This is a genomic window from Domibacillus sp. (assembly GCF_031181085.1).
In the GTDB taxonomy this organism is placed as follows: Bacteria; Bacillota; Bacilli; order Bacillales; family Domibacillaceae; genus Domibacillus.
In genome coordinates this window covers 230687-286451 of the sequence record NZ_JAPSLE010000004.1, presented here as the reverse complement: position 1 = coordinate 286451, position 55765 = coordinate 230687, and the positions used below count along the sequence as shown (strand labels likewise).

General features: G+C 46.4%; 63 protein-coding genes (2 of these 63 cut by a window edge). 46 read left to right on the top strand and 17 right to left on the bottom strand.

Annotated features, from left to right (window positions below; all coding sequences use genetic code 11):
• Positions 1 to 1183 carry the 3' portion of a cation:proton antiporter gene (locus RIN81_RS08835; protein WP_309089411.1) on the top strand. It extends 656 nt beyond the left edge of the window, so the window shows 1183 of its 1839 coding nt (coding positions 657-1839); its start codon lies beyond the left edge, outside the window; it ends in the stop codon at positions 1181 to 1183.
• A gap of 396 nt (positions 1184 to 1579) precedes the next feature.
• Here the strand turns inward: RIN81_RS08835 and scpC are convergent, their stop codons facing one another.
• Positions 1580 to 3148, bottom strand: coding sequence for a succinyl-CoA:acetate CoA-transferase ScpC (scpC, locus tag RIN81_RS08830; protein ID WP_483863899.1), 1569 nt, complete (start codon positions 3146 to 3148; stop codon positions 1580 to 1582).
• A gap of 66 nt (positions 3149 to 3214) precedes the next feature.
• Positions 3215 to 3865, bottom strand: a complete 651-nt coding sequence (locus RIN81_RS08825; protein ID WP_309089368.1) for a LytTR family DNA-binding domain-containing protein — start codon at positions 3863 to 3865, stop codon at positions 3215 to 3217.
• Positions 3866 to 3929: 64 nt separating this feature from the next.
• On the opposite strand from RIN81_RS08825, the gene ybaK reads away from it, so the two are divergent.
• Positions 3930 to 4409 carry a Cys-tRNA(Pro) deacylase gene (gene ybaK / locus RIN81_RS08820; RefSeq protein WP_309089366.1) on the top strand — a complete coding sequence of 160 codons (480 nt, stop codon included), beginning with the start codon at positions 3930 to 3932 and terminating at the stop codon, positions 4407 to 4409.
• Between the two features lie 114 nt (positions 4410 to 4523).
• Positions 4524 to 4811 (top strand): hypothetical protein, encoded by a 288-nt coding sequence (locus RIN81_RS08815; protein ID WP_242232703.1) that lies wholly within the window; start codon positions 4524 to 4526, stop codon positions 4809 to 4811.
• Positions 4812 to 4886: 75 nt separating this feature from the next.
• On the opposite strand, the gene RIN81_RS08810 is transcribed toward RIN81_RS08815, so the two are convergent.
• A complete protein-coding gene (locus RIN81_RS08810) occupies positions 4887 to 5690 on the bottom strand; it encodes an alpha/beta fold hydrolase (RefSeq protein ID WP_309089363.1) in 804 nt (267 codons plus the stop codon).
• A 98-nt stretch (positions 5691 to 5788) separates the two neighbouring features.
• Here RIN81_RS08810 and RIN81_RS08805 point away from each other — a divergent pair, with 98 nt between their 5' ends.
• A complete protein-coding gene (locus RIN81_RS08805) occupies positions 5789 to 5920 on the top strand; it encodes a hypothetical protein (protein WP_255821852.1) in 132 nt (43 codons plus the stop codon).
• Positions 5921 to 5924: 4 nt separating this feature from the next.
• Here RIN81_RS08805 and RIN81_RS08800 read toward each other — a convergent pair whose 3' ends face one another.
• From RIN81_RS08800 to RIN81_RS08790, 3 genes are all read right to left on the bottom strand, one after another.
• Complete coding sequence (locus RIN81_RS08800; RefSeq protein WP_309089361.1) at positions 5925 to 6395, bottom strand: helix-turn-helix transcriptional regulator; 471 nt, start codon at positions 6393 to 6395, stop codon at positions 5925 to 5927.
• Positions 6396 to 6951: 556 nt separating this feature from the next.
• Positions 6952 to 8046 carry an AI-2E family transporter gene (locus RIN81_RS08795; protein WP_309089359.1) on the bottom strand — a complete coding sequence of 365 codons (1095 nt, stop codon included), beginning with the start codon at positions 8044 to 8046 and terminating at the stop codon, positions 6952 to 6954.
• Positions 8047 to 8122: 76 nt separating this feature from the next.
• On the bottom strand, positions 8123 to 9460 hold the full coding sequence (locus RIN81_RS08790) for a YjiH family protein (RefSeq protein ID WP_309089357.1): 1338 nt from the start codon (positions 9458 to 9460) through the stop codon (positions 8123 to 8125).
• 209 nt (positions 9461 to 9669) lie between these two features.
• On the opposite strand from RIN81_RS08790, the gene RIN81_RS08785 reads away from it, so the two are divergent.
• The gene (locus tag RIN81_RS08785) at positions 9670 to 10542 is read left to right on the top strand and encodes an HAD family hydrolase (protein ID WP_309089355.1); all 873 of its coding nucleotides are present in this window, start codon (positions 9670 to 9672) and stop codon (positions 10540 to 10542) included.
• Positions 10543 to 10584: 42 nt separating this feature from the next.
• On the top strand, positions 10585 to 11832 hold the full coding sequence (gene ilvA, locus RIN81_RS08780) for a threonine ammonia-lyase IlvA (protein ID WP_309089353.1): 1248 nt from the start codon (positions 10585 to 10587) through the stop codon (positions 11830 to 11832).
• Between the two features lie 34 nt (positions 11833 to 11866).
• On the opposite strand, the gene bshB2 is transcribed toward ilvA, so the two are convergent.
• Positions 11867 to 12583, bottom strand: a complete 717-nt coding sequence (gene bshB2, locus RIN81_RS08775; protein WP_309089351.1) for a bacillithiol biosynthesis deacetylase BshB2 — start codon at positions 12581 to 12583, stop codon at positions 11867 to 11869.
• Between the two features lie 17 nt (positions 12584 to 12600).
• Positions 12601 to 12948 (bottom strand): YojF family protein, encoded by a 348-nt coding sequence (locus RIN81_RS08770; protein WP_242232711.1) that lies wholly within the window; start codon positions 12946 to 12948, stop codon positions 12601 to 12603.
• A 122-nt stretch (positions 12949 to 13070) separates the two neighbouring features.
• On the opposite strand from RIN81_RS08770, the gene RIN81_RS08765 reads away from it, so the two are divergent.
• Positions 13071 to 13622: a nitroreductase family protein gene (locus RIN81_RS08765; protein WP_309089349.1), complete on the top strand. Its 552-nt coding sequence runs from the start codon at positions 13071 to 13073 to the stop codon at positions 13620 to 13622.
• Positions 13623 to 13662: 40 nt separating this feature from the next.
• On the opposite strand, the gene pdxK is transcribed toward RIN81_RS08765, so the two are convergent.
• Together pdxK and RIN81_RS08755 are read right to left on the bottom strand one after the other, a co-directional pair.
• Positions 13663 to 14460, bottom strand: coding sequence for a pyridoxine/pyridoxal/pyridoxamine kinase (gene pdxK, locus RIN81_RS08760; RefSeq protein ID WP_309089347.1), 798 nt, complete (start codon positions 14458 to 14460; stop codon positions 13663 to 13665).
• 75 nt (positions 14461 to 14535) lie between these two features.
• Positions 14536 to 14907 carry a YflT domain-containing protein gene (locus tag RIN81_RS08755; protein WP_309089345.1) on the bottom strand — a complete coding sequence of 124 codons (372 nt, stop codon included), beginning with the start codon at positions 14905 to 14907 and terminating at the stop codon, positions 14536 to 14538.
• Between the two features lie 101 nt (positions 14908 to 15008).
• On the opposite strand from RIN81_RS08755, the gene RIN81_RS08750 reads away from it, so the two are divergent.
• The 4 genes from RIN81_RS08750 to RIN81_RS08735 all read left to right on the top strand — a co-directional run bounded on the left by RIN81_RS08750 (position 15009) and on the right by RIN81_RS08735 (position 16699).
• On the top strand, positions 15009 to 15692 hold the full coding sequence (locus tag RIN81_RS08750; protein WP_309089343.1) for a uracil-DNA glycosylase: 684 nt from the start codon (positions 15009 to 15011) through the stop codon (positions 15690 to 15692).
• A gap of 141 nt (positions 15693 to 15833) precedes the next feature.
• Entirely contained in the window at positions 15834 to 16043 is a 210-nt protein-coding gene (locus tag RIN81_RS08745) for a uracil-DNA glycosylase (RefSeq protein ID WP_251271523.1), read from the top strand.
• On the top strand, positions 16040 to 16315 hold the full coding sequence (locus RIN81_RS08740; protein ID WP_309089341.1) for a YwdI family protein: 276 nt from the start codon (positions 16040 to 16042) through the stop codon (positions 16313 to 16315). The genes RIN81_RS08745 and RIN81_RS08740 overlap by 4 nt, the downstream gene beginning before the upstream one ends.
• 12 nt (positions 16316 to 16327) lie before the next feature.
• Positions 16328 to 16699 (top strand): DUF423 domain-containing protein, encoded by a 372-nt coding sequence (locus tag RIN81_RS08735; protein ID WP_309089339.1) that lies wholly within the window; start codon positions 16328 to 16330, stop codon positions 16697 to 16699.
• Between the two features lie 211 nt (positions 16700 to 16910).
• On the opposite strand, the gene gerQ is transcribed toward RIN81_RS08735, so the two are convergent.
• The 3 genes from gerQ to hemQ form a co-directional block, all read right to left on the bottom strand.
• Positions 16911 to 17387 carry a spore coat protein GerQ gene (gene gerQ / locus RIN81_RS08730; RefSeq protein WP_309089337.1) on the bottom strand — a complete coding sequence of 159 codons (477 nt, stop codon included), beginning with the start codon at positions 17385 to 17387 and terminating at the stop codon, positions 16911 to 16913.
• Between the two features lie 20 nt (positions 17388 to 17407).
• A complete protein-coding gene (locus tag RIN81_RS08725; protein WP_309089335.1) occupies positions 17408 to 17782 on the bottom strand; it encodes a cell wall hydrolase in 375 nt (124 codons plus the stop codon).
• Positions 17783 to 17944: 162 nt separating this feature from the next.
• Complete coding sequence (gene hemQ / locus RIN81_RS08720) at positions 17945 to 18691, bottom strand: hydrogen peroxide-dependent heme synthase (RefSeq protein WP_309089333.1); 747 nt, start codon at positions 18689 to 18691, stop codon at positions 17945 to 17947.
• A gap of 111 nt (positions 18692 to 18802) precedes the next feature.
• Between hemQ and lipL the strand changes: the two genes are divergently transcribed.
• Positions 18803 to 19633 (top strand): octanoyl-[GcvH]:protein N-octanoyltransferase, encoded by an 831-nt coding sequence (lipL, locus tag RIN81_RS08715; RefSeq protein WP_309089331.1) that lies wholly within the window; start codon positions 18803 to 18805, stop codon positions 19631 to 19633.
• 2 nt (positions 19634 to 19635) lie between these two features.
• Here the strand turns inward: lipL and RIN81_RS08710 are convergent, their stop codons facing one another.
• Positions 19636 to 20187 carry an RsfA family transcriptional regulator gene (locus tag RIN81_RS08710; protein WP_309089329.1) on the bottom strand — a complete coding sequence of 184 codons (552 nt, stop codon included), beginning with the start codon at positions 20185 to 20187 and terminating at the stop codon, positions 19636 to 19638.
• A 137-nt stretch (positions 20188 to 20324) separates the two neighbouring features.
• On the opposite strand from RIN81_RS08710, the gene RIN81_RS08705 reads away from it, so the two are divergent.
• The 4 genes from RIN81_RS08705 (at position 20325) to RIN81_RS08690 (ending at position 23178) form a co-directional block, all read left to right on the top strand.
• On the top strand, positions 20325 to 20549 hold the full coding sequence (locus tag RIN81_RS08705) for a YuzB family protein (protein WP_242232723.1): 225 nt from the start codon (positions 20325 to 20327) through the stop codon (positions 20547 to 20549).
• Positions 20550 to 20686: 137 nt separating this feature from the next.
• The gene (locus RIN81_RS08700) at positions 20687 to 21997 is read left to right on the top strand and encodes an HD domain-containing protein (protein ID WP_309089326.1); all 1311 of its coding nucleotides are present in this window, start codon (positions 20687 to 20689) and stop codon (positions 21995 to 21997) included.
• Positions 21998 to 22010: 13 nt separating this feature from the next.
• Positions 22011 to 22649 carry a site-2 protease family protein gene (locus tag RIN81_RS08695; protein ID WP_309089323.1) on the top strand — a complete coding sequence of 213 codons (639 nt, stop codon included), beginning with the start codon at positions 22011 to 22013 and terminating at the stop codon, positions 22647 to 22649.
• Between the two features lie 16 nt (positions 22650 to 22665).
• Positions 22666 to 23178 (top strand): YwhD family protein, encoded by a 513-nt coding sequence (locus RIN81_RS08690; protein WP_309089321.1) that lies wholly within the window; start codon positions 22666 to 22668, stop codon positions 23176 to 23178.
• A 50-nt stretch (positions 23179 to 23228) separates the two neighbouring features.
• Here the strand turns inward: RIN81_RS08690 and RIN81_RS08685 are convergent, their stop codons facing one another.
• Positions 23229 to 25151 (bottom strand): transglycosylase domain-containing protein, encoded by a 1923-nt coding sequence (locus tag RIN81_RS08685; protein ID WP_309089319.1) that lies wholly within the window; start codon positions 25149 to 25151, stop codon positions 23229 to 23231.
• A 276-nt stretch (positions 25152 to 25427) separates the two neighbouring features.
• Here RIN81_RS08685 and speE point away from each other — a divergent pair, with 276 nt between their 5' ends.
• The 9 genes from speE to RIN81_RS08640 all read left to right on the top strand — a co-directional run bounded on the left by speE (position 25428) and on the right by RIN81_RS08640 (position 35333).
• Positions 25428 to 26255: a polyamine aminopropyltransferase gene (gene speE / locus RIN81_RS08680; RefSeq protein WP_251271543.1), complete on the top strand. Its 828-nt coding sequence runs from the start codon at positions 25428 to 25430 to the stop codon at positions 26253 to 26255.
• Position 26256: 1 nt separating this feature from the next.
• Complete coding sequence (gene speB, locus RIN81_RS08675; RefSeq protein ID WP_309089317.1) at positions 26257 to 27126, top strand: agmatinase; 870 nt, start codon at positions 26257 to 26259, stop codon at positions 27124 to 27126.
• 161 nt (positions 27127 to 27287) lie between these two features.
• On the top strand, positions 27288 to 27722 hold the full coding sequence (locus RIN81_RS08670) for a YwiB family protein (protein WP_309089315.1): 435 nt from the start codon (positions 27288 to 27290) through the stop codon (positions 27720 to 27722).
• On the top strand, positions 27719 to 29389 hold the full coding sequence (argS, locus tag RIN81_RS08665; RefSeq protein ID WP_309089313.1) for an arginine--tRNA ligase: 1671 nt from the start codon (positions 27719 to 27721) through the stop codon (positions 29387 to 29389). Before RIN81_RS08670 ends, argS begins: the two co-directional genes overlap by 4 nt.
• A 116-nt stretch (positions 29390 to 29505) precedes the next feature.
• Entirely contained in the window at positions 29506 to 31593 is a 2088-nt protein-coding gene (locus RIN81_RS08660) for a (Fe-S)-binding protein (protein ID WP_309089311.1), read from the top strand.
• Positions 31594 to 31612: 19 nt separating this feature from the next.
• Positions 31613 to 32464: a 3-hydroxybutyryl-CoA dehydrogenase gene (locus RIN81_RS08655; protein WP_309089309.1), complete on the top strand. Its 852-nt coding sequence runs from the start codon at positions 31613 to 31615 to the stop codon at positions 32462 to 32464.
• A gap of 14 nt (positions 32465 to 32478) precedes the next feature.
• Positions 32479 to 33552, top strand: coding sequence for an acyl-CoA dehydrogenase family protein (locus RIN81_RS08650; protein WP_309089307.1), 1074 nt, complete (start codon positions 32479 to 32481; stop codon positions 33550 to 33552).
• Positions 33549 to 34673: an acyl-CoA dehydrogenase gene (locus tag RIN81_RS08645; protein WP_309089305.1), complete on the top strand. Its 1125-nt coding sequence runs from the start codon at positions 33549 to 33551 to the stop codon at positions 34671 to 34673. Before RIN81_RS08650 ends, RIN81_RS08645 begins: the two co-directional genes overlap by 4 nt.
• 12 nt (positions 34674 to 34685) lie before the next feature.
• Entirely contained in the window at positions 34686 to 35333 is a 648-nt protein-coding gene (locus tag RIN81_RS08640) for a TetR/AcrR family transcriptional regulator (RefSeq protein ID WP_309089303.1), read from the top strand.
• Between the two features lie 24 nt (positions 35334 to 35357).
• On the opposite strand, the gene RIN81_RS08635 is transcribed toward RIN81_RS08640, so the two are convergent.
• The gene (locus RIN81_RS08635; protein WP_309089301.1) at positions 35358 to 36305 is read right to left on the bottom strand and encodes a YsnF/AvaK domain-containing protein; all 948 of its coding nucleotides are present in this window, start codon (positions 36303 to 36305) and stop codon (positions 35358 to 35360) included.
• A 271-nt stretch (positions 36306 to 36576) separates the two neighbouring features.
• Between RIN81_RS08635 and RIN81_RS08630 the strand changes: the two genes are divergently transcribed.
• From RIN81_RS08630 to RIN81_RS08620, 3 genes are all read left to right on the top strand, one after another.
• Complete coding sequence (locus RIN81_RS08630; protein WP_309089299.1) at positions 36577 to 36798, top strand: hypothetical protein; 222 nt, start codon at positions 36577 to 36579, stop codon at positions 36796 to 36798.
• Positions 36799 to 36895: 97 nt separating this feature from the next.
• Entirely contained in the window at positions 36896 to 37447 is a 552-nt protein-coding gene (gene rpoE, locus RIN81_RS08625) for a DNA-directed RNA polymerase subunit delta (protein ID WP_309089297.1), read from the top strand.
• Between the two features lie 163 nt (positions 37448 to 37610).
• A complete protein-coding gene (locus RIN81_RS08620) occupies positions 37611 to 39209 on the top strand; it encodes a CTP synthase (protein WP_251271566.1) in 1599 nt (532 codons plus the stop codon).
• Between the two features lie 101 nt (positions 39210 to 39310).
• Here RIN81_RS08620 and RIN81_RS08615 read toward each other — a convergent pair whose 3' ends face one another.
• The gene (locus RIN81_RS08615) at positions 39311 to 39817 is read right to left on the bottom strand and encodes a DUF2529 family protein (RefSeq protein ID WP_309089407.1); all 507 of its coding nucleotides are present in this window, start codon (positions 39815 to 39817) and stop codon (positions 39311 to 39313) included.
• A gap of 260 nt (positions 39818 to 40077) precedes the next feature.
• Between RIN81_RS08615 and RIN81_RS08610 the strand changes: the two genes are divergently transcribed.
• From RIN81_RS08610 to glyA, 18 genes are all read left to right on the top strand, one after another.
• Positions 40078 to 40440: a response regulator gene (locus RIN81_RS08610; RefSeq protein ID WP_309089295.1), complete on the top strand. Its 363-nt coding sequence runs from the start codon at positions 40078 to 40080 to the stop codon at positions 40438 to 40440.
• 101 nt (positions 40441 to 40541) lie between these two features.
• Positions 40542 to 41399 carry a class II fructose-bisphosphate aldolase gene (locus tag RIN81_RS08605; RefSeq protein WP_251271570.1) on the top strand — a complete coding sequence of 286 codons (858 nt, stop codon included), beginning with the start codon at positions 40542 to 40544 and terminating at the stop codon, positions 41397 to 41399.
• 156 nt (positions 41400 to 41555) lie between these two features.
• Positions 41556 to 42203 (top strand): fructose-6-phosphate aldolase, encoded by a 648-nt coding sequence (gene fsa, locus RIN81_RS08600; RefSeq protein WP_251271572.1) that lies wholly within the window; start codon positions 41556 to 41558, stop codon positions 42201 to 42203.
• 95 nt (positions 42204 to 42298) lie between these two features.
• Positions 42299 to 43585 (top strand): UDP-N-acetylglucosamine 1-carboxyvinyltransferase, encoded by a 1287-nt coding sequence (locus RIN81_RS08595; protein ID WP_309089293.1) that lies wholly within the window; start codon positions 42299 to 42301, stop codon positions 43583 to 43585.
• A gap of 95 nt (positions 43586 to 43680) precedes the next feature.
• Positions 43681 to 44646, top strand: a complete 966-nt coding sequence (gene glpX / locus RIN81_RS08590; RefSeq protein ID WP_251271576.1) for a class II fructose-bisphosphatase — start codon at positions 43681 to 43683, stop codon at positions 44644 to 44646.
• Positions 44647 to 44771: 125 nt separating this feature from the next.
• The gene (gene rho / locus RIN81_RS08585) at positions 44772 to 46055 is read left to right on the top strand and encodes a transcription termination factor Rho (RefSeq protein ID WP_251271578.1); all 1284 of its coding nucleotides are present in this window, start codon (positions 44772 to 44774) and stop codon (positions 46053 to 46055) included.
• 128 nt (positions 46056 to 46183) lie between these two features.
• A complete protein-coding gene (rpmE, locus tag RIN81_RS08580) occupies positions 46184 to 46396 on the top strand; it encodes a 50S ribosomal protein L31 (RefSeq protein WP_242232746.1) in 213 nt (70 codons plus the stop codon).
• A gap of 290 nt (positions 46397 to 46686) precedes the next feature.
• Positions 46687 to 47259, top strand: coding sequence for a thymidine kinase (locus RIN81_RS08575; RefSeq protein ID WP_242232747.1), 573 nt, complete (start codon positions 46687 to 46689; stop codon positions 47257 to 47259).
• Between the two features lie 17 nt (positions 47260 to 47276).
• Positions 47277 to 48347, top strand: a complete 1071-nt coding sequence (gene prfA / locus RIN81_RS08570; RefSeq protein WP_309089290.1) for a peptide chain release factor 1 — start codon at positions 47277 to 47279, stop codon at positions 48345 to 48347.
• Between the two features lie 3 nt (positions 48348 to 48350).
• Positions 48351 to 49196, top strand: a complete 846-nt coding sequence (gene prmC / locus RIN81_RS08565) for a peptide chain release factor N(5)-glutamine methyltransferase (protein WP_309089288.1) — start codon at positions 48351 to 48353, stop codon at positions 49194 to 49196.
• A 45-nt stretch (positions 49197 to 49241) separates the two neighbouring features.
• Positions 49242 to 49907, top strand: coding sequence for a stage II sporulation protein R (locus RIN81_RS08560; protein WP_309089286.1), 666 nt, complete (start codon positions 49242 to 49244; stop codon positions 49905 to 49907).
• A gap of 93 nt (positions 49908 to 50000) precedes the next feature.
• Positions 50001 to 51041, top strand: a complete 1041-nt coding sequence (locus RIN81_RS08555; RefSeq protein WP_309089284.1) for an L-threonylcarbamoyladenylate synthase — start codon at positions 50001 to 50003, stop codon at positions 51039 to 51041.
• Positions 51042 to 51307: 266 nt separating this feature from the next.
• Positions 51308 to 51829, top strand: a complete 522-nt coding sequence (locus tag RIN81_RS08550; protein WP_309089282.1) for a manganese efflux pump MntP — start codon at positions 51308 to 51310, stop codon at positions 51827 to 51829.
• Positions 51830 to 51914: 85 nt separating this feature from the next.
• Positions 51915 to 52337, top strand: coding sequence for a low molecular weight protein arginine phosphatase (locus tag RIN81_RS08545; RefSeq protein WP_242232753.1), 423 nt, complete (start codon positions 51915 to 51917; stop codon positions 52335 to 52337).
• Positions 52334 to 53623: a methyl-accepting chemotaxis protein gene (locus RIN81_RS08540; RefSeq protein ID WP_309089279.1), complete on the top strand. Its 1290-nt coding sequence runs from the start codon at positions 52334 to 52336 to the stop codon at positions 53621 to 53623. The genes RIN81_RS08545 and RIN81_RS08540 overlap by 4 nt, the downstream gene beginning before the upstream one ends.
• Before the next feature lie 55 nt (positions 53624 to 53678).
• Entirely contained in the window at positions 53679 to 54128 is a 450-nt protein-coding gene (rpiB, locus tag RIN81_RS08535) for a ribose 5-phosphate isomerase B (protein ID WP_242232755.1), read from the top strand.
• Positions 54128 to 54706, top strand: a complete 579-nt coding sequence (locus RIN81_RS08530) for a TIGR01440 family protein (protein ID WP_309089275.1) — start codon at positions 54128 to 54130, stop codon at positions 54704 to 54706. The genes rpiB and RIN81_RS08530 overlap by 1 nt, the downstream gene beginning before the upstream one ends.
• A 160-nt stretch (positions 54707 to 54866) precedes the next feature.
• Positions 54867 to 55765: the 5' portion of a serine hydroxymethyltransferase gene (gene glyA, locus RIN81_RS08525; protein ID WP_309089273.1), read on the top strand. The gene runs 343 nt beyond the window's last position; 899 of the gene's 1242 nt are visible here — the first part of the coding sequence; its start codon is at positions 54867 to 54869; the stop codon falls past the right edge of the window.

The window sequence follows — 55765 nt, the reverse complement described above, 5'->3', positions numbered from 1 at the left end:
AAAGTCGCCGTCCGTATTTGTTGTCGTGATTGCCTGCTTTACGATTGCTGATGAAACGATGCATGAAACGGGACTGCTTGCGGTAACGGCGATGGGGATGGTAATGGCGAACATGCACATTTCTTCTATTAAAGACATGCGCCATTTCAAGGAAAACATATCTATCCTGCTTATTTCGACCATTTTTATTATGCTGACAGCGTCCCTGACAAGAGAAACGCTGATGCAGATTTTTGATTTCCGTATTATTGCTTTCGTACTGATCATGCTGTTTGTCGTTCGCCCGTTATCGATTTGGCTTTCTACAGTCGGGACGGATATGACAAATGGGGAAAAAACGCTGGTCGGCTGGATTGCGCCGCGCGGCATTGTGGCACTCACGGTGTCCGGCTACTTTGCCCAGTCGCTTTTTGAAGCAGGGTATGAGGATGCTTCACTGCTGACACCGCTCACGTTTGCCCTTGTGTTTTCTACTGTTGTAGCTCATGGGTTTTCAATCGGCTGGCTGGCTAGAAAGCTTCATTTGGCTTCAACCGATAAGCCGGGTGTCCTGCTTGTTGGCGGCAATACCTTTACGGCAAAGCTCGGTAAAACATTGCAGGATTTAAATATTCCCGTACTTGTGGCGGACGAATCATGGCAACGGCTTCACGCGGCACGGCAGGCTAATCTGCCGGTTTACCACGGTGAAATTTTATCGGAAAGCACCGAATATCATCTTGAACTGACGCCGTATGAGTACATGATTGCTGCAACGAGCGATGAGGCGTATAACGCACTCGTCTGCTCTACCTTTGTTCCGGAGATGGGCCGTGTGAATTTGTATCAAATTGCTTCAGGGCCGGAGCGGACAGAAACAGCGAAAGAATTCAATAAAACCGTGGGCGGAAAAGTGTTGTTTGATTCATCTGCCCATTACCAGGCGTTAACATCGCGGGCGGCTGATTATGTTTTTCGAAAAACAGAGCTGACGGAACGCTTCGGCTACGACAGCTATTTAAAAGAGCTGGATGAAAATACGCTGCTTTTGTTCCTGGTAAAGCCTTCCGGCAAGCTGGCTTTTTATACACGCGACGCCTCACCTCGGGGAGAAGCGGGAGATATCGTAGTAAGTTTAATGCCGCCTGTAAAGGAAATAGCGAAGGCAAAAGAAAAAATCGCGGAGCAGCGCCGCGGTCAGTAGAACGAAAAAAGCGGCCTTCACCGGGGCCGCTTTTTTCTGACAGTAAATCAGAGAGAGTATGGAATTGTATTTTATACATTGAGCCGCTTCAAGCGGCTTCATGTGTATAAGTATAAAATATTTTGAAAGTGCTTTCATTATAAAGCACACAAAACCGTATTTTTTTGACACAAAGCAGCAAATTTTTAACGTGAAGTAGAATTTTTAAACAGGAGAAAAAACGGACCGTTTTAGCGTAAGGATAAGCTGTATTTGTCCCACTTATAACGAAAAGAGGAGCTGCGTTAAAAACAGCTCCTTAAGGAAAAAATATATAGTTAACGTCATGCTGCTTTTAAAGAAAATCGTTTTGAGACAGGAGTCTGGAAGTCGTTTTCCAAAGCGGATAGACAGACGTTACGAAAGGGAAAGAGAACTTTGTTCAAGCATCGAGCCTGTCTCGGCGAGGCGGGTATGCCAGGAGAGCGCTTTTTCAAGCACATGCGGTGTTTGGCCGCCGCGCGATAGTGCTTCCTCATAATAACGTCTCAGCTGCTCTTTATAAGCTGGATGGGCACAATTTTCAATGATAACGAGCACTCGTTCACGCGGGGCGAGACCGCGCAAGTCGGCATAGCCTTGCTCTGTAACGATCACATCCACATCATGTTCTGTATGATCCACGTGTGAAACAAACGGAACGATACTGGAAACCGCGCCGCCTTTCGCGGTTGATTTTGTTACAAAAATAGCAGTCCGGCAGTTGCGGGCAAAATCGCCCGATCCGCCAATGCCATTCATCATCTTTGTGCCGAGTACATGGGTAGAGTTTACATTTCCATAAATGTCTGCTTCAAGAGCCGTATTAATCGATAACAAGCCAAGCCGGCGGATCAGCTCGGGATGATTAGAGATTTCCTGTGGACGAAGGACAAGCTTACCCTGATACCTTGCTAAGTTTGAATAAACATCCTGCATTTTTTCTTCTGAAAGAGTAATTGAACAGCCGGAAGCAAAGCGGATTTTACCACAGTCAAACAAATCGAATACGGCATCTTGCAGCACCTCTGAGTACACTTCCAAGTTTTCGAATTCCGATTCAATCAGTCCGTGCATTACTGCATTGGCAACCGAGCCAATGCCCGACTGAAGAGGAGCGAGTTCATTGGTCAGGCGTCCCGCTTTCACTTCCTCACGGAAAAAGGCAATTAAATGGTCTGCCATTTGTGCTGTCTCCGCATCTGGCGGCACAATCGTAGAGGGTGAGTCCTGAGCATTTGTTAAAACGATCCCTTTAATTTTTACTGGATCAACTCGAATACCGATTTCTCCAATACGCTCGTCTACCGATGTCAGCCTGATTGGTCCGCGTTTTCCCGGATCGTTCGGATTAAAAATATCGTGAAGGCCTTCGAGTTCTGCCGGCTGGGCGGTATTCAGCTCCACAATGACATTCTCCGCTCTATCAACAAATATAGATGAATTGCCGACAGAAGTTGCCGGGATAATGAGTCCGTCTTCTGTAATAGCGACTGCTTCCACAATGGCATAATCGACTGGTCCGAGAATCCCGCTGCGGATGGATTCGGCCGTATGGGATAAATGCTGGTCCACAAAAAGCAGATGCCCTTCATTGATTTCTTTTCGCATAACTGGGTCTGCCTGAAAGGGCAGGCGTTTATGAATAATCCCGGCTTCTGCCATCATTTTATCTAAGTCAAAGCCGAGAGAGGCACCGGTAAAAATATTGACTTTAAATGGGTCCGTCTTAGCTCGTTCTACAAGAGACATCGGTACGGCTTTTGCATCCCCCGCTCGTGTAAATCCGCTTAACCCCAATGTCATCCCGTCTTCAATCCAGGATGCCGCTTCATCGGCGCTCACAATCCTGTTTTTTAATTCCTCCATGCGAATACGTTCCTTCACTGTGATTCGACCCCCCCAAGTTGTTTTGGTAAGTGTATCAATATTTGAAAGGGCTTTCATTTTGTTTGTAACGAAAAACCGCAAACAAGACGCGAAGGAGAAATTTCGCGTCATGAAGCAAGTTTGTTAATAATTGAGCGATTTGCGGAAAGCACTCGTATATGTCTGGGTGACGGGAATTTTAGTGCGGTCTTTCATAATCAGCAAAAAAGTTGAATGCGAGTCGGGCTGAATTTCCTGAATAAAGTTCACGTTCACGATATAAGAGCGGTGCACACGGATAAAAGCATCATCCGGCAGCATAAATTCAAGCTCCGTTAAATTGAGTTTATGGTAGCCGCTGCCTGTCCGGGCCTGCACGCGGGTTTTACGTCCTTCAGATTCTAAATATATAACGTCACTGTACGGAATAGGATACCACCGGTCTTCCGCCTTGATCGTTAGTAGATTGCGTGAAATAGGCGATGGCTTGGCCGGATGGATGGTTGTGACGGCACCAGTGAGCACATGATTATTAAAAATCGGCACACTCATCGCATAGTAGGGAATACCATATACATCGCTGTCAATATACGTAGACACTTGATGTTTTTCTTCGATAGCCTGCTGGGTAACACTGCCCGGCTTGATCGGATCACCTACCCGAATATGCAAATCAATCAGGCGGCTCGGCTGGTAATAAATAAATGTTTCGTGATTTGACACGGCAACAGACGTATTCGGCGGAAAAAATTCTTTCATCACTTCCATTAAGCCGGAAACGGTCAGTTGGTCCATTTGCTCCACCTCTTCACATTGACTATAGTACAATAAGTGTACCATAGAAAAAGGGGGAAGCACGGTGGCAAAAGGAAAAACAAATGCAATGCGGCTGCTTGATGCAGCAGGCATTGAGTACGGGATGCACGAATACAATAACAAAGACGGGAAGATAGACGGGGTGTCCGTTGCCCATAAGATTCGCATTGAACCGGGGCGCGTTTTTAAAACACTGGTTACCGAAGGGGCAGGCGGCTTGTTCGTGTTTGTCGTGCCGGTCGAAGCGGAGCTTGATTTAAAGCGGGCGGCACGCGCGGCAGGTGAGAAAAAAGTTGATATGCTTCCCGTAAAAGAGATTCAAAAACAAACGGGATACATACGGGGAGGCTGTTCGCCGGTAGGAATGAAAAAGCTTTATCCAACTTTTATAGATACACAGGCGGAAGAATTTGAGTCTATTGTCGTGAGTGCGGGTCGGATCGGAGCGCAAATAGAATTGTCTCCTCGCGATCTGGCAGAGGTAGTAAACGCTTCCTTCTGTGAAATTGTGAACAATTCGTGAACGAAGTGTTACCAAATTGTATATAATGAGATTTTTTATGCGAATGCCGGTTCTTTTTCGAAAAAAAACGTCGTATACTAGTGCCATCAAAGAAACAGGAGTTGACCCATAACCATGATGGTCGTTGAAAATCTTCTTGATGTGAAAAGCTATTTTGCCGAAGAAGTAAAAGAGAACTATGTTGTACAGTATGAAAAAATGGCCAAGTCAGGTGCATTTTTCAAAGAGGGCGGATGGCATGAACTCGAAGAAGAAACAGCGGAATGTGTAAAAATATTGTGCCAGACAGGAGACGCGTGCTCCGTTACTCGAGTGAAAGAATATCCCGTAAATGCTGAAGCCACTGTGGATGCCGTGTTAGCGCGTATCCGTGAAGCACACAGCGATATTTTTAAAGGATAATATAGATAAATACATCGGTTTCCCTGTGAGGGAAGCCGTTTTTTTTCATAAAAAAGCAGCCTGGCAGAGGCTGCTTTACTGATAATGAAAAAAAGTACCGATCTTCTCGTCGACCAAAGGTGTTTCATGCAGGCCGCTATGATCAACGGTTGTGTCATAGAGGATGTCAAGCTGATATTGGTCTTTTGGGACAATGGCTTTTAAGCTGAGTGCACTTTGAAGCAGCGTTACCTGATCACCGGTTCCGGCAATGTTTAATACTCGTGTTTCCTTTGGGAACTGAGCATGGCTGGCAGTGATTTGAGCAAGAGCCGGCGAACCGGGCATAAGGTCGTATACCGCCTCACCTTCGTTTTGCGTAAACCATCGTCCGCCGGCTACGCCGTTAAAGGGGCTGCCAATCGTGACTAATTGGTCAACTGCCGGATGAAGCGCAGGGTCATATAAATCCTGCAAGAATTTTACCGATACAATGCCGCCCATTGAATGGCCGACTACCTTTATATGTTCAATACCGTATTCCTTCTTCAGCACCTGCATAGCCGCAGCTACTGCACGTGATGTATCCTCAAAGGAAGCCCGGTTGTTTTCCATAATTAATTGAATAAGTGCAGGCCGTTCTGTAGAAAAAGGACTTTCCCGGACGAGAAGCCTGCCAGTACGCGTGACATTCATGGTCAGTGCCCGCTCTCCCCAGCCTCTTTCCTCAAACCGGGCAATCATCGTATTAAAGGAGCGCGCGGTTCCTTTAAAGCCATGAACGAACAAAACCGGGTCGGTGAATTGGCTGTCTGACACTGCATGATTGCTTTTTTCAAGCGTTAAAAAGCTGGCGTAAATTAAAAGAGCCGCTGCTAAAAACAGTCCATACTTCCGCATAAACGGTCACTTCGCTTCCTTCAAAAGTAGTAATCCTTATTATATATAATTTCAACAGAAAGATACATAGCGGGATATAATGGAATTTAAAGGGGGAGATGGTCCTGAAAGAATGGGTCGGTCAATGTATCGTATGCGGCAAGGATATTTATTGTCTGGACGGATTTTTAAATGGGGTAAAAGAACAAGGAGAGCTGTTTTGCTTTGATTGTGAAGAGCAGGACGAATAAACGGTTATTCGTCCCCGGTTCTTTTCACGTGATTCTGGAAATGCTCTTCTGCTTCGGCTGCATCATATGTGCTGAAAAGCCGGTAATCTTCGGCATCCAGCACGCGGTAGTGGCCGCTGATGACATTTTGCTGAAGACGGATGCCTTTTTGACTGTTTAACTCACGCCACCAAACGCGGCCGCCCATTGTTTTTTCCTGGCCATTTGGCCGTGAGATCGTTTTGTGCGCAGCAAGCTCGGCTATTTCAACCGGGTCACCGCCGAGCGCAGACTGAAGGATATCGCTGTTCCGAAACAGCGCACATACCGCTGCCGCTGTTGTCCAGCCGGCAGTGGAGCGTTCTTTTTCAATTTGCACAAGTGTTTTTTTAGACAAGCCGATCACATGAGCCATTTTATCCTGTGTGTATCCGCGTTCTGTGCGGACCAGCTTTAATTTAGAGGAAACTATAGCTGTTATCGCTTCTTTGTTCACCGAACATCACTCCTTACGTGTAATTTTACACTTGGTTCGTACAGAAGTAAAAAAGAAAACCCCTTTTGTTCAAAAAGGGGTAGTGTGTAGACAAAGTCTTTCACTATTAAAAAAGAGCCGGTAAGTGAAACCTGCCGGACTTCGCGCATCCTAAGGCAGTGCGGGAGCTCCCTCGGCTGCGCCTGCGGGGTCTCCCGATGTACTTCACGCAGGAGTCTTCGTCCGGCAGGCTTCACTAATGGGTGTTGAAGAACCATAAGCAAGGACCGAATAAAAATTTTCTTTTTTTAAACAGAAAGACACGACCTTAGGAGCTCTATACCATCTTGTCGCAAGCCACTTGGCGGCGGGAGGGCGGCGCAGACTCCCATGGGAGCGCCCTGCCCCATGGAAAGCAGAGCTGCCTGGACGCCGCCGATCCATCCATTCACGTGCACGGTCATCCATGTAATTTGTCTACAGTCTGAACCCCTTTCGTTTAAAAAGGGTTTTCTTTTTATTATCCGGTCCGCATGCTAACAATAAAAACTGCCTCCGAAGAGACAGTTGTGTTGTATTAATCAATTTCTTTTCCAGCAGCTTCACGGATTTCTGTTCTTTTTTGATAAAGGTTAGACAGAATCGTTTTGACAACGCCGTAAAACGGAATGGCTAGAATAACGCCCCAGATGCCGGCGATGTTTCCTGCCGCCAAAATAACCGTGATAACGGTAAGCGGATGAACATCAAGCGCTTTGCCCATTACATTTGGTGAAATAAAGTTGCTTTCAATCTGCTGGGCAACGAGCATAATAATCGCTACGTACAAGGCCATCTGCGGCTCCTGCAGAAGAGCGATAAACATAGCCGGCACAACGGCCAAGTAAGGGCCGAGGAACGGGATCACATTTGTTATCATGCCGAACAGCGCCAATAGCAGGGCATAATTCAAATCGATAATTAAGTATCCAATTAGGAGCATCACACCGACAAGGAAGCTGACCAACAGCTGCCCTTGAATGTAAGAGCGAAGCGTCACATCCAAGTCATGCAGTGTTTTGCGGATCCATGTTCTTCGTTCTCCGCTGAAAAAGCCGGCAACAAACGGTGCAAACTTTTCATGATCCTTCAGCATGTATACAAGGAAGAATGGCGCCAGGATCAAAAGGAACAAGGCTTGGAAAAAGTTTTGAAGAAACGTTAACAGCCAGGAGCCGAATCCAACAGTCCATTCATTTATATTGTTAGAAACATTGCTGATCGTACTTTCAACAGATTCCTGCGCTTGAGGCGGCAGGTCATCCCGGTGACTGAGCAGGTAATCCACCCATTTTTCGCCTTCCTCGATCATTTGCGGTGTGTTTTTTGCTAAAGAACCGGCCTGTTCACCGATAACGGGCGCGATCATCGCATAAATCAGCCAGAATACGGCCGCGACCACAACAAGCACGAATGTAATAGAAGCCCAGCGCGGCAGCTTTCTTGCTTCAAGAAAGTGGAGGAGCGGCCTTGTTAAATAAAAAAGCACCCCGCCAATCAAAAGAGGCAGAAAAATTGTTTTGGCGATAATAATAAGAGGATTAAAGACATCATGAATTTGCTGAAACATAAAAATAATCAGCATCGCCAGTAAAATACCAATTCCTGTTTGGAACCAAAGTTTGTTTGTCAAAAAGAGACACTTCCTTTCTAGGCAACATATATCATTACCCGATTATACGAAAAAAAAGCCGGTAAGTTCCGGCTTTTTAAAAATAAAGGTGTGCAATTCCTGCAATAATCGGCAAAGAGATCAGCGTACGGATAATGAAGATAAGAAACAAATCTTTAAAAGAAACGGGAATTTTTGTCCCGAGAAGCAGTCCGCCTACCTCTGACATATAGATAAGCTGTGAGACAGATAGAGCTGCAACTACAAACCGTGTCAGCTCGCTTTGGATGCTTTCGCCTAGTATTGCTGGCAGAAACATATCGGCAAACCCGATCATAATCGTTTCAGATGCTTCTTTGGCGAATGGTATGTTTAAAAGCTCAAGCAGAGGAATAAACGGCAGGCCGAGCCATTGAAAAACGGGCGTTGATTCCGCAATAACCAGAGCTGTTGTACCGATCGCCATGACAATTGGGATAACACCGAGCCACATATCCAGCACATTTTTTACCCCATCAATTGCGGTTTCGGACAGCTTGCTTTGGCCGGCCCGCTTCACAGCCTGTTCATATCCATATGACAAAGAGGTATACCCGGATGGAATCGATTCATCATCAGCACGACGCGGTGTTCCATCTACAAAGGTATCGGGTTTTCTTGAAAGCGGCGGAATCCGCGGCATAATAATCGCGCAGGCAATTCCGGCTAAAACAACGGTTAAGTAAAAAGGAACAAAATACTGGTCCAGGCCGACCTGGCCGATGACGACAAGGCAAAAAGTAATCGAGACGACTGAAAACATGGTTCCAATAATGGCCGCTTCTTTTTTTGTGTAAAATCCTTCTTCATACTGCTTGCTTGTTAGCAAAACGCCAATCGTCCCGTCGCCAAGCCATGAAGCAAGTGCGTCTACTGAAGAGCGCCCAGGCAGCAAAAAGAGCGGCCGCATCACTTTCGTTAAGGAATAGCCGACAAATTCAAGCAAGCCAAAATTAAGCAGAAGAGGCAGGAGGATGCCTGCAAATAAAAAGACGGCAAACAGAACAGGCAGCAGGCTGAACAGAAGCGTTCCACCTGTTGCGTCCGACCAAATGGCTTGAGAACCAAGACGAAAATAAGTCAAAACTGAAAACACAGCGCCGGCCAGGCGGACAATCAGCCAAAACGGCGAAATATCAAAAAGAGCGGTCAAGAAAGCAGAATGGCGCACAAACGTCGGACGAACGAGTTTAACAACGACTGTCAACAAAGCAGACAACACAATCAGGACCATTACAATACTGGGAATGGCATCTCCAAGAGCATCCTGGAGCCAGGCTGACAAAACGGCAATCGGAATAGTCATGCCATCTTCCATTGACACGGGAGTCATAAACAATAAAATCCCAATTGCAGATGGAATCACAAACTGCAAGAGGGAACCAAATTTACGCATATATAAATCCTTTCTTCGTATAAAGATTCAACATGTGCAATTTTAATTCATTCTATTTTAAAAATCTATGCTTCAGAACATATTCATAAAATACAGAATCTTGATTGCGCTTACAATACTTGCACTGTATACTCCCGGTATTTTTCCGGATTCCGAACTATTTTCATGTTAAAATAGGAAAGAATGAAATGAAAAAGAAGGTGACCCGAATGATTACAAGCATCGCAACAGATATGGACGGAACGCTATTAAACGGGAACATGGAAGTGAGTGAAGAAAACCGAGCCGCCATGAAAAAAGCGCAGGAGCTTGGGATCGAAGTCATTGTTGCAACAGGGCGTTCTTACAAAGAAGCCCGCTTTGCACTAGAAGGAACCGGGATCGAGTGCCCGATTATTGCAGTGAACGGAGCGGAAGTGCGGGATGCAGGGGGCGAAATCATTCAATTTACGGCGATTGAAGATGATTTGGCATACGATTTATACCGCCGCTTAAAAGATGTCGGTGTTTATTTTGAAGTGTATACGAATCAAGCAACGTACACAGACGACGCAGAAAAAGCGGTAGAGCTGTTGATTGATATTGTTCTTTCCGCACATCCAGACGCAAATATAGAAGACATTCGTGAACGCGCTAAGCTGCGGATCGAGCACGGCCTTGCTAAACAAGTGAATGATTACGAAGAAATCATTCGTGACACGAGCCAGCACATTTATAAATTTTTCGTGTTTTCAACAGACCGCGAGCTGCTGCAGCGGGCGGCGGACCGTCTCGAGGGGGTTGACGGAATAGCTGTCAGCTCATCTGGGAACGAAAACCTTGAAATTACTAATGACCAGGCTCAAAAAGGCATTACGCTTGAGAATTACTTGACTTCTAAAGGACTCTCGCTCGAAGATGCGCTCGCTGTGGGAGACAACTATAATGACCTGTCTATGCTTGAGAGAGTCGGATATTCATATGCGATGGGCAACGCAGACGCCAATATTAAAAAAGCAGCCCGGTTTGAGACGTCCCGTAATGAAGAAAGCGGAGTGGCCAAGGCGATTGAAGATGCACTGGAACGAAGTGCGGTCAAATGATAAAATAATTCATACAATTCGCAATAAGAAGGAGAATTCACCGTGTCTAAAGTATCAGTAGAAGAAATCGTCGTGGCAAACCAGGTGCTTAAAGACGTGGTTACCAAGACACCGCTTCAAAAAAATGAACTTTTATCAGCCCGTTACGGCTGTAACGTGTATTTAAAGCGTGAAGATTTACAGATTGTCCGCTCCTTTAAGCTGCGCGGCGCGTATAACTTTATCCGGAGCTTGACGGAGGAAGAGCGGGCAAAAGGCGTAGTATGCGCAAGTGCCGGCAACCATGCGCAGGGCGTTGCGTATTCCTGCCTTGCCCTCGGCATTGAAGGGAAGATCTTTATGCCGTCCACAACACCACGTCAAAAAGTATCGCAGGTGAAACGGTTCGGTGGAGATAAAGTATCGGTTGTGCTGACAGGAGATACGTTTGATGATTCATATGCTGCAGCAATGGCCTACTGCACAGAAGAAGAAAAAATGTTTGTTCATCCATTCGATGATTATCGGACGATTGCCGGGCAGGGAACCGTGGCGGTTGAGATCTTGAACGATATGCAAGAACCTATTGATTACATGTTTTGTTCCATTGGCGGTGGCGGCCTTGCAGCCGGTGTCGGCTCATATTTAAAAGGCATCAGCCCATCCACGAAGCTGATTGGCGTTGAGCCGGCGGGAGCAGCTGGCATGAAAGCTTCCTTGAACAGCGGACAGGTAACCCGTCTGGACACGATCGATCCGTTTGTCGACGGGGCGGCCGTTAAACAAGTCGGTGACCTGACAATGGATATTTGCATGGATGTGCTCGACGGTATTTCCGTGATTCCAGAAGGCAAAGTGTGCACGACGATCTTGCAGCTGTATAATGAAAATGCAGTCGTAGCAGAGCCGGCAGGAGCGCTGTCTGTTGCTGCCCTTGATTTTTATAAAGACGAGATCAAAGGAAAGAACGTGGTTTGTGTGATCAGCGGCGGCAATAACGATATTGAGCGCATGCAGGAGATCAAAGAACGTTCGCTCATTTATGAAGGGTTAAAACATTACTTTATCGTCACTTTTCCGCAGCGTGCCGGGGCACTCCGCAAGTTTATGGATCAGGTGCTGGGTGAATACGACGATATTACCCGCTTTGAATATACAAAGCGCACCAATCGTGATGAAGGACCTGTTCTGGTCGGTATTGAGCTGAAACATAAAGAGGACTATGCGCCGCTTGTTAAGCGGATGGAGGAAAATGGCTTCCCTTATATGGAAATCAATAGTGATCCTCTCTTGTTTAACCTGCTTATTTAAACGAGCATTAAAAAAGCTGGTCTGCAAATGCAGATCAGCTTTTTATTTCGGTTACTTTGTCTTTTTCATCGAATGTATATGTCCAAAAATGCTCGTAGTTAAACCGGTCATGCAGCTCGCTTCCTTCTTCGGCGACGCTTGCTTCCAGATCTTTCAGCATCCAGATGGTCTGGGAAATATGAGCTTTCATGGCTTCTAGTTTTTTATCATACACGTGTCGGATGTCGTAACGGATATCAGCCGGCCCGATTTCTTCAAGCGTGTTATTCGCAAAGGCCACACAGTGAAGCTTCGGCCGTTTGCTCTCTTCCATCGCGCGCACCGCCCGTACAACCGCACGTGCGGTTGCTTCATGGTCCGGGTGAACAGAGTAGCCCGGATAAAACGTAATAATCAGGGAAGGATTCAGCTCATCAATCAAATCCGTGACGAGGTTCATCATTTTTTGATCATCTTCAAACTCTAACGTTTTATCACGAAGGCCCATCATACGCAAATCCTGAATGCCGATGGCTTCGGCTGCTTTTTGCAGCTCTGCCTTGCGGACATCTGGAAGAGACTCGCGATTAGCAAAAGGAGGATTGCCAAGATTGCGGCCCATTTCGCCGAGTGTTAAGCAGGCATAAGTGACCGGTGTTTTTCGTCCAGTATGAACAGCGATCGTACCGGAGACACCAAATGCTTCATCATCCGGGTGAGGAAAGATGACAAGGACGTGGCGCTCCTGTTCAATTTCCATTGTTTTGGTCATCGTCTTCAGTCCTTTCGTTACTTAAACGGCGTCGTGCCCAGCTGCAGAGCGACTGCCAGTTTTCCATCAAAATCATGTCCAGCCATCAGTAAGTGCCCATTTTCATCAAACCCATAATGAGTTAATCCTTCTGCGTAGACCCAGCCAATTGCAAGCTTCAGCCCAACACGAAACGGCCCATCGCCGACAATTTTGCCGTGTTCATATGTAAGCTTCGCATTGCGGATATACGCACCCGCAGAGAAAAACTTTTCATTAAAATGTGATGCGTAAGCACCGTTTGTCGTTTCCATGTGAAGGTATACTTCCTGGCCGGCAAACGTATTAATAAGCTCCTGTACCTTTTCAGGTAAAATCGGTTCCATGTCCGTTGCCCTCCCGTCGAATTTCGTTCTTGCCCTATTGTACTAAAAAATAGTTCGAATGGCGAAAATCCCGCTTTTTCAGTATGATGGAAAAAGAAATCTAATAGATAGAGGTGGTACATATGCTGAAAAATATTATTCGTGAACGCCGTTCCATCAAGAAATTTAACGGCAAGCCTGTAGCGCTTTCCGATGTTACGGCTGTATTAGAGGACGCAGTGTGGGCGCCGAATCATGGCTGCCGCGAGCCATGGCGGTTTGTTGTTGCAGCTGAAGAGGGACTCCAAGCGATGCGGGAGACGCTGAAAGAATGTACGATCCCAAAATGGAATGTGCTTCCGGAGGAAGAGCTAAGGAAAAAAACAGCCGGCTTCGCACTGCCTGGCGCTTTTGTATTTGTCATTGTGCCGGAGGATCCGCGCCAAAAAGAACGGCTGGAAGATTTCTCGGCTGCAAGCGCACTTATTCAAAACGCCCAGCTGCTTGCCTGGGAGCAGGGCATCGGCACATGCTGGAAAACACCAGTCTGGCTGGATGCGCCAAAGTTTCGTGAAGCGCTTGGTGTAAAGCCGGGCGAGAGGATTTTGGCCTTGCTGCAATTCGGCTATTACGACGAATTGCCGCAAGCAAAAGAACGGATGCCGGTTCAAGAGAAAATTACGTATTTTAAATAAAAAGAAAATCCCGTCCAAGCAGGCGGGATTTTCTTATATGTTATTTATGGTTGTAAGCACCGTGCATAACAGGACCGACATACTCGTTCAGTTTCCAGCCGTGTTTAATCGCCGCATTTACGAAATCCTTCGCATTATGGACTGCTGTTTTTACGTCCTGTCCGTTTGCCAGGTTGGCCGTAATAGCAGCCGCAAACGTGCAGCCCGCACCATGATTGTATGTGGTGTTATGCTTTTCACCTTCTAGCAGCTCAAATTCACTACCATCGTAGAAAAGGTCAACCGCTTTTTCGCTTTGCAGCTGCTTGCCGCCTTTAACCACTACGTTTTTTGCGCCAAGTGCATGAATTTTTTGAGCTGCTTCTTTCATATCATCGATTGTGCGGATTGGGCCGACACCAGAAAGCTGCCATGCTTCAAATAAGTTTGGTGTGACAACGGTCGCAAGCGGAAGAAGAGAGTCGCGTGTTGCTTCGGCTGCTTCCGGATTTAGTACTTCGTCTTCGCCCTTGCAGACCATAACTGGGTCGATGACGACTTTTTGGATATCGTTCTCTTTAATAGAAGCTGCTGCCGTTTCGATAATTTCAGGCGTAGCAAGCATTCCTGTTTTCAGCGCATCAATGCCAGTGGACATGGCTGTTTTTAACTGAGCCTGTAGCGTGTCGATCGCTAGTGGAAACACACCGTGGTTCCAGCCGTTATCGGGGTCCATTGTGACAATTGTTGTGAGGGCTGTCATGCCATATGTGCCGTGCTCCTGGAAGGTCTTCAAGTCGGCTTGGATGCCAGCGCCGCCGCTTGTATCTGATCCTGCAATGGTTAATGTTTTTTTCATGATGCAATTCCTCCTTTTTAACACTTCTTTTAGTTTAAGAAACAAAAGGGAAATGCACAAGAAAAAACGCCCTTTTTAAAGGACGCTTTGATCGTTGGAATTGGCTGAACTTCGGTCCTCCGGATTTTTATCTGTCGCAACGACGGCAATAAGCCCCCGGTCAAGCTGTTCTTCATAATCGGCTGCTTCGGATTCGCTCATTCCGAGGCTGTGGAGCTTCGAAAGCAGCTCGTCCCCGCGGTTTTTAAATACATTGCCGACTGTGCCGGACAAGCCCTGCTCCTTGAAGCCGACTGTGCCGCTGTTGGTCGCGTCGGTTAACTGTTTAGATTCAGCTTTATCGCGGGCAAACACATAAATCGCTTCTTTGGAAAATCCATCTTGTGAAAAAGCCGTTACGGCACTGGCCGCTTCTGTATGGTTTCGAACGATTTTTGCGGTATACACAGAAAGACCTCCTCGTATTTTCATGTTCGCTTTCTTATACCCGCCCGCTTTATTTTTAAACAGCGACTCATTCCTTTATAATGAAGAAGGAGGTGAGCCGCATGAATAAAAAAATCTTAACAAATGACTGGGCACCGCTGCTTGAAGGTGAATTTGAAAAACCTTATTACCAGGAGCTGCGGTCATTCTTAAAAGAAGAATACAGTACACAGGTGATTCATCCTGATATGGATGATATTTTTAATGCCCTTCATTTTACGCCGTACCAAAATGTAAAGGTCGTCATTCTTGGCCAGGACCCGTATCATGGACCGAACCAGGCGCACGGCTTAAGCTTTTCGGTTCAGCCTGGCATTAAACCGCCGCCATCTTTAAAAAATATGTATAAGGAATTGAAAGAAGATATTGGCTGCGAAGTTCCGAATTATGGATATTTAAAACAATGGGCAGATGAAGGGGTTCTCCTGTTAAACACTGTTTTAACTGTTCGAGAGGGAAAAGCAAATTCTCATCGGAACAAGGGATGGGAAACATTTACGGATCAGGTAATCAGACTTATCAGCGAGCGGGAGAAGCCGGTTGTATTTTTACTTTGGGGAAGACCGGCACAAAGCAAAAAAGCCTTAATCGACATAAACAGGCATGTTATTATTGAATCGCCTCATCCAAGTCCATTATCAGCATCACGCGGATTTTTCGGAAGCCGGCCATTCTCCAAGGCAAATGAAGCGCTCGCTTCTATAGGGGAAAGCCCGATTAATTGGTGCCTCGATTCAAACGTATAAATTGTTCAAAGAACAAAGAAAGCAAAAAAGCAGGCTGTCTGGAAGCGTCTGTTCTTTTATAAGCAAAGCTTTGCACTATGCAGCCCAGCCTTTTTCAGGTTATCTGCTTTAAAAAAACGTGCGTATATTTCCAGCAGCCTGATGTTTCACGTGAAACGGGGAAGGGACGTGTTGAAAGCGGAACCGAATTGTATGAAATGCCGGCATTTTTTTGTCACATGGGATGCGCAGGCTCCTCGTGGCTGCCGGGCATTTGGATTTAAAACAAAGCAGATGCCATCTGTGGTTGTGAAACGGTCATCAGGCCATCCATGTTTTCAATTTTCTCCGAAAGAAGGTGTTAAAAAGTGAATGTATCCCATGAGAAAGTGCTGCAGAAAATGGAGCAGGAAATAGCTGCGGCAAGAAACGCCGGTCCAGGAGAAATGGAACGGCATATTTATGCGATCAAGTCGATGTGCGACTTGCTTATTGGAGCTAGAATGGACATGCCTGCGCCGAAGCAGGCTTCTGTGGCGCCAGCCGTTATGCCGCCAGTCCAGGATCCTGGACAGATTGTTGGCCAGAAAGAGCGGATTGCGACAGAAGACGGTTCAAATGGCGATTCAATTTTTGATTTTTAAAGGAGCAGAATCATGAAATTATTTATTATTTTAGGGGCGATCCATGCCTTTTTAGCGGTTGCGCTTGGCGCCTTTGGCTCTCACGGGCTTGAAGGAAAAGTAGAAGCGAAGTACTTAGACATTTGGAAAACAGCGGTTCAATACCAAATGTTTCATGCGCTCGGTTTAATAATCGTCGGCTTTTTAATGGGGCAGTTTGCGGGCAGCTCTGCACTGAACTGGTCAGGCTGGCTTATGTTTGCAGGAATCATGCTGTTTTCCGGCAGCTTATTTGTGTTAGTTCTTACAGGCATCAGCAAGCTTGGTGCGATTACGCCGATTGGCGGCGTGGCATTTCTTGCTGCCTGGGTAATGCTTATTGTAGCAGCCGTTAAAAATATGTAGGAAAAGAGCGGCCTCCATGCCGCTCTTTTCAAGCTGTCCTCAATCGCCTGCTTTCGGCATCACTTGCCGGCTGTAAATGCTCATGACCTTCACCCAAGAGGTCACTTCGCTTCCGGGCAGGCGGCCCTCCTGGAAGAGCAGACGGTTTCAATCAGCCTGTTTTCTTGCTTTGTCTACATTCTCACAAGAGCGGCCTCCATGCCGCTCTTTTTTAACTAAACGGGTACTCGTAGGCAATTTCTCCATCAAAGACAGCATAATCAAGGTAAAGAAGCGGAATTAAAAAGCGCTGGTTGGTTGAAGGACTGCTTAAAATAAGGTGGTCACGCCCGGCTGCTTCAATACGGCCGCGGAACACTTTAGCATTCCATTCTTTATTGTTTTCAAACGTTGTATACACGGTCACCATTTTGCCGCGGTTTAAACGGAAAATATTTTCAATGTAGGATTCTTCAAATTGCTGCAGGCCGGCTCCTCCGCCAGGCCCACCAGGCCCCATGCCCTGGCCCATACCCGGCCCCATGCCCTGGCCCATACCCGGTCCCATGCCTTGGCCCATACCTTGACCCATGCCCTGGCCCATACCTACTGGAGGCAGTGTCTGCGGCCCGGTTTGGTTCATACTTCCTTGATTCATGCTTCCCTGATTCATCGGTCCCTGGGCTGGTACATGCTGAAATGGATTCATGAAAAAAAACGCCTCCTTATTTAGTAAACAGATGGACAAACAGAACGAAGCGGACTAAAAAAGCAGTGGGATTTATACCGGTCGGTATTCGGCTGGTTAAACCACTGGGCAGGGCATCCGCCGGCTGGCTCAAAAAACCAAAGGGCATTGGAAACCAGATGGCAGCGGCCGCTTCTTAATACTTTTCGTGCCAGGTCGATGTTCTGCTGGCGGGCACCTTGATAAAAATAGCCTTTCTGTGTTGCTTCAAAGCCGCCGGGTGACTGAAAAACTATTTGGCGGATTGTGCGGATATCTTTGAAATCAAGACAGTCAGACCGTGTCCGGTTTACGCCGACATTGCCAAAGCGTGCCAGAAGTTTTACATCCTCTTCCGTATGAGCAACAACAGCCACATCAACACCTCCCGATTTACTTTATGCAAAGCGTATAAAGTCGGTGCTGGGCTTACGCCTGAATCCATAAACTCTAACCATTACGTGCCGTACAATAAAAGGGGAGTGCCGGCAAAAAATGCACATAAAAAAACGATGCCTGAAAGACACCGTCTGAAAAGGTTATTGGATATGCATCATTTGTGTAAACTTTTCGTCTGTCAGCAAATGGCCGACAAAGAAAGAACCGAATTCGCCGTAGCGGGCACTTACTTCATCAAAGCGCATCTCATATATGAGCTTTTTAAACTGAAGTACATCATCCGCATAAAGCGTGACACCCCATTCGTAATCATCAAATCCAACCGAACCGGTAATAATCTGTTTCACAAGGCCGGCATACTGGCGGCCAATCATACCATGGCTGCGCATTAAATTGCCGCGGTCTTTCATTGGCAGCATGTACCAGTTATCTTCGCCCTGGCGGCGTTTATCCATTGGGTAGAAGCATACATACTCTGTTTTAGGAAGCTCCGGATACAAACGAGCGCGAATTTGTGGATTTTGGTACGGATCTTCATCAGAAGACAGGTAGTTGCTTAGTTCGACAACGGATACATAGGAATACGCCGGGATGGTAAATTCGGCAATTTTCAGCTTGTTGAATTCTGTTTCAATTACATTCAGCTCTGCCATTGTCGGGCGCAAAATCATCAGCATAAAATCAGCTTTTTGGCCAATAATGCTGTAGAAGGAGTGGCTGCCAGCTTTCATTTCCTGTGTTTCTTCCAGTTTATATAAGAATTTCCGGAATTCGGCCAGAGCACCTTCTCGTTCACTGCTTGACAGCATTTTCCATGCTGCCCAGTCAACCGAGCGGAAATCGTGCAGGCAATACCAGCCGTCCAGCGTTTTTGCTGCTTCACTCATGTTCTTCATCTCCTATGTAATATAGTCCTACTTACTATATCATAAAAAGCTTGAACGACTCCCGCCAGAAGGCTACAGTAAAAGAAGAACATTTTGTGAAGGAGAATCGTTATGGATCAATCAGAAGCGCTTCTGCGCCGTCCGCTTTGGCGGTTTATCGACCAATCCGCTTACGGGCCAGGATTTAACCCTATTCATTCATTTGCTACTGATGACGCCCTTGCAACAGCGATCGGCGCCGGGCAAAGCCCTGCAACGGCCCGTGCCTGGGTGCATCATGACACCATTGTGCTTGGCATTCAAGATACAAAGCTGCCTTATTTAAAAGAAGGGGTAGAGGTGCTTGAGAACGAGGGCTACCGGGTCATTGTCCGCAATTCAGGCGGGCTTGCGGTGCTTTTGGACGAAGGTGTACTGAACTTATCGCTTTTGGTGCCGGACACGGAAAAAGGCATCGATATTGACCGCGGCTATGAAGCGATGTATACACTCGTTCGCCATATGTTTCCGGAGGCCGATATCGATGCCTATGAAATTGTTGGATCCTACTGTCCAGGAAGCTATGATCTTAGCATTGGCGGCAAGAAATTCGCTGGCATTTCGCAGCGCCGCCTGAAAAAAGGTGTAGCCGTTCAAATCTACTTGTGTGTAAATGGAAGCGGCTCAGAGCGTGCCGCAGCTGTCCGTTCTTTTTACGAAGCAGCCAAGCGGCAGGCTCAGACAAAATGGGTGTACCCGGATATTCAGCCCGAGGTGATGGCTTCACTTGAAGAGCTGATCAGAAAACCACTCACCATCCAAGATGTCATCATACGATTTTTAAAGTCGCTGCAAGAACTTGGCGGTCCGCTTGAAAGCGGCTCTATGACGTCATTTGAAGCAGAGGTCTTTGACGGTTATTTGCAGCGTGTAATCGAACGAAACGACCGGGCCCTTGCTTAATATTACTCTGCCACTTTTTCTAGGTTTCCGTTTTGTTCCATCTTAAAGGTAACCGCAGCGCCTTCTTCATCATCTAATGCGACAAACTTGCGGGCGCGGTTCATGATTTTCATTAGTGTTTCATAGTCTTCCTGCATAATTTCAGATGACTGTTCAATTTTATTCAAGCGGCACTGCAGCTGCTCATTCTCGGCACGCAGCCGCTCGTTTTCTGCTTTAACTGCATCGATAGAATCAAGACTTTGCAAATAGCCGATCACATCAGCCATTGTGATCGCCAGCGAACCTTCTGCCGGCGGTGTATACAGGGTCTTTTTCTCGATGGTACGGCTGCGCTGCTTGCGCTGCTTTTTAGCGAGGCTGAGTGCTTTTTCGTACTGGGTGCGCACAACAGCGTTCCAGCGGAATCCGCAGGCAGCTGACGTGCGGTTTAATAAGTCGCCGACTTCTTCAAATGCGTTTAATTGCGTGCTTCCTTCGCGTACGTGACGAAGAACGGTTTCGGCGAGCAGCAGATCGTTTTCTTCTGACCAGGCATCTTGACGAACTTTCATCTTATCATCTCTCCTTATGAAAATAGTCTCTATGAACAGGATTGCCAGATAGGATTTCTTTTATACGCGGCAAGCTTGCAAACATGCTTTTTTCCATGTAAAATATCGGGATGAATGAACGGAAAGGAAGAGTTAATATGGCGAATGAATTTCGCGTATGCGATGATTGCCAGGCAGTGAATCTGAAAACACTGATTCCGAAGCTCGAAAAATTGGATCCGGATGCATCCATTGATGTAAAATGCCAATCCTATTGCGGCCCTGGCCGAAAAAAAACGTTTGCTTTTGTCAATAATCGTCCAGTTGCGGCATTGACAGAAGATGAATTGATGGAGAAAATACAGAAAAAATTAAAGTCATAATGTGAATCACCTTTTCTTTCGAAAAAAGGTGATTTTTTTCTATGTGCTAGCAGTATATGCATTTGTCAATGCGAATTTTCCCATAATGATTGATTTTTCCGTTATAATGAACAAAAAAGAGACGGGGAGGCGCGCATGTGAGCTACGCGAAGCAGAAGTTGAAAGAAGAGAAAGTATTTAAAGACCCGGTTCACCGCTATGTTCATGTGCGGGATGTAGTAATTTGGGATTTGATCGGCACGAAAGAGTTTCAGCGGCTGCGCCGAATTCGCCAGCTCGGTACGACGTACTTTACTTTTCATGGGGCGGAGCACAGCCGGTTTAATCATTCTCTCGGTGTCTATGAAATTGTCCGCCGGATCGTTGATGACATTTTTCGGGGCAGATCAGAATGGAACCCGGAAGAACGACTGGTCAGCCTTTGCGCAGCACTGCTGCATGATGTCGGGCACGGGCCTTTTTCTCATTCATTTGAAAAAGTGTTTGGCCTCGATCACGAAGAATATACAAAAAAGATTGTGCTCGGTGACACGGATATTAACCGGGTACTGCGGCGGGTGAGCGACGATTTCCCGGAAAAGGTAGCAGCGGTTATTAACAAAACATATCCGAATAAGCTGGTAGTCAGCTTGATTTCAAGCCAGATTGACGCAGACCGTATGGATTATCTGCAGCGTGACGCCTATTACACGGGTGTAAGCTACGGACATTTTGATATGGAGCGCATTCTGCGGGTGATTCGTCCGCGCGAAGAGCAGGCTGTGTTTAAATTAAGCGGCATGCATGCGGTAGAGGATTATATTATGAGCCGCTATCAAATGTACTGGCAGATTTACTTCCATCCTGTTACGCGCAGTGCCGAAGTGCTGCTTTCTAAAACCCTGCAGCGGGCAAAGCAGCTGTATAAACAGGGATATTCGTTCCGGCAGAAGCCGGTTCACTTTATTTCCCTGTTTGACGGGGAATGCTCGCTTGAAGAATATGTGAATTTGGATGAGTCCGTCATTATGTTTTATTTTCACGTCTGGCAGGATGAAGATGATGCCACTTTGCAGGATTTATGCAGCCGGTTTATGAACCGGAATTTATTTAAATACGTAGAATTTGACCCGGAAGCCGAGCAGGAAAAATATGCGGAGCTGGAAGAGCTGTTCCGAAAAGCAGGCATCGATCCGGAATATTACCTCGTTCATGACTCCTCCTCCGACCTGCCGTATGACTTTTACCGGCCGGGCATTGAAACGGAACGGCAGCCGATTTATCTATTGATGAAAGACGGGGAAACGCTGCAGGAATTATCCGGGCGCTCTGATATCGTCGAAGCGATCTCCGGCAAGCGGCGCACGGATCACAAGCTTTATTTCCCGATTGATCTGCTCCGGGATGAATCTTCAAACCGAACAGCTAAACGGAAGATCAAAAGTATATTAGAACTATATCGAAAGTAAAGGAGACAACGGATTGGAACAATTTTTGGCATTTGAATTGGAACAGCTGCCGTTTGTGATCGTCTCGCTGCTGGTGGCTTTTACGGTGCATGAATTTGCTCATGCGTATACAGCGTACAAATTTGGGGATGATACGGCCAAAAATCAAGGGCGCCTTACGTTGAACCCGGTGCATCATTTGGACCCGATCGGCACTATTTTTATCCTTATTGCCGGGTTTGGCTGGGCGCGGCCGGTGCCGGTAAACCGCCGCCATTTTAAAAACCCGAAGCTGGCCGGCGTGCTTGTATCGCTTGCCGGACCGCTCAGCAATTTTTTAATTGCGTTTATTGCCATGGGCATTCTATACGGGGTCGGGGCAAACGCGAATGATTTTGTTTTTCAGCTGTTATATATGATGGTGTATTTGAATGTGCTTCTGTTTGTGTTTAACCTGCTTCCGTTCCCGCCGCTGGATGGCTACCGGATTTTAGAAGATTTGGCTCCGGCCAATCTGCGGGTTAAAATGACACAGTATGAACAATATGGTGTACTGCTGTTTTTAATTTTAGTCATTACACCGCTGGGAGATTATACGGTAAGTCCATTTTTAAGTCAGCTGACTTCAGCTGTTTTAGCAGGCTTTAATGCTATTTTTAGCGTATTCTTGTAAGGAGGGCTAATAAACAATGGAACAAAAAAAGAAAGTCGGCTTTAATATCATTAAAAATGATCCGACCGACGGGCATAAAGGATTTGGAAAAGGTGCACTCAGCTTAGAGGAGGTTTCACCGGTCATTATTGACGTAGAAGAAGGGTCGGCTCATATTGATATCGGTGCGATGCATGCCCGAAGTGCTGTGGAAAAAGGCATTAAATTTTTAAAAACAAAAGAAGAAGTGCCGGATGCCAAACCCTATTGGCTCGTTTGGGTAACCGTGGACCGAAAAGAAGAAGGGCCTTATTATGCAGGAGTAACCGCATGTGAAATGACAGTTAATCGCGATATCCGGCGCGGGTACAAGTCGCTTCCGGAGCATGTTAACCGGATGGACAAATCGCTCAAGCGCCATATTATTGTAGATGTAATGGATGATCGTTCTAAAACCATACTGCGCGATTTCCTCATCAATCATAATGAGCAAATGTGGCATCTTTCTTCGGATGAGCTGAAAAACGGTTTAACCGTGTCAGAAGCTTAAACAGCCTATACGAAACGCAGAAAAACCCGGGAAAATTCCCGGGTTTTTTATTATCGGAACCATTCAGGCAGCTCGGGATACAGCATATCTTCTGTATGCTCCTCATCCTTCGGGCATTTCGTCTCCGGCTCGGTGCCAGGTTCAAACAAAAGCTTGTGCCCTCCGCTGCAGGCTGTGCCCGTTTTAATATCTACTTCAACTTCAACCAGCTCGCGCGGCCAGGTAAATTCCTTTGGATTCTGTCCTTTATGAGCTTCTTCCATAAACTTTGCCCAGATCACTTTTGCCCGTGACCGGTCTTCGGTTTTCGTGATTTCCGCTCCATTGTCATAGCCGGTCCACACGACGGATACAAGTGAAGGCGTAAAGCCTGCCATCCAGTAATCGTAAGGAGTGGACCCGGATTTGCCGGCGTAAGGCCGTGTCAGAGAAGAAGCAATCACCGTTCCCGTTGGTGAGGCATAATCACTCATCGTTTTATCGAACATCCCCGTCATCAGCCGTGTCAGTACGGCCATTTTGTTTTTATCAAGCCGCTGCTCCTGCTGCTTGTCATACCGGTAAAGCACTTCTCCGTCCATACTTTCCACTTTTGTAATAAAGACAGGCTTCGCAAATGTGCCTCCCGATGCAATGGTTGCGTAGGCATTCGCTGTTTCAAGGACGGTCATCCCAGAGGTACCGAGTGCAAGAGAGGGAACGGCTTGAAGCTTGGAGGTAACCCCAAACTCTTCCATCGTCTGTACGAGTGTTTCCGGTTCGAGCAGCATATTGGTTTTGACCGCATAAATATTGTCGGAGACGGCGAGTGCTTCAGCCATTGTCACAGCACGCTCTGCATACTGGCTGTTGAAATTTTTTGGTGAATAATTTCCTTCAAACGTCGTTGGCTCACTTTTTCTCTTTGTAAGAGGGGTCATCCCGTGCCCAAGCGCTTCATAATACAAAAAAGGCTTTATTAAGGATCCTGGCTGCCTGAACGCCTGCACAGCCCGGTTAAAAGGACTTTCCCGATAGTTGCGCCCGCCGGACAGGGCGGTTACATAATGGGTGTCCGGATCAATGGAAACAAGGGCGGATTGAATGGAAGCGCCGCTCGCAATGCCGTCTGCCATCGCTTGATCGGCTGCTTTTTGATGCCGTGGCTGAAGGGTTGTATACACTTTCAAGCCGCTTTGCTCCCGAAAGCCAAGTGACTCAAGCTCACCCCGTACGGCATCTATAAAGTAAGGCGCACTGTTTTCGTCATCGGCAAAAGCGCCGGTGATCCGCGGGGCGTCCGCTACTGCTTTTTCATATTCATGTTTAGACAAATGCATTTCGGATAAAATAAGCCGGCGGCGCTGCTCAGATTTTTCTCGTGAGACGAGTGGAGAATAAAACGAAGGCCCCTTTGGAATACCGGCTAGAAGCGCTGCCTCGGAAACACTCAGGGCAGCGGCCGGCTTGCCGTAATAAAATTGGGAGGCCGCTTCTATTCCGTAAGCGCCATGGCCAAAATATACGGTATTCAAGTACCCTTCTAAAATCTCATCTTTTGAGTAAAACGCTTCAAGACGAAGCGCCTGCCAGGCTTCTTTTGCTTTACGTGTCCACGTTTTATCGTGGGTTAAAAAAATATTGCGCGCATACTGCTGCGTGATTGTACTTGCCCCCTGGACTTTTGCTCCTGCTTTTATATCAGCCAGAGCGGCACCGGCAATGCGCTTTGGGTCCAGGCCAAAGTGATTGTAAAATTGCTTGTCTTCAATGGAGATCACCGCATCAATCACATAAGGGGAGATGTCTTCGAGCTTTACCCAGTACCGCTTTTCTCCTCCATGTGCTTCAGCGGCTTTTGTTCCGTCCGCCGCATAAAAAAGGGTCGAACGCGGCACTGTTATATCTGGGGGACCGGCCGCATACAACGCGTAAAAAAAGACAATAACGGCCCCGATGATTGAAACGAGTATCGCCATGAGCCACTTTTTCATGCTGCATCACCTCATTTTTCTTTAGATGAAAAAGCTCTATTTTAAATTTTGTCCAGTTCCAGGTATCTTGCTTGTTTATTAGTATGAAAAAAATGGCGAATTTTTAAACGTCTTCATATAAATTCACTATGCTTTTTCGTCAAATTGTTCTATACTTTTTTCTTGAGGCCTGCGGGACACAGGTCATAAAGGCGTCCTAGCAGGATGCTATGGGTTTAGCCTTTGTTCTCCAAGAGAATAAAGTAATATCCTTATCATTAAGAAGGAGGCAATATCATGAGTGAACTATGGTATACCGAAAAGCAGACAGGCAGCTACGGCATCACGATGAAAGTGAAACGTACTTTGCATACAGAACAAACGGATTTTCAATATTTAGAAATGGTGGAAACAGAAGAGTGGGGCAACATGCTGTTTTTGGACGGCATGGTTATGACAAGCCAGCGTGATGAGTTTGTTTATCACGAAATGGTGGCACACGTACCATTATTTACGCATCCAAACCCGAAAAATGTATTGGTTGTTGGAGGCGGCGACGGCGGTGTAATCCGTGAAGTGCTTAAGCACCCATCTGTTGAAAAAGCAACGCTTGCTGAAATCGACGGCAAAGTCATCGAGTATTCGAAGGTATATCTGCCTGACATCGCAGGCGACCTGGATGATCCGCGCGTTGAAGTAAAAGTAGGCGACGGCTTTATGCATATCGCAGAGTCTGAAAATGAGTATGACGTCATTATGGTCGATTCAACAGAACCAGTCGGCCCGGCTGTTAACTTGTTTACAAAAGGCTTTTATGCCGGCATTTCTAAAGCATTGAAAGAAGACGGTATTTTTGTGGCGCAGTGTGACAATCCTTGGTTTAAAGCAGAGCTTATCCGTCAGGTGCAGGCAGATGTAAAAGAAATTTTCCCAATTACACGTCTGTACACAGCCAATATCCCAACATATCCGAGCGGCCTTTGGTGCTTTACAATTGGTTCGAAAAAACATGATCCGCTTCAAGTGGAAGAGGGCCGTTTCCACGATATCGAAACAAAATACTATACGAAAGAGCTGCACAAAGCGGCATTTGCACTGCCAAAATTCGTGCAGGATTTAACATAAGATGAGATTTGACGAAGCCTATTCAGGAAATGTATTTATTGGGACGCAAACATCATTTGAAGACAGTGATGTCGTGCTGTATGGCATGCCGATGGACTGGACGGTAAGCTACCGTCCAGGTTCGCGCTTCGGCCCGGCCCGCATTCGCGAAGTATCGATCGGGCTTGAAGAATACAGCGCCTATTTAGATCGTGAGCTGCACGAAGTCGCATATTTTGATGCAGGGGACATTCCATTGCCATTTGGCAACGCACAAAGAAGCCTTGACATCATTGAAGAATATATTGATGGACTGCTTGAAGCCGGCAAAAAGCCGCTTGGTATGGGCGGCGAGCATTTGGTATCATGGCCGGTTATGAAAGCAGCGGCGAAAAAGTATAAAGATTTGGCGATCATTCATTTTGACGCGCATACCGATCTGCGAGAGGAGTACGAAGGTGAGCCTTTGTCACACTCTACGCCAATTCGCAAAATTGCCGAGCATATCGGCCCTAAAAATGTATACTCATTTGGTATTCGTTCCGGTATGAAGGAAGAATTCCAGTGGGCAAAAGAAAACGGTATGCACATTTCTAAATTTGAAGTGCTGGAGCCGCTGAAAGAAATTCTGCCGACGCTTGCGGGGCGCCCAGTTTATGTAACGATTGACATCGACGTACTTGATCCGGCTCATGCACCAGGCACAGGAACTGTAGACGCTGGCGGTATTACATCGAAAGAGCTTTTAGCATCCATTCATGCCATTTCCGGCTCAGATGTAAATGTCATCGGTGCGGACCTTGTTGAGGTAGCGCCGATCTACGATAACTCTGAACAAACAGCGAATACAGCATCGAAGCTGATTCGGGAAATGCTGCTCGGTTTCTTCTAAACGTGTGTCCGGCTTCTTGCCGGACACTTTTTTGTTTGTGGTAAGGCGGCTTGTTTACGACGTGTGGCAGATACGGTGAATGGGCTGCCAAAAACAGACGTTTAGCCAGCACGCTTTCTGTGTTAAAATAAACACACATTACAACAAGGAAGTGATTCGGCGTGGCAGATGAGCAGATGCCCGTGAAAATCCGGGTGAAGACGGATGTAGCGCACGAAGGGGAAAAGGAAACATTTGAGCTGTCGCTGTTTGGCCGGCTCTTTAAAAAAGATGGGTCCACATTTTTAAAATATGATGAAGTGCAGGATGAGGGGGTCGTGCACACCATCGTAAAGCTCGCAGACGCAGGGGCGCTTATTCTACGGAGCGGTGCTTTGAAAATGCGGATGATTTTCGAAGAAGGGCAGCGGCTGAACGGCTCATATGAAAGCCAGTTCGGCACGCTTCTTTTGACAACCGAAACCAAAATCTTTTCCCACAACATGAACGATGCGGGCACCGGACAAGCCGAGTTAGTATATAGCCTGCTTATCCAGGGCGATGCAGTCGGCACGTATACGATGAATATCCACTATGAACTGGAGGAACAATTGTGAACATTGCAGAACAAATGCAGGCACAGCTCAAAGAAGAAATTAGACAAGCTGTCCTGAAAGCAGGACTTGCCGCAGAGAGCGAAATTCCTGCTGTCCTACTTGAAACACCAAAAGATAAATCACACGGTGATTATTCAACAAATATGGCGATGCAGCTGGCGCGGATTGCCAAAAAAGCACCACGCCAAATTGCGGAAGCGATTCAGGAAAACATGGACCTGTCAAAGAGTTCCGTTGAAAAAATTGATATCGCCGGACCTGGATTTATTAACTTTTACATGAATAACAGCTACTTGACGGATCTCGTTCCGGCTGTGCTGAAAGCGGGAGACGAATACGGAAGATCCAATGCCGGCAAAGGCGAAAAAATTCAAGTGGAATTTGTTTCTGCTAATCCAACGGGTGATTTGCACCTGGGCCACGCACGCGGCGCTTCCGTTGGTGATTCGCTGTGCAACGTATTGGATGCAGCTGGTTATGACGTCACGCGTGAATATTATATTAACGATGCCGGCAACCAGATCCATAACCTGGCCCTGTCTGTTGAAGCCCGTTACTTCCAGGCGCTTGGTCTTGAAAAAGAAATGCCGGAAGACGGCTACCATGGCAAGGATATTATCAATATCGGGAAAGAGCTGGCGGAAGAATTTGGCGATCAATTTGCCAATATGCCGGAAGATGAACGTTACAAGGCTTTCCGTGCTCACGGTTTAAAGCTGGAGCTGGCGAAGCTTCAAAAAGACTTGGCGGACTTCCGTGTGAAATTTGATGTGTGGTTCTCTGAAACCTCTTTATATGAAAACGGCAAAATTAATGAAGCGCTCAAAGCGCTTGACCAAAATGGCCATACATTCGAAGAAGACGGTGCACTTTGGTTCCGTTCTACAGCATTTGGCGATGATAAAGACCGCGTTCTTCGCAAACAGGACGGTTCATACACATACTTAACGCCGGATATTGCCTACCACCGTGATAAATTTGAGCGTGGATTCGATAAAGTTATCAACATCTGGGGTGCCGACCACCATGGCTACATTCCACGTATGAAAGCAGCCGTTGAAGCACTTGGCATGAAACCGGAACAGCTTGAAGTAGAAGTGATCCAAATGGTGCAGCTGTATAAAGACGGCGAAAAAATGAAAATGAGCAAACGTACAGGCAAAGCTGTTACGATGCGTGAGCTTGTAGAAGAAGTCGGCCTGGATGCTGTCCGTTACTTCTTTGCAATGCGCAGCGGCGATACACATATGGACTTTGACCTTGATCTTGCGGTATCACAGTCTAATGAAAACCCGGTTTATTACTCACAGTATGCATACACGCGTATTTCCAGCATTCTGCGCCAGGCAGCTGAACAAGGCTTAACGGCATCGGCAGAAGCAAATGTAGCATTGTTAACGTCTGAAAAAGAAGTAGACCTGCTGAAAAAACTGGGTGACTTCCCGCAGGTAGTCGCCGAAGCGGCAGAAAAACGCATTCCGCACCGCATTACAAACTATGTGCACGATCTTGCGGCAGGCTTCCACAGTTTCTACGGAGCACATAAAGTGGTAGACAAGGAAAACGAAGAAGCGTCTAAAGCACGCCTTGCTCTTGTGCAGGCTGTACAAATTACATTGAAAAATGCATTGAAACTGATCGGTGTATCAGCACCGGAAAAGATGTAATAAATGAAAGAGTCTGTTCTTAAAATAAGAACAGGCTCTTCTTTTTTTATTTATTGACTGAATGTTCATTCATACATTAGGGTAAAGAAAAGGAATGGAAGGGGACGTGAATGAAGATGAACGGATGGCTATGGCTGAATGGGACTGCGGCGCTATTTGTAATCGCTTACTCGGTTTTTTTGTTCATTTATTTATTGAAAACACGTTACACATTCATTCGGCTCGGTAAGAAAGAAGAATGGCATTCCAAAAGAAACGAACGTTTAAAAAACATGATGGTTCATGTGTTTGGCCAGAAAAAATTGCTGAAAGATAGAAAAAGCGGGGCCATTCACGTGATGTTTTTTTATGGCTTTTTGCTTGTACAGCTTGGAGCGCTCGATTTTATTATAAAAGGGGTGGTGCCGGGTGCCCATTTGCCGCTTGGTCCGCTTTACGGCCCATTTACGTTTTTTCAGGAAATGGTTACGCTCGTCATTCTCGCTGCCGTCGTCTGGGCATTTTACCGCCGCTACATTGAAAAGCTCGTTCGCTTAAAGCGTGGCTGGAAAAGCGGTCTTGTGCTCGTCTTTATCGGTTCCCTTATGCTGTCTGTTTTAATAGGGAACGGCATGTGGCTTCTCTGGCAGGAAAAGGCTGTCGGTTTCGGCTGGTCGGAGCCAATTGCCTCGCTCATTGCTATTCCTTTTGCCGAGCTTGCGCAGCCGGCCATCGTTGGTCTGTTTTATGTTATGTGGTGGGTGCATCTTCTAGTGCTGCTCGCTTTTCTTGTGTATGTGCCGCAGTCGAAGCATGCCCATTTGATTGCCGGTCCTGTTAATACGTATATTCACCGGCTCGAACAGGCGGGGACGCTTCGGAAAATTGATTTTGAAGATGAGGCGCAGGAGAGTTTCGGCGCAGGAAGAATAGAAGACTTTACCCGCGCACAGCTGCTTGATTTGTATGCCTGTGTAGAATGCGGCCGCTGTACTTCTATGTGCCCTGCAACCGGAACGGGTAAAATGCTGTCACCAATGGACTTGATTGTGAAGCTGCGCGACCATCTGACCTTTACTGGAGCAGCGGTTACCTCAAAGCAGCCATGGGTCCCGGCATTTGCTTTTTCCAATACAAAGGGCAATCAAATTGCTGAAGGAGCTTTTGTATACAGCCGGCAGCTGATTGGAGACGTAATCACGGAAGAAGAGCTATGGGCCTGTACAACCTGCCGGAATTGTGAAGATCAGTGCCCGGTTATGAATGAACACGTTGATAAAATCATTGATATGCGCCGCTACTTGGTACTGACAGAAGGAAAGATGAACCCGGATGCACAGCGGGCCATGCAAAATATCGAGCGGCAGGGCAACCCGTGGGGACTGAATCGGAAGGACAAAGAAAAGTGGCGGGAGCTGCGCAGTGATGTTTACATTCCGACAATGAAAGAAGCACAAAAAGCGGGAGAGGAGCCGGAATATTTATTTTGGGTCGGCTCTATGGGTGCATTCGACAGCCGAAGCCAGAAGATCGCCCTATCGTTTGCAAGACTGCTCAATGAAGCAGGCATTTCCTTTGCCATTTTAGGCAGCAAGGAAAAAAACTCGGGCGATACGCCTCGGCGCCTCGGCAATGAATTTTTATTCCAGGAACTCGCTGCTGCGAATATATCCGAATTTGAGAAGCATGGTATACGAAAAATTGTAACGATCGATCCGCACGCATATAACTCCTTTAAAAGAGAATATCCAGATTTTGGATTTCAGGCAGAAGTGTACCATCATACCGAGCTGTTAGATATGCTTGTACGGGAAGGAAAGTTGAAGCCGGTGCATCCGGTAAACGAAACAGTCACTTTCCATGATTCCTGTTATCTTGGCCGGTATAATGATATATATGACCCGCCTCGAAATATTCTGGCTGCAATTCCTGGAGTGCGGCTCGTTGAAATGAAACGCAGCCGAGAGAACAGCATGTGCTGCGGGGCAGGAGGAGGCTTGATGTGGATGGAAGAGCATACAGGTCACCGCATTAATGTGGCACGTACGGAGCAGGCGTTAGAGCAGACTCCATCTGTGATCAGCTCGGGCTGCCCGTTTTGCTTAACGATGCTCAGTGATGGGACGAAAGCAAAAGAACTAGAAGAGACGGTTGCCACTTATGATGTGGCTGAGTTGCTGGAGAGGGCTGTTTTAGGGCGACAAAAAGAAGCGGACGTATCTTAATGAAAGGAGGACAGTGCAGGTGAAGATAAGAAAAATCATGGTGATTGGTGCCGGACAAATGGGCGCAGGCATTGCACAGGTATGTGCGCAGGCAGGCTATGAGGTTATTTTATACGATATCAGCCAGGCGAACTTGGAGGAGGGCCGGAAAAGAATCGAAAAAAATTTAGCCCGTCAAGTGGTAAAGAGGCGAATGAGTGAGGAAGAGAAAGGGGATATTCTGGCCAGACTGGAGGGCTCATCTTCTCTTGGCGACGCAGCAGAGGCCGATATGGTGATTGAAGCAGTCGTTGAGAGTATGAACGTAAAGCGGGAGATTTTCTCGCAGCTGGATGAACTCGTCCAAGACCATGCTATTTTGGCTTCTAATACGTCTTCTCTGCCGATTACCGAAATCGCAGCGGCGACGGATCGGCCGGAAAACGTGATTGGCATGCATTTTATGAACCCGGTGCCGGTGATGAGACTCGTTGAAATTGTTCGCGGGCTCGCTACATCGGATGAAGTCCACAAGAAGGTAGAAGAAGTAGCTAGAACGATTGGCAAAGTACCTGTGGAAGTCAATGACTTTCCAGGGTTTGTATCTAACCGGATTTTAATGCCAATGATCAATGAAGCGATTTATGCTCTTTATGAAGGAGCTGCCACAAAAGAAGCCATTGATGATGTCATGAAGCTTGGCATGAATCATCCAATGGGGCCGATTGAGCTGGCGGATTTTATTGGACTGGACACGTGTTTGTCTGTGATGGAGATTTTGCATGAAGGCTTTGGCGATGATAAATACCGGCCATGCCCGCTGCTTCGGAAATATGTAAAAGCTGGCTGGGTCGGTAAAAAAGCAGGGCGCGGGTTTTATATATACGAGTAAAGGAGGCGGGAGGGATGGATCTTGAGCTGACCGGCGTACAGCAGAAAACGCGTGATGCGGCCCGGCACTTTGCAGAAAGCGTGGCGGCAGCCTTTGTTTCACGGATGGAAGCCGGCGAGTTTCCGTACGCACTCGTTCAAAAAATGGCAGAGCATGGACTCATGGGATTGACGGTGCCGAAAGAATATGGCGGTGCCGGGCTTGATTTTGTTTCCTACATTACGGCTGTTCACGAGCTGTCAAAGGTAAGCGCAGCGGCCGGTGTGATTTTGTCGGTTCATACATCCGTCGGTACAGCCCCTATCCTGGCTTTTGGAACGGAGGAACAAAAGAACGCGTATATACCAAAGCTCGCCTCCGGCAAATGGCTCGGTGCTTTTTGTTTAACCGAGCCATCGTCGGGCTCTGATGCCTCTTCTTTAAAAACGACAGCACGCCGCGACGGAGATGCCTATGTTTTAAATGGCTCCAAGCTGTTTGTCACAAACGGCGGGGCAGCGGATTTATATGTTATTTTTGCCAGGTCGGAAGCCGGTATTACGGCTTTTGTAGCCGAAAAAGGTACACCTGGCTTTCTCATTGGCAAGGATGAGAAAAAAATGGGTCTTCACGGGTCAAAAACGACGGCTCTTACCTTTGAAGACATGCGGCTGCCGCTCCAAAACAGACTTGGAGAAGAAGGAAGAGGCTTTCACATTGCAATGTCTAATTTGGACGGTGGCCGGATTGGTATTGCAGCGCAGGCGCTCGGCATCGCAGAAGCGGCTTTTGAGTATGCAAAGAAAAACTGTGCAGGTATAGAGGTGGCTGACATGGCTGTATCGGTTGAGGCAGCCAGGCTGCTTGTCTACCGGGCTGCGTGTTTGCGTGCAGCCGGCCAGTCGTGCGGAAGGGAGGCATCTATGGCCAAGCTTTTTGCTTCAAAAGCAGCGGTTACCATCACAAGCCAATGCATCAACCAGCTTGCCGGAAACGGACCGGCAGAACGGTTTTTCCGCGATGCCAAAGTAACAGAGATTTACGAAGGGACATCGGAGATTCAGCGAATTGTAATCAGCAAGCATTTGGCAAAGGGGATGGGGAGATGAACTTCACATTGTCAGAAGAGCACAGCATGATCCGGAAAATGGTGCGAGATTTCGCAGAAAAAGAAGTTGCACCGTCTGCTGCCGAGCGCGATGAAGAAGAGCGCTTTGATTCAGGGATTTTTCACAAAATGGCGGAACTCGGCTTAACAGGAATCCCGTGGCCGGAAGCATATGGAGGAATCGGCAGTGACTATCTTGCTTACTGTGTGACCATTGAAGAACTCTCGCGTGTATGCGCTTCAACGGGTGTTACCCTGTCGGCTCATACCTCACTGGCCAGCTGGCCGATTTACGCGTTTGGAACAGAGAAGCAAAAAAAGAAATATTTAAAGCCGCTGGCCCATGGAGAAAAAATAGGGGCTTATGCACTGACGGAACCCGAAAGCGGTTCAGATGCGGCCAGCATAAAAACAACGGCTCATCGTGACGGCGCCTTCTTTGTTTTAAATGGCTCTAAGATCTTTATTACAAACGGAGGCATTGCTGACTTATATATTGTTTTTGCGAAAGCAGAGGAAGGGATGACCGCTTTTATCGTAGAAAAACACTTTAATGGATTTTCAACTGGAAAAAAAGAGAAGAAAATGGGCATCCGTTCGTCCCCTACTACAGAAATTATCTTTGACAATTGCCGCGTTCCGATAGAAAATGTATTAGGTGAAATTGGAAGCGGTTTTAAAATAGCGATGAAAACACTTGACGGCGGCCGCAATGGTATTGCAGCCCAGGCGGTCGGGATTGCACAGGGAGCGCTGGATGCGGCACTTTCCTATGCAAGAGAGCGCAGGCAGTTTGGAAAACCCATTATGGCGAACCAGGGCATTTCATTTAAACTTGCCGATATGGCGACATCCGTTGAGGCGGCGAGACTGCTGACTTATCAAGCAGCCTGGCTGGAATCGGAAGGCCTTCCATACGGAAAAGCATCGGCTATGTCTAAGCTCATGGCTGGTGATACGGCTATGTACGTAACGACGGAAGCTGTTCAAATTTTCGGAGGCTACGGGTATACAAAAGATTATCCGGTTGAGCGATTTATGCGCGATGCGAAAATTACCCAGATTTATGAAGGGACACAGGAAATTCAGCGTCTTGTTATTTCCAGGTTTTTATCAACGTAAGGCGGTGTGAAGATGGAACGAACGAAACGGCCGGTGCCTACTTCGGTTAAAGACACACAACTGATTGAAAAACGGCGGGCTGAGATGATCCGCGGTTCTGTGCAACTATTTAAGCAAAAAGGATTTCATCGGACGACAACCCGTGAAATTGCAAAAGCAGCCGGCTTCAGTATTGGAACATTGTATGAATATATTCGGACCAAAGAAGATGTGCTGTATCTTGTTTGCGACAGTATTTACGATCAAGTAAAGGGCCGGATCGAGCAAATGGATCTTGAACAGGGGACACTTGAAAATCTTAAGCTTGGTATCAGTCACTTCTTTCACGTGATTGATGAGATGCAGGATGAAGTTCAAGTATTATATCAAGAGGTAAAATCCCTTTCAAAGGATGTCCTTCCATATGTATTAGAAAAAGAAGAAGAAATGACAGCGATGGTGGAAAAGCTTATTCAGCAGTGTGTTGAAAATGGTGTACTCGATATGGATAAAGACCATGTTCGTGTGCTGGCGCAAAACATTTTTGTACTGGGACAAATGTGGGGCTTCCGCCGTTGGATGCTTCAGGAGAATTTTGAGCTGGAGGAATACATTAACCTGCAGATAAACTTATTGTTTGAAGGCATAAAAGGATATGAAAAAAAAGCCGCCCTCAAATGAGGACGGCTTTTGCTGCCTTTTTATTTATAGTAAACCGCGCTTGCGTTCTGAACGCAGTCTTTCATCATCGTCTTCGTCAATGTGTGCTTCTTCACGGCGTACGGTGTCACGAACTGTTTCGGTATCTTCTACTTTTCGTTTACCGACAACGATTTCTTCGGTTACAACCGGTTTTTTCGTTACTTCAACACGCTCTTCCGTAACAGGAACCCGGATTGTTTCCGTGTCTTCTTCAAATGCACGATCACCAAATGCAGACACATCGCTGTCATTTACTGGACGGCGCTCTACATACACTTCTTCACGCTCGACCGGTACATCAATGACCTGCTCTTCTTCCACTACTTCTTTTTCTACTTGAACTTCACCTGTTTGCACACGCTCTTTGCTTACATTTAAGCGCTCTTCATGAAGGCGAAGCTTTTCTTCCTCGCTCAGGTTGTCTGTTAGAGTACGGTCTGTATCAAACGTTGCGTTGTCGCCTAGGTTTGTATCCGTCAAGCCTGTCGCTGAACGGCCAGTTCTTGTTGAATCAAGGCCATCATAATCGATTGGATCCAAAGTTTCTCCATCCAAGTCTGCCCTGTTTCCATTTGCAAGGCCTACTGTGCTGCTTGGATCATAATCGCTGCCATAACGGGTTCCGTAATCACGGTCTACATAAAGCAGCATGCCGCCATTTTCAATTTCGCTGTAGTAGCGGTCCGCTTCTGCATCGGAAAGACCCATGTTACGGAATCCTTCGCGAATTGGATCTACGCCCGATAAGAAGGACATGAAGCGATCTCCCCAAGAGCCGCCTGCTGTTTCGATTTCAGCGTTTGTGCGTCCTCTTACCATTGATACCGCATCTTTATCTTTTACAGTAATATACATGTCTTCTTCTGCATATCCATTTGCTCTAAGCTCATCAATTTTTGCTAGTAAATCTGTTTCATTGTGGTATACGCCAATAAAGTTTTTGTTTTCCATGATAGTGTTACCTCCTGAAAGATTTAATGTTTTGCTGTTCTGTTTTTTGTATACCCGGTGCTTTACAGGTAAAACAATTTCAAGCAAATTTGGTCACAATGATGCATATTTGTACTAAAAGTTTCTTTTTTGGTGAAAATAAGGATGAGGCTGCTTTATTTCTCCAGAAAAAAGGGAATAATTATAATTAAATTTACATTCCCTACATATCCCTATTATAGTAAGAAGAGATAATAGAGTAGGAAAATGTCGAAGGAAAGGGTGGGGAAGTGTGAGACAGTTTCTTATCTGCGTAACCATTGCAGCCGTTGCGGTCGGTTCTTATTGGCTTTACATAAAACAATTAGGTGCTGTGCCATTCCTGCTTCTTTCATTTTTCTTCTTCTATAAAGCCTACGAAGAGATAACAGGGAAAGCGAAAAAACGCCGTGAACGCAAGCAAATGAGTCCGTCCATCGCTCCTGCAGGAAAAAAAGCAGAAATCATCACATAAATATAGCGTAGAGGCCTTCTTTTTGTTTATAATGGAGAATATGCCAAAAACGTTTTTGCTCTTTTTTTGGGCGTGCAAATAGAGAAGGGAAGTGCGGATGGTGAGCTTGCAACAACATTCGAAAGAAGAATTAAAGGAAATGTCATTTCTTGAACTGGCGCATTTGATCCTTGCCGATAAGCGGGAGCCGGTTGCATTTAACGATTTACTGTCTGAAATTCAAAAGCATCTGGAAATTTCAGAGCAGGAAGTAAAAGGCCGTATGGTTCAATTTTACACAGATTTAAACATCGACGGCAGCTTTTTGCCACTTGGTGAAAACCGCTGGGGACTTCGTGCATGGTATCCAGTTGAAAAACTGGAAGAAGAAACAACAAATGCACCAGTGAAAACGCGCAAGAAAAAAGCGAAAAAAGCAGTGGAAGATGATTTCGAAGAAGACATTCTTGAAGACGAAGACGATCTGATCGATTTCGAAGAAGAAGGCTTTGACGATGAAGAAGAAGATATTGATCTGGATGACGATCTAGAAGATGATGATCTGGAAGATGATTTAGACGTTGATATCGAAGAAGACCTTGATGAAGAAGAAGAAGACTTTGAAGAAGAAGAAGGCGCCGAGGACGAGTACGACCTTGACGATAAATAAAGCAGAATCTTCTCTTGACTATTTCATGCGTGAATTGTAGTATGTTATTTGGGCTCTTTACGAGACGAAGAATTTAGTCGATAACGCTCCTCTTACTGAGAAGTAAGTGGGGCGTTTTTTGTATTTTTTTGAGCATTATAACCATTGAAGGAGGACGTTCATTTTGACGAAATATATTTTCGTAACAGGCGGCGTTGTGTCATCTCTTGGAAAAGGAATCACGGCTGCATCTCTCGGCCGATTATTGAAAAATCGTGGGTTAAAGGTATTCATCCAAAAATTTGACCCATACATTAACGTGGATCCGGGAACGATGAGCCCGTATCAGCACGGTGAAGTGTTTGTTACAGATGACGGGGCAGAGACGGATCTTGACCTCGGCCACTACGAGCGCTTTATCGATATTAACTTAACAAAACTAAGTAATATCACAACAGGGAAAGTATACTCAACCGTTCTTCGCAAAGAACGCCGCGGTGAGTATCTTGGCGGTACGGTTCAGGTAATCCCGCACATTACGAATGAAATTAAAGACCGCGTGTTCCGTGCTGGCAAAGAATCAGGCGCGGATGTTGTCATTACGGAAATCGGCGGTACGGTCGGTGATATTGAATCCCTCCCATTCTTAGAAGCGATTCGCCAAATTAAAAGTGATGTTGGCCAGGATAATGTATTGTACATTCACTGTACGCTTATTCCGTATTTAAAAGCAGCCGGTGAAATGAAAACAAAGCCGACACAGCACAGCGTAAAAGAGCTGCGCAGCTTAGGAATCCAGCCAAATATTATCGTCGTTCGGACAGAAATGCCAATTTCACAGGATATGAAAGATAAGCTTGCACTGTTTTGTGATATCGCAAAAGAAGCGGTTATTGAAGCGACAGATGCTGACACGCTTTATGCAGTGCCGCTTATGCTTCAAAAGCAAAACATGGACGAACTTGTTTGCCGCCTGTTGAAAATGCAATGCCATGAAGCGGACATGACCGAGTGGAGTGCACTCGTTGATAAAGTACGCAACCTGCCGAACAAAGCCCGTATTGCCCTTGTCGGAAAATATGTTGAATTGCAGGATGCTTACATTTCTGTTGCCGAGTCTCTTAAGCATGCTGGTTATCAATTTGATACAGATATCGAGATCGACTGGGTGAACTCTGCTGAATTAACAGAGGAAAATGCAGCAGAGCGTTTAGAAGGTGCAGCAGGCATCCTTGTTCCGGGCGGATTTGGTGATCGCGGTATCGATGGAAAATTAGCTGCGATTCGCTATGCACGTGAAAATAAAGTGCCGTTTTTCGGTATCTGCCTTGGCATGCAGCTTGCATCAATTGAATATGCACGCAACGTATTGAACTTGAAAGATGCTCATTCAGCAGAAATTGTGCCGAATACACCATATCCAATCATTGATCTTCTGCCTGAACAAAAAGACATCGAAGATCTTGGAGGCACACTCCGCCTAGGTCTTTACGCATGTAAATTAAAACCTGAAACGCTGGCGCGTGCGGCTTACAATGAGGAAATTGTATACGAGCGTCATCGCCACCGTTATGAATTTAACAATGAATTCCGCGAGCAAATGGAGAAAGAAGGCTTTATTTTCTCCGGTACAAGCCCAGATGGACGTCTTGTAGAAATCGTAGAAATCGCGGATCATCCGTGGTTCGTCGCTGCGCAATTCCATCCGGAATTTACGTCGCGTCCAACTCGTCCACAGCCGTTATTTAGAGAATTCGTACGAGCTTCAATCGAACACAGCTAATAAAAAACAGGACCGCCTTTTGCGCCGGTCCTGTTTTTTATATGTAATGACTGAAACCCGATAGAAATAAAGTTTTTCTTTTTTAAGCTGGCCGGGCACTGTCACTCATACTCAGCCATCATTTCCTCGATCGTCATTTTTAATAGGAAGTAAACGTACAAACCGACAATCGACGAAGGGAATCCTGTCCGGCCGCCTTCTTCGTCAGGCAGCAGCCCTTTTGTCAGGCGCAGATCAATAAACACGTCTGCTGCTTCCTCAATGCCCGCTGCTTCCCGTTTAGAGGTGATAGCAGCGAACGGGATATTGCCGCTTTGCAGTTCCTTGGCCAGGCCAAGAGCTTCCGCATCATCGGAAAAGCGGGTGGCAATCAGCACACGATCTGCTTCGGTTAAGCGGGCATCCTCTGTCCACTTGCGGATGTCAGGCAGCCTCTCGGCACCATGAATCGCTTCTGCTTCAAGAGCAGCCATTTCGCCGAATCCCTTCATATAAATAGTTCCTTCGCCAAGCAGCCCTTGAGACAGGAGGCGTCCCGCATCTTCGATGGCGAATTCCTCTTTTTCACTAATCCGTTTCAGCAGTCCGGTCAACTGCGTCGTAAACATTTTTGACAACCATAATCACTTCTTTCGTTTTCTTTATTATAGTGAAGTTCTCCTAAAAACGCACACGTCCTGTGTGCAACGGAGAACCCAGAACGTCCTGTTCAAGTAAGTTCTCCTAAAAATGCACACGTCCTGCGTGCAACGGGGAACCCAGAACATCCTGTTCAAATAAAATGAAAAAGGGAATTTGCAGGGTTCTGTCGAATGTAACAAACAAAAGGATAAAAACGGAAGGCGCTATATTTAGGAGGAAGATAAAGATGGCAGCAACAATTCTTATAGTGGACGATCAATATGGAATCAGAATTTTGTTGAATGAAGTATTGAAAAAAGAAGGGTATCAAACTCTTCAGGCAGCAAATGGACCGGAAGCAATTCAGCTGGCGAGAGAAAATGTTCCGGATTTAGTGCTGCTTGATATGAAAATTCCAGGTATGGATGGTATTGAAATTTTAAAGCGGATGAAGGCAGAAAATCCAAACATCCGGGCCATTATTATGACGGCTTACGGAGAACTGGATATGATTCAGGAAGCAAAGAATATCGGCGCCATTATGCATGTTCCGAAACCATTTGATATTGATGATATCCGCAAAACCATCAAAGAGCATTTAACGCTTTAACGGAATAAGTAAATTGTGTTGGTAATAAAAAGATGAATTTGATATGATACTAATGTGGTTTTTTTCATGAAGCAAACATTTCCCTTAGAGGAGGAAACAAAATGCCATTAGTATCAATGAAAGAAATGTTAAATACTGCGAAAGAAAAGAAATACGCAGTAGGCCAATTCAACCTAAACAACCTTGAGTTCACTCAAGCGATTCTTCAAGCAGCTGAAGAAGAAAAATCACCAGTTATCCTTGGTGTGTCTGAAGGCGCGGCTCGCTACATGGGCGGATTCAAAACAGTTGTGAAAATGGTAGAAGGATTAATGGAAGACTACGGTACGACAGTACCTGTTGCCATTCACCTTGACCACGGTTCAAGTTTCGAAAAATGTAAAGAAGCGATCGATGCAGGATTTACATCTGTTATGATCGATGCTTCACACCATCCATTTGAAGAAAACGTTGCTACAACTTCTAAAGTTGTTGAATATGCACATTCAAAAGGTGTTTCAGTTGAAGCGGAACTTGGTACAGTTGGCGGACAAGAAGACGATATCGTTGCTGAAGGTGTTATTTATGCAGATCCGCAAGAGTGCGAAGAGCTTGTAAAACGCACAAACATCGACTGCCTTGCACCAGCACTTGGTTCTGTTCACGGTCCTTACAAAGGCGAGCCAAACCTTGGCTTTGCTGAGATGGAAGCGATCGGAAATGCAACAGGTCTTCCACTTGTTCTTCACGGCGGTACAGGCATTCCAACAAAAGACATCGAAAGATCAATCTCTCTTGGAACAGCTAAAATCAACGTAAATACAGAAAACCAAATCGCTTCTGCAAAAGCAGTTCGTGAAGTACTTGCTGCAAAACCAGAAGAGTACGATCCACGTAAATATCTTGGACCAGCTCGCGATGCAATTAAAGCGACAGTTGCCGGTAAAATGCGTGAATTTGGTTCTTCAGGCCAAGCGTAAGAGGCTTACAGCAAAGGCGCTGCATGATGACGCAGTTTAGCCTTTGAGCGATTCTGCATGCCTATAACAAAACAAATAACGACAAGAACCGCCTTTTTTAACGAATAGGCGGTTGTTGTTTATATTATAAAATGAACTGAAAAGAGGGAATATTTAATGAAATTCTTTATTGACACAGCCAACATCGATGAAATCCGCGAAGCACATTCTTGGGGCATTCTCTCCGGCGTTACAACAAATCCATCATTGGTTGCAAAAGAAACCATTCCATTCCATGACCGTCTTCGTGAAATTACGGAGCTTGTTTCAGATTCAGTAAGTGCAGAAGTTATTGCGCTTGATGCAGAAGGCATGATTAAAGAAGGCCGCGAACTGGCTCAAATCGCGCCAAACATTACAGTAAAAGTACCAATGACGCCGGAAGGCTTGAAAGCGGTCGCAGTGTTCGCTAAAGAAGGCATTAAAACAAATGTTACACTCATTTTCAGTGCTAACCAAGCGTTGATGGCAGCGCGTGCCGGTGCTACATACGTTTCACCATTCCTTGGCCGTTTAGATGATATCGGACAGGATGGACTTGAGTTGATCGAGACGATTGCAGATATTTTTGCCATCCATGGCATCGAAACAGAAATTATCGCAGCATCGATCCGTCATCCACAGCATATTACAGCAGCAGCGCTAAAAGGGGCGCATATTGCGACAACTCCTTACAAAGTATTGGCTCAGCTGTTTAAACACCCGTTAACGGATAAAGGTATCGAAGGATTCCTGGCTGATTGGGAAAATCGTAAAGCGAAGTAAGAATTGTACATGAGACCATTTTTATCGGTTAAACTACGATTACCAAGAAAGCTTTCCCGCTTTCCGTTTACGCAGAAAGAAGGGAGTACAACATGATGGAAAAGTTAAAGATTGAAGGCGGCCATTCTTTAAAAGGCACAATTAAGGTGGACGGCGCAAAAAACAGCGCCGTTGCCCTTGTACCGGCTGCTATTTTGGCGGAATCTCCGATTACAATCGATGGATTGCCGGATATATCCGATATTCATATGTTAAAAGGTCTTTTGGAGGAAGTTGGCGGAGAGGTTACGTTTGAAGATGGGGAAATGAGAATTGATCCGACAAACATGACTGCTATGCCGCTGCCAAATGGAAAAGTCAAAAAGCTCCGTGCTTCTTATTACTTAATGGGTGCCATGCTTGGCCGTTTTAATAAAGCGGTCATTGGCTTGCCTGGCGGCTGCCATCTCGGCCCTCGTCCAATTGACCAGCATATTAAAGGGTTTGAAGCACTCGGTGCCGAAGTAACAAATGAACAAGGCGCGATTTATTTACGCGCAAATGAACTGCGCGGTGCCAGAATTTATTTGGATGTAGTCAGTGTGGGGGCAACCATTAATATCATGCTGGCAGCGGTTCGTGCCAAAGGCCAGACGATTATCGAAAACGCGGCAAAAGAGCCGGAAATTATTGATGTGGCAACGCTTCTGTCAAATATGGGTGCAAAGATTAAAGGAGCCGGCACGGACGTGATTCGTATTGATGGCGTAGAGCGTCTGCATGGCTGCCGTCATTCCATTATTCCGGACCGTATTGAAGCGGGTACGTTTATGATTATGGCAGCAGCGGCAGGAGAAGGCGTCATTGTCGATAATGTTATTCCACTGCATATGGAGTCGCTAACGGCTAAGCTGCGTGAAATGAATGTGCCGATTGAAATCGGAGAAGACCGCATTTTTGTTGGAAAAGCCCAGAACCTTAAAACCGTTGATATTAAAACACTTGTTTATCCGGGGTTTGCAACCGATCTTCAGCAGCCGTTCACGTCGCTTTTAACAAGAGCATCAGGTTCGGCTATTGTAACCGATACGATTTATCCAGCGCGTTTCAAGCATATTGACGAGCTGCGCCGTATGGGAGCCAATGTGAAAACGGAAGGACGCTCTGCTATCATTAACGGTCCTGTTCAGCTTCAAGGAGCAAAAGTGAAAGCCAGCGATCTGCGCGCTGGTGCAGCACTTGTGATAGCCGGTTTAATGGCAGATGGCATTACGGAAGTAACGGGTCTCGAGCATATTGACCGCGGCTACAGCAAGCTGGCTGAAAAGCTGACAGCTCTCGGCGCTAATATTTGGCGGGAAGAAATGACAGAAGAAGAGTACAGTGAAATAAAAAGTTCATAGTATTAAGCGAAACAACTGGTAAATGTGTTACAATATATAAAAAATATGTAGCATAATGCTGTTGTTTGTTCGTCGCAGGGGGAGGCAGGAGAGTAATGGAGAGAAGTTTATCGATGGAACTAGTCCGCGTTACAGAAGCGGCTGCACAAGCATCAGCACGCTGGATGGGCCGTGGCCTGAAGGACGAAGCGGATGGTGCAGCAACATCAGCAATGCGGGATGTGTTCGATACGATCCCGATGAAAGGGACAGTCGTGATCGGTGAAGGCGAAATGGATGAAGCCCCAATGCTTTATATTGGCGAGAAGCTTGGAAACGGCTATGGGCCACGTGTGGATGTAGCTGTTGATCCTCTTGAAGGAACAAATATTGTCGCAGCCGGCGGCTGGAATGCGCTGGCTGTTTTAGCAGTAGCAGATGCCGGAAACCTGTTGAATGCGCCTGATATGTACATGGATAAAATTGCCGTCGGACCTGAAGCTGTCGGTATGATCGACATTAACGCCTCTGTGACGGACAACCTAAGAGCTGTTGCCAAAGCGAAAAACAAAGATATTGAAGATGTGGTGGCCACGGTTTTGAACCGCGAGCGCCATCAGCATATTATTGCCGAGTTGCGCGAAGCCGGCGCTCGTATTAAACTAATTAATGACGGTGATGTTGCTGCGGCAATTAATACAGCGTTTGATAAAACAGGCGTTGATATTTTATTTGGTTCGGGCGGCGCACCAGAAGGTGTTATTTCTGCTGTTGCATTGAAAGCGCTTGGCGGGGAAATTCAAGGACGTTTGCTGCCGCAGTCTGATGCTGAGCTTGAACGATGCATGAGAATGGGTCTTGACGTGAATAAAGTTCTTCGGATGGAAGACCTTGTCCGCGGCGACGACGCTATTTTTGCGGCAACCGGTGTAACAGACGGTGAATTGCTGCGCGGTGTTCAATTTAAAGGCAAATACGCAGAAACACAATCTGTCGTTATGCGTGCCAAATCAGGTACGGTCCGTTTTGTAGATGGACGTCACAGCTTGCACAAAAAACCTAACCTTGTTATTAAACCATAAGCATACCAACAGCGGTGCAGCCGGTCCGGTTCTCCGCTGTTTTGTTTGATTTGCCCACTTGTTTGTCATGCTTCATCGTCACCCCTCCCTTCTATCAAATCAATTTAATAAAGTGTGGTGCCATAATGGAAGAACTTACAATCAATCATCTTGAAAACTTAAAATTAAAAGAGTTATACGAACTTGCCAAAACGTACAAAATCTCCTACTATAGCAAGCTCACCAAAAAAGAACTGATTTTTGCTATCCTAAAAGCGCGCGCTGAGCAGCAAGGCTTCTTCTTTATGGAAGGAGTGCTTGAAATCATTCAGTCGGAAGGCTTTGGTTTCCTTCGTCCGATTAACTACTCAGCCAGCTCGGAAGATATTTATATTTCAGCTTCTCAAATTCGCCGTTTTGATCTTCGAAACGGGGACAAAGTATCCGGAAAAGTTCGTCCGCCAAAAGAAAATGAACGGTATTACGGACTTCTACATGTAGAAGCGGTCAATGGAGAAGATCCGGAAACAGCAAAGGAACGGGTTCATTTTCCAGCGCTTACGCCGCTTTACCCGGACCGCCAAATCGAGCTTGAACTTGAGTCCAGACACTTGTCTACCCGGATTATGGATTTGGTTTCGCCGGTGGGGTTTGGCCAGCGCGGCTTGATTGTTGCACCGCCGAAAGCTGGGAAAACAATGCTGTTAAAAGAAATTGCCAATTCGATCTCGGCCAACCATCCGGAAGCAGAGCTGATTGTTCTGCTTATTGATGAGCGCCCGGAAGAAGTAACGGATATCGAGCGCTCGGTGCAAGCTGAAGTCGTTAGTTCGACATTTGATGAAGTGCCGGAAAACCACATTAAAGTGGCAGAACTTGTACTTGAACGCGCCATGCGTCTCGTTGAGCATAAGCGGGATGTCATCATCCTTATGGATTCTATTACACGACTGGCTCGTGCATACAACCTTGTGATTCCGCCGAGCGGCCGTACCTTATCCGGCGGTATTGATCCGGCAGCTTTTCACCGCCCAAAACGCTTTTTTGGTGCCGCGCGCAATATTGAGGAAGGCGGCAGCTTAACGATTTTGGCCACGGCTCTTGTTGATACGGGCTCACGTATGGATGATGTGATTTACGAAGAGTTTAAAGGGACGGGCAATATGGAACTGCACCTTGACCGTTCACTTGCCGAGCGCCGTGTGTTCCCGGCCATCGATATTCGCCGTTCGGGTACGCGCAAAGAAGAGCTGTTGATTGGCAAAGAACAGCTTGATATGGTCTGGGCAATTCGTAAAACAATGTCAGATGCGCCAGACTTGGCGGATAAAGTATTGCGCCGTCTGCGCCAGACAAAAAGCAACGAGGAATTTATTGCCCAGCTGCTTGCTGAAACAAAGAAAAATGGCGCCTCAAAAAAAATGCTGTAACCTAATTGCAATTTTTGAGGGTGCCTGCTATAATGTGATTTATGTGAATGAAATAAATAATTAGGATTAACACCTAATTATATTTAACTCTGTTTCGGAATGACTCAGGGCGGAAGGAGAGAAAAAAGATGCAAGCAGGAATTCATCCTAACTACAAAACTGCACTTGTTAAATGTGCATGCGGTAACGAGTTTGAAACTGGTTCAGTTAAAGACGAGATCCGCGTAGAGGTTTGCTCTGAATGCCATCCATTCTACACTGGTCGTCAGAAATTTGCTGACGCAGGCGGACGTGTGGATCGCTTCAACAAAAAATACGGCCTTAAAGATCAAGCAAGATAATGATAAAAGGGACAGGCAAGGAGTGCAAACTGCTTGCCTGTTTTTTTGTATGTAAAAATAAGAAAAGGTAAGATTTTTATGCTGTCTAGCTTCAAGCGGCCAGCCCCTCTGTCATAAGCCGCCATGGCTATGTGGGCAAAGAGCGCCACTTCGCCGGTTCGTCTTATGCCTGCCGGGCCTGAACGGCCGCCTTATGCTTAGGCACGCAGGATGCGGGTCATAAAGGCGTTACGACATGATGTTGTGTTTTTAGCCTTTGATCTTTGATATAAAATGGAGGGACAGGCAGGATGGCCCAGCTTTTTTTTAAATATGGTGCGATGAATAGCGGCAAGTCGATTGAAATTTTAAAGGTTGCCAATAACTATGAAGAACAAAATAAGGGCGTGCTTTTGTTTACGTCAGGTCTCGATACCCGGGATGAAGTTGGCTACATTTCAAGCCGTGTAGGCCTGCGGCGTCCAGCGCGTCCGATCTTCGCGGATACAAACGTATTTGAAGAGGTGCGAAGAGATCCATCATCGCCATCATGTATTCTGGTAGATGAAGTGCAGTTTCTATCAAAGAAGCACGTGCTGCAGCTCGCCCAGATTGTGGACGAACTCAACATTCCGGTTATGGGATTCGGCTTGAAAAATGATTTTCAAAACGAGCTGTTTGAAGGAAGCCAGTATATGCTTATTTACGCGGATAAAGTAGAAGAAATGAAAACGATCTGCTGGTTTTGTGAGCGAAAAGCAACGATGAATCTGCGCGTGGATGAAGAAGGAAAGCCTGTGTATACAGGGGAACAAATTCAAATCGGCGGCAACGATACCTATTATCCGGTTTGTCGGAAATGCCATCAAAACCCGCCGCTTTAACAAACGAGGTGTAGACAATGTTTGATCGATTGCAGGCAGTAGAAGACCGATACGAAAAATTAAATGAACTGCTTAGTGACCCGGATATTGTAAATGATCCGGCTAAGCTTCGCGATTATTCTAAAGAACAATCAGATATTCAAGAAACAGTGGAAGTATACCGGCAGTACAAAGAAGCAAAAGAACAATATGCCGATGCGAAAGCGATGCTTGAAGACAAGCTGGATGCTGAAATGCGGGAAATGGTTAAAGAAGAAATGAGCGAGCTGGAAGGTACGCTTTCTGATCTGGAAGACCGGATGAAAATTTTGCTTATACCGAAAGATCCAAATGACGATAAAAACGTTATTATGGAAATTCGCGGCGCTGCTGGAGGCGATGAAGCGGCTCTGTTTGCTGGCGATCTGTACCGGATGTATTCACGGTATGCAGAAGCGAACAATTGGAAAATTGATGTGATCGAAGCGAGTACAACCGGGGTTGGCGGCTACAAAGAAATTATTTTTATGATTAATGGCCGCGGTGCTTACTCTAAATTAAAGTACGAAAACGGCGCCCACAGGGTACAGCGTGTACCGGAAACAGAATCCGGCGGGCGTATTCACACGTCTACAGCGACTGTTGCGGTTATGCCGGAAACAGAAGAAGTTGAAGTGGAAGTGCACGATAAAGACATCCGGGTGGATACGTTCGCATCAAGCGGACCGGGCGGCCAGTCCGTCAATACGACGATGTCTGCTGTCCGGCTGACACATTTGCCAACTGGCATCGTTGTCTCCTGCCAGGATGAAAAATCACAAATTAAAAACAAAGAAAAAGCGATGAAAGTTCTTCGTGCACGTATTTACGATAAGTTTCAAAAAGAAGCGCAGGCAGAATACGACGCTGTCCGCAAATCAGCCGTAGGTACCGGTGACCGCTCGGAGCGGATCCGCACGTACAATTTTCCGCAAAACCGCGTAACCGATCACCGTATCGGGTTGACGATTCAAAAGCTTGATCAAATTCTTGAAGGCAAAGTCGGCGAAGTAATTGATGCTCTTATCGTAGAAGATCAGTCAAGCCGTCTTGAAAACCTGGAGGATTAATAAGTGGAACAAAAAATATATGAAGCCCTAAAATGGGCTTCTTCTTATTTAGTCGAGCACAGCCGCGATGCGAATGCGGGCGAACTGTTGATGAAGCATGTAATGGGTGTAAGCCGCTCCGCTCTATTGGCGAGGATGCATGATCCACTGACACCAGAGCAGTGGGATGCTTTTTCAAAAATGGTCCAACGCCATGCAGAAGGAGTGCCGGTCCAGCATTTGATTGGCATGGAAGAGTTTTATGGACGGTCGTTTATTGTAAACAACCATGTTTTAATCCCGCGGCCCGAAACAGAAGAGCTTGTGTATCATGCAATTGAAAAAATAAAAAAAATAAAGAGCCCGGTGATTGTGGATATTGGAACAGGGAGCGGTGCAATTGCCGTAACCATGAAAGCTGAACGGCCGGATGCTTCTGTCTACGCGGTGGATTTATCCCCGGAAGCATTGCAGACGGCAGCCCAAAATGCCGATATTCTCGATGCGGACGTGACATTTTGGCATGGCGACCTGGCAGAACCGCTCATCAAGCAAGGGCTATTGGTGGATGTACTGCTGTCGAACCCGCCGTACATTCCGGCCTGGGAGCGGGAAACATTGTCCACAGTGGTGGTGGATCATGAGCCGCATATGGCATTGTTTGGTGGGGAAGACGGGCTTGATTTGTACCGAAGGCTGGCCCAACAGCTGCCGCTTGTTATGAAGCCGGGAGGAATTGTCGGCGTGGAAACAGGTGCTGGTCAAACCGAAGACGTTGCCGCTCTTTTTCAGGCGGCTTTCCCAGATGGGACAGTAAGCATTATGTATGATATTAATAAAAAAGATAGAATGGTATTTTTGCACGTTTAAGATGATTCCTTTCCGGCGATACTGATTGCCGGGAGGGATGATAAAATGAAAACAAAAATTCTTATTCTATATGTATATGGACTTTCAGCTGCCATTTGCTTTATGATGTATTTTGCCCCGTCTGATCCCGCTGCGGGCGGTATTCCAGAAGAGGCAATCCGTATCAGGGTCGTTGCGCATGACAACAGCCGATCAGAGCAGGAAAGAAAAGAGCGTGTGCACCTTGCGGTTGCTGAGCAAATCAGCAAGTGGGCGGCGTATGCGCATTCACCAGGGGAAGCGCGTACCTTGATCGGAGAAAATATAAAAGAAGTGAAAGAAATCGCCGTAAAGACGGCGGGTGGTGCACCTGTTGATGTTTCGCTGGGCAAGGAAGCATTTCCTGCCAAGCAGTATGGCCGTTATGTATATCCACCGGGCGATTATGAATCGCTTGTTGTCACCATTGGGGATGGACGTGGGGATAACTGGTGGTGTTTACTGTATCCATCGTTTTGTTTTCCAGAAGAAAAAGAAGAAGATCCGGGATATAAATGGGCGGTTATTGAGTTATGGGATCATTTAAAAGAAGATGATAATTCAAAAGAAAGGGAAAAAGCCCTTGCGATGCAAGAAAATCTGGATTTATTATGTGAGAAAGTAAAGGAAAGTCCACAGTCATCCACACAGTTATACACAACCGGGGATAAGTTACACACATATTGTGAATAACTTTGTTTATAACAAAGCTGAAAGTCGATTTATATATAGAATTAAGTAGAGTATTCTTAGATTTTGTAAATAAAAAAAGCAAAGGTGACGAATATGGAGACGAAATACTGGTTTGTGGATAACTATGAGGAAATTCATCAACATTATCCACAAATAAAAGAAGCAGCCGAGCTTATCCGAAGAGGAGAGGTAGTCGCATTTCCTACAGAAACCGTGTATGGCCTGGGGGGACAGGTAAAACTGGATAACGCTGTGGACAAAATTTTTAAAGCAAAAGGTCGGCCATCTGATAATCCGCTTATTGTCCACATTGCGGCCAAAAAAGATGTGGACGAACTAGCTCATTCTATTCCATCCTATGCACGCAAGCTGATGGAGGCGTTTTGGCCGGGTCCGCTGACAGTTATTGTTCTAAAAAAAGATGGTGTTCTGTCTGAGCGGGTCACCGCCGGTCTTAATACGGTAGCTCTTCGAATGCCCAATCATCCAGCAGCGCTTGCTTTAATTAAAGAAGCAGGAGTGCCAGTAGCGGCGCCGAGCGCGAATCGTTCAGGAAAACCGAGCCCGACCACGGCTCAGCATGTGCTCGATGACTTAAAGGGACGGATTGCCGGAGTGGTAGATGCAGGTGAAACAGGAGTCGGATTGGAATCTACTGTCGTTGACTGCACAGGTGATTATCCGATTGTCCTGCGGCCGGGCGGCGTAACCGAAGCGGATATTAAAGCAGTAGCTGGAAAAGCCTATACAAATACCGTTTTAAAGAAACAGGAAGACGCCCCGAAGGCGCCGGGAATGAAATATACACATTATGCGCCTGAAGCACCTCTTTACATAATGGAAGGAACGGCTCAAGCTATTCAGAAAAAAGTAGATGAATGGAAGAAAGAAGGCAAAAAAGTCGGCGTGCTGGCCGCATCAGAAAATGCAGCCTTATATAAAGCGGAGGCTGTTATTGCGTGTGGAAGCAGAAGTGACTTATCTTCGGTTGCCAGAGAATTGTACGGGGCACTCCGGGCATTTAATGAAAAGCCGGTTGATATAATCATTGCCGAAGCGTTTCCGACAGAAGGCGTCGGTGCAGCCATTATGAACAGGCTTGAAAAAGCAGCGGGACATAAATGGATCAAATGAAAAAAGCAGGCTGACCAGACAGCCTGCTTTTTTCATTTGATGCGCAGGCCTTGTTCAGCGGTCTGCTGTGTGAGAAATATACATCAAATAAAATGGAATCAAAACCAGATTTTCCTATCCTTAAGCATAACCATGGGCAGCAGTGTCCTATACAGCAGCTAAAAGATTGTTTTGCATACGAAAAAAGTAAATCTGAGAGCTTGTTTATCATTATGATTCCTGCCTGGCGCCGGTTATAGAAAACACCGCCCGGCATATAGATAAGCATGGATATTTTTATTTTATCATTAGCACTGTCGGCAGACGCATTTGGTGCAGCCCTGGCTATTGGAATGAGACGTATGGGATTATGGGACAAAATCAAGCTGAGTGCTGCAGTCGGTATTATGCATGTGATCCTACCTGCTGCCAGCATGACAGCAGGTAACTTCCTGCACGGAAGATTTGGGGATATTCTGTTTTCAGCGGGCGGGCTGGTTCTTGTCATTACCGGTCTGCAGATGGTGCTTTCCTTTTTCAGGCAGGAAGAACAAGAAAAGCCAGCCGGTATCGGTATAATGCTGTTTGCCTTCGGAGTAAGTATGGACAGCTTTTCAACGGGATTGTCGCTTGGTGTGCTTGGGATGGACAAGTCCATAGCGGTGATGAGCTTTGGTGTATTCTCGGGCGTCATGACCATGGCCGGCCTGCTTCTCAGCAGCCGGATTAGTACAGCAGCGGGAAAGGTTGGAGAAGCAGCCGGAGGTGTGTTTTTATTATTAATTGGGTTAAAATGGATATTTACATGATGAAGTCCTTTTCAAATAGAAAAGGACTATTTTACTGTAATTTAATCCATTATAATGAAAGAAAACGTATGCAAAGGTGGTCACCATGAAAATTTTATTCGTATGCACGGGCAATACATGCCGCAGTCCAATGGCGGAAGCCATTTTACGCCAAAAGAAGCCAGACTGGGAAGTGAAATCAGCTGGATTGTACGCGAGTCCAGGCGCACCTGCTTCAAGGGGAACGACTGTTGTTTTAAATGAAAAAGGGATTCCGCACAATCACGCCGCCGCCCAAGTCACAGAAGAACTGCTCAAATGGGCAGATCTTGTCATGACGATGACATCGTCACATAAACAGCTGATTGACGTTCATTTCCCGCAGTTTCGGGATAAAGTAAGACCGCTGAAGGAAGCGGACGGAGACGTAGTCGATCCATTTGGCGGTCCAGACGCGGAGTACCGAAAAACATTTGAAGAGCTTGATTACTACATAAGCAGATGGCTGGAGAGAGAATCCGAAAAATGAGAGAAAAAAAGGCGTATTCATTCAGCGTTCGAAAAAAACTGGTTCTGCTTGTGACGCTGCTTGCCCTTATTACGTATACCTTCAGTGCATTATTTATGTATTTTATTTATCCGGCTTACTTTTCGCATATAAACGAAATGGCTTTTACGATTGCTACACTTGCGTTCGGTATTTTTTGGTCAGCTGTGTTAGCTTATTTTGCCGCGGCTTATTTTGTAAAGCCGATTATCCGGCTTGAAGCAGCCGCTCGGAAGGCGGCTTCAGGAAGAATTGAACAAAAAGTCGCTCTTCCAAATAGTGATGATGAAATTCGTGCACTCGCTTCAGCATTTAACGAGATGCTTACAAATTTACGAATGATGGTACAAAGCATCGAAAGCAACTTTGCTACTACAGATGAAAGCGTCGGCCATATCGCACAGATCAGCGGCCAGGCGGTGCATCAGGCTGGGAGCATGGCACAAACAGCAGAGGAAATTGCCAGCGGTGCCGAAAGTTCCGCTCTTGCTGTACAGGCAACAGCAGAAGCAATGGAAGAAGTAGCCGAAATTGCTGGAGATGTACAAAGGAAAGCGAGAGAGTCCGCCCAAAAAGCGGAGAGTATGGTTGGCGAGCTGGACACAAGCAGAGAAACATTTCAATTGCTTATCTCTGGAATGGACGGGCTTGCGGCTGACAATATGGAGTCGCTGGAAGCGGTTCGGTCGCTCGAAGAAAATGCCCGCAAGGTCGGCAGCGTGATCAGCCTGGTAGGAGATATTGCTGCTCAAACCAATCTACTGGCACTCAATGCGTCCATTGAAGCGGCACGCGCCGGGGAACATGGAAAAGGGTTTGCTGTAGTAGCAGAAGAAGTCCGCAAGCTTGCAGATGAAAGTGCCACAGCGGTCAAAAGCATTTCTGACCTTGTAAAGCAGATTCAGCTTGAAGTCGATCATGTTGTTCAGAAAATTACGGATCAGGCAAAGGCGGCAGAAGAAGGGGTTCAAAAAGGAGCGTCGGCTCAGGAAGCGATTGGCCAAATTGGCGCAGCGATTATGAGTATGGCTGCCGAAGTCGAGGGAATTTCTGCGCTTGTCGATCGGCAGATGGGCAAAATTGAACAAACGACGCACCAGTCTCAAGAAGTAGCTGCCATTGCTGAAGAAACCTCTGCTAGAGCAAATGAAGTGACCCATGCGGCACAGATGCAGTCAGATGTAATTCATGAAATCGGCAGCATCAGCCAAAAGCTGGAGGAGCAGGCAGCTGCGCTCAAGTCTGTCATTACACGTTTTAAACTGTAGTTTCCCTGCGAAGTATGAGAAAATAAAACAAAAAAGCTTGAGAGGAGTCTTGGATATGAAGGTAGCCATCGCATCAGATCATGGCGGAATCAATATTCGCGAAGAAATCAAAACACTAATGGAAGAACTCGGCATTGAGTATGAGGATTTTGGCTGTGAGTGCGCCACATCCGTTGATTATCCAGACTACGCTCTTCCAGTAGCGGAAAAAGTCGCCGCAGGTGAATTTGACCGCGGCATTTTAATTTGCGGAACAGGCATTGGGATGTCCATTGCAGCCAATAAAGTAAAAGGAGCCCGCTGTGCGCTTGTGCATGATGTATACAGCGCTAAACTGACACGCCAGCATAACGATACAAATTTAATTGCAATGGGCGAGCGCGTGATTGGACCGGGGCTTGCACGGGAAATTGCCCAAATGTGGCTGACAACTGATTTTGAAGCCGGACGCCATGCCACGCGGATCGGCAAAATTGCCGAATATGAAGAAAGAAGCGGACAGTAATGGATCGGCTTACGGTTTGGAAACAGGAACTTGAGTCCCTTCTTTCAGAGCTGCAGGAACAAGCTCAATTTCAAAAAGGACAGCTGTTTATTGTAGGCTGTTCTACATCGGAAGTAGCCGGCGGCCGGATTGGTACAGCTGGTACAGATGAGACAGCAGCTGCTCTTTATAAGGTGCTGCAGGCCTTCGCGGAAAAAACAGGTGTTCATTTAGCTTTTCAATGCTGTGAGCATTTAAATAGAGCAGTCGTAATGGAACGAGAAGCGGCACAGCGATTCGGCTATGAAGAAGTAGCCGCTGTGCCGGTGCGGACTGCCGGCGGAGCCATGGCTGCTTATGCCTACCGGCAAAAAAACTGTGTACTCGTTGAATTCGTTAAAGCGGACGGTGGAATTGATATTGGCGATACATTAATCGGTATGCACTTAAAACATGTAGCCGTGCCGGTCCGGACGTCGGGAAATTCAGTCGGCGCTGCGCATGTCACCATGGCCAGAACACGTCCTAAATTGATCGGCGGGCCGAGGGCGGTATATGAAAAAACGAATGTAAATGATTTCGACGGAACAGAATGTTAAGAAATGAGCTCGTTTTCAAAAAGAAAAAGCTCGTTTTTTAACGAAAAAGCGTAAAAAAACAAAAAATGCGGTTGAAAGATTCGGGAAACATGTTATTATGAAAGAGGATTTTAAGGACAACTCGCATGAACTATTTTATAGATTGGGAAGGGGAACAACGATGAGCAAAATTCAAGCGCAGGACCCGGCTGTATTTGCAGCAATTCAGGATGAGCTGAAACGCCAGCAGACAAAGATTGAACTGATTGCTTCAGAAAACTTTGTATCAGAAGCAGTAATGGAAGCACAAGGTTCGGTTTTAACGAATAAATACGCAGAAGGCTACCCAGGCAAACGCTACTATGGCGGCTGCGAGCACGTGGATGTGGTAGAAGACTTGGCACGTGATCGTGCAAAAGAACTTTTTGGTGCAGAATATGTAAACGTTCAGCCGCATTCAGGTGCACAGGCAAACATGGGTGTTTACTTTGCAGTATTAGAAGCAGGCGATACGGTTCTTGGCATGAATTTATCTCATGGCGGCCACTTAACACACGGAAGTCCGGTTAACTTCAGCGGCGTTCAGTACAACTTCGTTGAGTACGGCGTAACAAAAGAAGAGCAAGTAATCGATTATGAAGATGTTCGCCAAAAAGCACTTGAGCACAAGCCGAAATTAATTGTTGCTGGTGCAAGTGCATACCCGCGTGCAATTGACTTTGCTAAATTCCGTGAAATCGCAGATGAGGTGGGCGCTTACTTAATGGTGGATATGGCACACATTGCCGGTCTTGTGGCAGCAGGCCTTCACCAAAACCCAGTTCCTTACGCTCACTTTGTAACGACGACAACACACAAAACGCTTCGCGGTCCACGCGGCGGTATGATTTTGTCAACAGAAGAGTTTGGCAAAAAGTTTGATAAATCAATCTTCCCTGGTATTCAAGGCGGACCGCTTATGCACGTCATCGCTGCAAAAGCTGTTGCATTTAAAGAAGCACTTCAGGATGATTTCAAAACGTATGCGCAAAACATCATTGACAACGCAAGCCGTCTTGCAGAAGGCTTGAAAGCAGAAGG

What these genes read in the sequence shown, in the direction of transcription:
- scpC (WP_483863899.1), bottom strand. Translation starts at nt 3,148, where the DNA reads ATGAAAGCCCTTTCAAATATTGATACACTTACCAAAACAACTTGGGGG.
- RIN81_RS08825 (WP_309089368.1), bottom strand. Translation starts at nt 3,865, where the DNA reads ATGGACCAACTGACCGTTTCCGGCTTAATGGAAGTGATGAAAGAATTT.
- RIN81_RS08815 (WP_242232703.1), top strand. Translation starts at nt 4,524, where the DNA reads ATGATGGTCGTTGAAAATCTTCTTGATGTGAAAAGCTATTTTGCCGAA.
- RIN81_RS08810 (WP_309089363.1), bottom strand. Translation starts at nt 5,690, where the DNA reads ATGCGGAAGTATGGACTGTTTTTAGCAGCGGCTCTTTTAATTTACGCC.
- RIN81_RS08805 (WP_255821852.1), top strand. Translation starts at nt 5,789, where the DNA reads ATGGTCCTGAAAGAATGGGTCGGTCAATGTATCGTATGCGGCAAGGAT.
- RIN81_RS08790 (WP_309089357.1), bottom strand. Translation starts at nt 9,460, where the DNA reads ATGCGTAAATTTGGTTCCCTCTTGCAGTTTGTGATTCCATCTGCAATT.
- RIN81_RS08785 (WP_309089355.1), top strand. Translation starts at nt 9,670, where the DNA reads ATGATTACAAGCATCGCAACAGATATGGACGGAACGCTATTAAACGGG.
- bshB2 (WP_309089351.1), bottom strand. Translation starts at nt 12,583, where the DNA reads ATGACCAAAACAATGGAAATTGAACAGGAGCGCCACGTCCTTGTCATC.
- RIN81_RS08770 (WP_242232711.1), bottom strand. Translation starts at nt 12,948, where the DNA reads ATGGAACCGATTTTACCTGAAAAGGTACAGGAGCTTATTAATACGTTT.
- RIN81_RS08765 (WP_309089349.1), top strand. Translation starts at nt 13,071, where the DNA reads ATGCTGAAAAATATTATTCGTGAACGCCGTTCCATCAAGAAATTTAAC.
- pdxK (WP_309089347.1), bottom strand. Translation starts at nt 14,460, where the DNA reads ATGAAAAAAACATTAACCATTGCAGGATCAGATACAAGCGGCGGCGCT.
- RIN81_RS08750 (WP_309089343.1), top strand. Translation starts at nt 15,009, where the DNA reads ATGAATAAAAAAATCTTAACAAATGACTGGGCACCGCTGCTTGAAGGT.
- RIN81_RS08745 (WP_251271523.1), top strand. Translation starts at nt 15,834, where the DNA reads ATGTTTCACGTGAAACGGGGAAGGGACGTGTTGAAAGCGGAACCGAAT.
- RIN81_RS08735 (WP_309089339.1), top strand. Translation starts at nt 16,328, where the DNA reads ATGAAATTATTTATTATTTTAGGGGCGATCCATGCCTTTTTAGCGGTT.
- gerQ (WP_309089337.1), bottom strand. Translation starts at nt 17,387, where the DNA reads ATGAATCCATTTCAGCATGTACCAGCCCAGGGACCGATGAATCAGGGA.
- hemQ (WP_309089333.1), bottom strand. Translation starts at nt 18,691, where the DNA reads ATGAGTGAAGCAGCAAAAACGCTGGACGGCTGGTATTGCCTGCACGAT.
- lipL (WP_309089331.1), top strand. Translation starts at nt 18,803, where the DNA reads ATGGATCAATCAGAAGCGCTTCTGCGCCGTCCGCTTTGGCGGTTTATC.
- RIN81_RS08710 (WP_309089329.1), bottom strand. Translation starts at nt 20,187, where the DNA reads ATGAAAGTTCGTCAAGATGCCTGGTCAGAAGAAAACGATCTGCTGCTC.
- RIN81_RS08705 (WP_242232723.1), top strand. Translation starts at nt 20,325, where the DNA reads ATGGCGAATGAATTTCGCGTATGCGATGATTGCCAGGCAGTGAATCTG.
- RIN81_RS08690 (WP_309089321.1), top strand. Translation starts at nt 22,666, where the DNA reads ATGGAACAAAAAAAGAAAGTCGGCTTTAATATCATTAAAAATGATCCG.
- RIN81_RS08685 (WP_309089319.1), bottom strand. Translation starts at nt 25,151, where the DNA reads ATGAAAAAGTGGCTCATGGCGATACTCGTTTCAATCATCGGGGCCGTT.
- speE (WP_251271543.1), top strand. Translation starts at nt 25,428, where the DNA reads ATGAGTGAACTATGGTATACCGAAAAGCAGACAGGCAGCTACGGCATC.
- speB (WP_309089317.1), top strand. Translation starts at nt 26,257, where the DNA reads ATGAGATTTGACGAAGCCTATTCAGGAAATGTATTTATTGGGACGCAA.
- RIN81_RS08660 (WP_309089311.1), top strand. Translation starts at nt 29,506, where the DNA reads ATGAACGGATGGCTATGGCTGAATGGGACTGCGGCGCTATTTGTAATC.
- RIN81_RS08650 (WP_309089307.1), top strand. Translation starts at nt 32,479, where the DNA reads ATGGATCTTGAGCTGACCGGCGTACAGCAGAAAACGCGTGATGCGGCC.
- RIN81_RS08645 (WP_309089305.1), top strand. Translation starts at nt 33,549, where the DNA reads ATGAACTTCACATTGTCAGAAGAGCACAGCATGATCCGGAAAATGGTG.
- RIN81_RS08640 (WP_309089303.1), top strand. Translation starts at nt 34,686, where the DNA reads ATGGAACGAACGAAACGGCCGGTGCCTACTTCGGTTAAAGACACACAA.
- RIN81_RS08635 (WP_309089301.1), bottom strand. Translation starts at nt 36,305, where the DNA reads ATGGAAAACAAAAACTTTATTGGCGTATACCACAATGAAACAGATTTA.
- rpoE (WP_309089297.1), top strand. Translation starts at nt 36,896, where the DNA reads ATGGTGAGCTTGCAACAACATTCGAAAGAAGAATTAAAGGAAATGTCA.
- RIN81_RS08615 (WP_309089407.1), bottom strand. Translation starts at nt 39,817, where the DNA reads ATGTTTACGACGCAGTTGACCGGACTGCTGAAACGGATTAGTGAAAAA.
- RIN81_RS08610 (WP_309089295.1), top strand. Translation starts at nt 40,078, where the DNA reads ATGGCAGCAACAATTCTTATAGTGGACGATCAATATGGAATCAGAATT.
- RIN81_RS08605 (WP_251271570.1), top strand. Translation starts at nt 40,542, where the DNA reads ATGCCATTAGTATCAATGAAAGAAATGTTAAATACTGCGAAAGAAAAG.
- fsa (WP_251271572.1), top strand. Translation starts at nt 41,556, where the DNA reads ATGAAATTCTTTATTGACACAGCCAACATCGATGAAATCCGCGAAGCA.
- RIN81_RS08595 (WP_309089293.1), top strand. Translation starts at nt 42,299, where the DNA reads ATGGAAAAGTTAAAGATTGAAGGCGGCCATTCTTTAAAAGGCACAATT.
- glpX (WP_251271576.1), top strand. Translation starts at nt 43,681, where the DNA reads ATGGAGAGAAGTTTATCGATGGAACTAGTCCGCGTTACAGAAGCGGCT.
- rho (WP_251271578.1), top strand. Translation starts at nt 44,772, where the DNA reads ATGGAAGAACTTACAATCAATCATCTTGAAAACTTAAAATTAAAAGAG.
- rpmE (WP_242232746.1), top strand. Translation starts at nt 46,184, where the DNA reads ATGCAAGCAGGAATTCATCCTAACTACAAAACTGCACTTGTTAAATGT.
- RIN81_RS08575 (WP_242232747.1), top strand. Translation starts at nt 46,687, where the DNA reads ATGGCCCAGCTTTTTTTTAAATATGGTGCGATGAATAGCGGCAAGTCG.
- prfA (WP_309089290.1), top strand. Translation starts at nt 47,277, where the DNA reads ATGTTTGATCGATTGCAGGCAGTAGAAGACCGATACGAAAAATTAAAT.
- RIN81_RS08560 (WP_309089286.1), top strand. Translation starts at nt 49,242, where the DNA reads ATGAAAACAAAAATTCTTATTCTATATGTATATGGACTTTCAGCTGCC.
- RIN81_RS08555 (WP_309089284.1), top strand. Translation starts at nt 50,001, where the DNA reads ATGGAGACGAAATACTGGTTTGTGGATAACTATGAGGAAATTCATCAA.
- RIN81_RS08550 (WP_309089282.1), top strand. Translation starts at nt 51,308, where the DNA reads ATGGATATTTTTATTTTATCATTAGCACTGTCGGCAGACGCATTTGGT.
- RIN81_RS08545 (WP_242232753.1), top strand. Translation starts at nt 51,915, where the DNA reads ATGAAAATTTTATTCGTATGCACGGGCAATACATGCCGCAGTCCAATG.
- RIN81_RS08540 (WP_309089279.1), top strand. Translation starts at nt 52,334, where the DNA reads ATGAGAGAAAAAAAGGCGTATTCATTCAGCGTTCGAAAAAAACTGGTT.
- rpiB (WP_242232755.1), top strand. Translation starts at nt 53,679, where the DNA reads ATGAAGGTAGCCATCGCATCAGATCATGGCGGAATCAATATTCGCGAA.
- RIN81_RS08530 (WP_309089275.1), top strand. Translation starts at nt 54,128, where the DNA reads ATGGATCGGCTTACGGTTTGGAAACAGGAACTTGAGTCCCTTCTTTCA.